Genomic DNA, 57477 nt, shown 5'->3' on the forward strand with positions numbered 1-57477 from the left:
GAATTGTCTCCGACTCGACCAGCAAGCTGACCGAGCACGGGGTCAATAAATTGGCATTGACAATGTGCACGCTGTTGAGTTCTCAAGGACCAGACGCACTCCCCACTCGACCCCACGAAGAGGTTCCGCCAGAGAGGCATTCGTTCTTGTTGCCACCAGAGCGGACTCTGGGGCTGGTTGCCTGAGCGGGACCCCGTCCGGACTGCGTCTCGAGGTGTGCACCCCGGGACCGTCTCGGCCGTTCCGTTCTCCGCCTCAGCGGCAACGAGTGATTACTTTACACAGGCCTCGGGGGGCCCGCCAACCGTCGTCACACCCGGGCGTGTCGCACCCGGGTGAACGCCGCGCGGCCAGGACATGACGGGGAGTCGACGGCCTGACGACTGCCCAGAACCGGGCCCGGGAACGACCGGAGGCACGGTGCGGACGCGCACCGTGCCTCCTGTCCGACCGCCGTCCGGCGACCGCCGTCTCACTCCGCCGCGGCGAGCTGACCGCAGGCGCCGTCGATCTCCTTGCCACGGGTGTCGCGCAGGGTGGTCGGGATGCCCGCGGCGTTCAGCCTGCGGACGAACTCGTCCTGCACGTGCACCTCGGACGACGTCCACACGGAGCCGGGCGTCGGGTTGAGCGGGATCGGGTTGACGTGCACCCACCCCTTGCCGCGCTTGTTGAGCTTCTCGGCGAGCAGGTCGGCCCGCCAGGCGTGGTCGTTCATGTCCTTGATGAGCGCGTACTCGATCGAGACCCGTCGACCCGTCTTGACGTAGTAGTTGTACGCGGCGTCGATGGCCTCGTCGGCCTTCCACTTCGAGTTCACCGGGATGAGCTCGTCACGCAGTTCGTCGTCCGGGGCGTGCAGGGACAGCGCGAAGGTGATCGGGATGCCCTCGTCGGCCAGCTTGTCGATGGCGGGGACGAGACCCACCGTCGACACCGTGATGCCCCGGGCGCTCATGCCGAGTCCGTGCGGCTGCGGTGCCACCATCGTGCGGACGGCGTCCATCACGCGCTTGTAGTTGGCCAGGGGCTCCCCCATGCCCATGAAGACGATGTTCGTCACGCGCTCGGCGTCGACGCGGTCCTTGCCGCCCTTGCGGGGATCACCACCGAGCTCACCCGCGGCGATGGCGGCGTTCGCCCGCACGATCTGCTCGATGATCTCTGCGGTGGACATGTTGCGGGTGAGACCCTGCTGCCCGGTGGCGCAGAACGGGCAGTTCATGCCGCAGCCGGCCTGGGACGAGACGCAGAGGGTGATGCGCCCCGGGTACCGCATCAGCACGGACTCGACCAGGGCGCCGTCGTGCAGCTTCCAGAGGAACTTGATCGTGTCGCCCTTGTCCGTCGCGAGACGCCGGGTCTCGGTCAGCAGCGGCGGGAGCATGCCCGCGACGAGCTGGTCGCGCTGGGCCGCCGGCAGGTCCGTCATCCGCTCGGGGTCGGACGTGTAGTGCGTGAAGTAGTGGGTCGACAGCTGCTTGGCGCGGAAGCCGGGCAGGCCGAGTTCCTTGACCTTGGCCTCGCGCTCGGCGACGGTCAGGTCGGCCAGGTGCTCCGGCGGCTTGCCGCGCTTGGGCGACGCGAACTGCAGGAGCGGTCGGCCGTCGCCGTCGGTGGCCTGCGTCCAGCCCTCGGTCCGGGGACGCACCTGGGGGCGGGCGGAGCGCGCGGCGCTCTGCTCCTCGAACGGGGTGCGGGTCTCGGTGGCCATCACTCCAGTTTACGGGACGTCCGGCACACGGGGCAGCGACGCGTACGGCATGCAGGACTGCGCTGCGTGTGGCGCCCTGCTCAGGAGCCGGCGGGCAGCAGCCGTGCGAAGTGGTGCGCGGCCGAGTACATCGGCACGATGTCGACGACCTCGCCCGGGTGCGGGGCCTGCAGCACGAGTCCGTCACCCAGGTACAGGCCGACGTGGTCCTCGTTGTCGTAGACGACCATGTCGCCCGGCTTCGCTTCGGACGCGGGGATCGTCGTCGCCGCGGCGTCCTGCGTGGGGACGTAGTGCACGAGCGAGATGCCGACCGACTGGTAGGCCACCATCGTCAGTCCGGAGCAGTCGATGCCCGCGTGGCTGGCGCCACCCTCGACGTACGGGTCGCCCAGGTACTGCAGTGCGGTCTGGAGGATCGTGGCGCGGTCGCCGCCGGCGGAGAGCGCCGCCGAGATGGCCGACTCGGCCTGCGCGGTGGTCACGCCGAAGCGCGTGACGAGCGTCGGGTAGGACACGACGGTCGTGGTGGTGGCACTCATGCCGTCGGTCGTGGTGACGGGGATCTCGACGTCATGCGCGACCGTGTAGGTCTGCAGCTGCTCGGACGTGGTGGTGCGGCTGGGCGTCGTCGCCTGGGGCGTGGCCGCGTTCGCGGGCATCGAGAGCGTCAGTGCCGAGGTGAACGCCAGGGCCGGCGCCAGGATGAGCGCGGCGCGCTTGGCGTTGGCGGCACGACGGACGTGCCGCGGGTCGAGCGCGCGTTCGGCGCGCAGGCTGCCGGTGCGCGACACGAAGGCGGTGCCGCCGGCAGACCGGGCAGGAGTCGTCGGCGCGGTGCGGACCGGGTGCAGGGCGACGACCCGTGCGGGCTGCTCGTGCTCGACGAAACTGGACCGGGCGAGGGCCGGGCCGGAAGCGGAACGGCGGCCACGCGGACGCGTCACGGACGGTGCGGAAGGGGACGGAGCTGGTGCTGACCGGCGGTCGTCGGCTGCAGCGGGCAGAGCGTGGCGTCCCATGGTTCCTTCCGGGTTCGAGTCCCCGCCTCGGGAAGGGGGACACGAGAAGATAACGTATTGGTCACGAACCTGGTCCCGCCTGGGGAAGTGACCCCGTTTCCTGCGGTGGGTCACAGGGAAGCGGCGAGGAACTCCTGCGCTCGGGCCTGCACGTCGGTGGCGTCGCGGTGGGACCAGAACGCGAAGTGCGTGCCACCGGACAGCAGCACGAGTTCCGCGCCGGGGATCTGCTGCGCGGCACGCACGCTGTGCGACACGACGACCTCGGTGTCCGCGTCACCGTGCACGACGAGCACCGGCGCGCCGATCCGGCCGAGCTCGAGCGACTCGATCGCGCCGAAGGTCCGGACGTCGTTGCGCCACCCGGCTCGGTGCGCGCCCGAGCTGTTGCCCGTCGCCGCCATGTCGAGCATGAACGCGCGGCGCTCGGTGTCGCCGAGGATGCCCTGGACGTGTCGTCGGAGGGACCGTCCGTGCAGGCTGCTGACGCCGGTGATCGCACCTCCGACGGCCGCGTGCGGCAGGTGCCGTGCGGCCCATCCGGCCAGGCGTGCGCCGAGCGCGGTGTGCGACACGAGGTACTCGACCGGGCCGGTGCGCCCGGGGACCCACCGCCCGCTCACCGCCGAGGCGGCGACGACGGCCGAGACGCGGTCCGGGTGCCGGACGGCCAGTCGGTAGGCGACGGGTCCGCCGCCCGACCAGGCGAGGACCCCGACACGCTCGATGCCCAGGTCGTCGAGGACGCCCGCGAGCAGGTCGGCCTCGTCGTCGATCGACGCGTGCTCGGGGTCGAGCGCGGTGCCGAGGTAGCCGGGCCGCGAGACGAGCACGGTGCGGAACCGGTCGTCGGGGAGGAACCGGCTCATCACCTCGGCTGCGTCGATGCCCCCGGGCGACCCGTGCAGCACGAGCACGGGCGCACCCGACCCCCGCACGGCGGTCTCGACGCGTGCGGCACCGTCGCTGCGCACACACGGCTCGATCGACATGACGGCGAAGGTAGTCGCGGCCGCCAAGGACCGGCCGACACTGTCCGGTGACGGCACTCAGGGAACCGCTCGCGCTTGGTACGGTCGGCGGCGTGACGACCGACACGGGGGCACCGCGGGCCGACGGCGACCAGGCCCTGCACCGCTGGGTGCTGCCCGGCCCGGACGGCGCACCGGTCGAGGTCGCGACCGAGCTCGACGGCGGCGGCACCGCTCCGACGTCGGTCCCCCGGCCGTTCCTGCACCCGGTCCGGACCCTCGGCGGCACGGTCGTCAGCGCGCACCACCCCGCCGACCACGACTGGCACGCCGGCGTGGGCCCGGCGATCCCCGACGTCGACGGCGTGAACTGCTGGGGCGGCCGGACGTACGTCCGCGACACGGGCTACGTGTGGCGCGAGGACCACGGCCGCGTGACGGTCGAGCGCGCGAGCGTCGACGGCGACACCCGGACCGAGGCGCTGCGCTGGCGCGGACCCGACGGAAGCTCGGTCCTGCACGAGGACCGCGTGTCCAGCTGCCGCGGGCTCGGATCCGACGTCTGGGAACTGCGGACGACGTCGACGTGGTTGCCCGCGGGCGAGACCCCGGTGCGGCTCGGCAGCCCCGGCAGCAACGGGCGTGCCAGTGCGGGGTACGGCGGGCTGTTCTGGCGGTTCCCCGAGTGCTCCGACGTCGACGTCCGGACGGCGAGCGCCGCGGGCGAGTCAGCCGTGCACGGCTCCGTCGCGCCCTGGGTGTCCTGGTCGGCGTCGTTCGCGGGTCGCGCGGCCACCGTCGTCCTGCAGGCACTCGACCACGACGACCCGTGGTTCGTCCGGGTGGACGAGTACCCCGCGATCGGCTCCGCGCTGGCCTGGAACCACGCGCTGACCGTCCGGCCCGGCATCCCGCTGGTCCGCGCGTTCCGCGCGGTCGTCGCGGACGGGCACGTCGATCCCGTCGAGCTGCTGCGGCGCTGAGGCGACCGCCTGTCGGACAGGAGGCTCGGTGGCGGTCCGCCACCGAGCCTCCTGTCCGACCGTGTCTGTCCGACCGCGTCGCGACTCAGGCCGACAGGGCCTCGGCGTAGACGCGGAAGTCGCCGCGGTCCGTGTGCATCGACCACAGGCGCTCGGCGACCGCCTGTGACGCGTGGGCGTCCTGCCCGTCGTCGATGCCGAACGGGATGATGAGCTGCCCGACGTGGATCGACTCGGGCGCGAGCGCCTCGTGCAGCAGCTGGGCGTAGGCGCTCTCGGCCGCGAAGGCGACCGACGTGCCCGTCACCCGGTCGGCGGGACGGACCGCACTGGCGCCGTTGACGAACAGCAGCGTGCCGTGGCCGATCGCGCGCATGCCGGGGATCGCCTGACGCGCGGCGGCGACGGCGCCGTAGACCGAGAACTCGACCGGTCCGACCAGATCCGCCTCGGTGGTCTCGAGCACCGGCCGCATGTACTCCTTGGCCGGCAGCGGGCTGTACTGCAGCACCTCGATCGGGCTGAGCTGCTCGGTGGCGCGCTCGAGCGCGTGTCGGATCGACTCGGAGTCGCGGACGTTCGCGGTGTAGCCGGCGGCGCTGTGGCCGTCCTGTCGGAGTTCTGCGGCGAGCGCGTCGACGCGGTCCTGGTTGCGGGCGACGAGGGCGACGGCGAAGCCCTCGCGGGCGAAGCGGCGGGCGACGGCCAGGCCGAGGCCCTTGCCGGCGCCGATGATGGCGATGGTGGTCATGCGGGTCCTTCCGTGGAGCGTGGGGTTCGGGAACGACTCTGCTCCCGGCGGCTGTGACCTCCGGTGGCGCTCAGTCGCGGGAGTCGATGCGGACGGTGGCCGAGGTCGGGCCGTCCTGCAGCATCGGCTGCAGGTACTCGCTGCCGGCGTACTTGGCCTGGTACGCGGCGTCGACGCGGCTGTTCACGCCGGGGTCGGCCTCGGTGAAGGTGACCTCGTGCTCGGCGCCGGCGGCGGTGATGCGGCCGGCGGCCTGCGTGACGGCGGCGCGGTACCAGCGAGAGCGGCGGCCGTTGTACGCCCGGGCGTACAGGTCACCGTCGACGACGACGGACCAGATCCAGGTCGGGGTGCCGTAGGTGGTGCCGTCCTGACGGAACGGGGAGACGTGCAGGTCGTCTGTGGTCGCGATGGCGTTCAGGGTGTCGTGGTCCCAGGGCATGGGTGCCTTCCGGTTGTCGGGCGGGGTCGGTCGGGCTGGTCCGGTCAGTTCGGCTGGTGGTCGTGCCGCTCGTGCTGCTGGTCGCGGTGCTCGTGGTCGGCGCGGCGTTCTTGCTCGCGGGTGGCGACCCAGCTGGCGAGCAGGCGCAGGGCGTCCTCGCTCGGCGACCCGGGAGCGGCCGAGTAGACCAGGAAGTTGAGTCCCTGGTCGGCCATGGGCTCCATCGCCTCGTAGACCAGGTCGAGGTCGCCGACGACCGGGTGGTGGAAGTGCTTGTCGCCGGTCGCGTGGTGTCGCACGTCGTGGGCGCCCCAGCGCGTGCGGAACTCCTGGCTGCGCGTCGACAGCTCGCCGACCAGGTCCTGCAGTGCCCGGTCGTGCGGGTTGCGGCCGGCCTCGGTGCGCAGGATCCCGACGTTGATGTCGGCGGCCTGCGACCAGTTCGGGTAGAAGCGTTCGGAGTCCTCGCGGTGCAGGAACGTGAAGCGCGCCAGGTTCACCGGCCGCTCGGGCAGTTCGTACATCCCCCAGTAGAGCCCGCGGAACAGCTGGTTCTCGGCCAGGACGTCCATCCGTCCGTTCCGGACGAACGCAGGTCCTGCCGTGAAGCCGTCGAGGGCCCAGCGCATGCTGGTGCGGACGTCCTTCGGCGATGGGCGACGACGACGGCGGACCGGGGACGCGTTGGCCTCGCGTGCCAGGTCGAGCAGGTGCTCGCGCTCGGCGTCGTCGAGCAGCAGGGCGTCGGACAGCGCGACCAGCACGGTCTCGGAGACGCCGACCAGGTCGCCGCGCTCGAGCTTGGCGTAGTACTCCACGCTCATCCCCGCGAGCATCGCGACCTCGGTGCGCCGGAGCCCGGGCACGCGCCGTCCGGGACCGCCGGGCAGCGACACCTGGTCCGGGGTGATCCGGGCTCGGCGGCTGGTGAGGAACTCCTTGACGTCGTCCTTGTTCGACATGCCCCTCACGCTACGGGCGCAGGCTGCGGGGTGGCGTGCCCTGCTGGTACACCCTGCGCGCCCCGGCGTGGTCGGTCAGATCGCGACGCCGGCATGCCGCAGGGCGCGCTGGACCACCCGGGTCAGCACCCGCTGCCCGGCGACGGTGGGGTGCTCGCTGTCGGACTGCAGCAGGTCGGCGTGTCCGGCGAGCGGCTGGCCGACGTCGACGAACGTGCCGTGTGCCGCCTGCACGGCGCGCTGCAGGCTCGCCGAGCTCTGCGCGACCTCGTCGGGCACGTCGCCCGGCTGGTCCCACAGGGTGCTCAGACCGACGATGCGTGCCGAGGGCAGTGCCGCGTGCAGCTGCGCGACCGTCGCGGCGGTCGCGGACTCGATGGTGGCGGCGTCCTGACCCAGGTCGTTGTCCGACGACTGCACGATGACGATCGCCGGGTGGGCGGCCTCGGCCTGGGCGACGAGCCCGGCGAAGTCCGTGTCGCAGTCCCCCACCGCCACGAAGCCGCCGCCGCTGCACCCGAGGTTCGTGACCCGGAGGTGGTCGACGCGCCCGAGCATCGCGGGCCAGGCGTCCGCGGCGCTGTCCAGGCCGTAGCCGGCCATGATCGAGTCGCCGATCGTCACGACGCGGGTGCCGGGCGGCGGCGTGGTGGTCGCGGTCGCGGTTGCCCCGGCCGAGGCCCGTGTCGGGTGCTCGACCGCGACGTACCCGATGCCCGCGACGGCAGCGAGCCCGGCCACGACGGCAGCGATCATGGTGCCCTTTCTCTGCATCCGACCAGTCTGCTCGCGGGAACCACCACCGTCCGCGCAGCAACCCGCGAAGGCTGACAGGCTGCGCGGCCCCGGCGAGCGCCGATGCGATGCTGGGCCCGTGGACATCACCCCGCACGCGCACCGCCCCGAGCGGTACCGGCACCGTCTCGTGCTCATGCTCGTCGTCGGCATCGTCGTCGCCATCGTCGCCGGGCTGACCGTCGGACCCCGATGGGCACCGTCGATCGGTTGGGCGGCCGCGTGCGCCGTCTACGTCGCGACCGCCTGGCCGCTGCTGCACTTCGACGGGCAGCGGACCGGCGAGAGCGCCGCGCGTGAGGACCCACGCCGGACCGCGTCGGACCTGCTGCTGGTCGGGGCCTCGCTGGCCAGTGTCGTCGCGCTGCTCGTGGTGCTGGGCAGTGCGAAGGGGCTGCACGGCCAGGCGCAGGACGCGGCCGCGGCGCTCGGCGTGGTCAGTGTCTTCCTGTCGTGGTTGCTGGTGCAGACGCTCTTCACGCTGCGGTACGCCGAGTTGTACTACAGCGGGGAGCCCGGCGGCATCGACTTCAACCAGGACGAACCGCCGCGGTACTCGGACTTCGCGTACTTCGCCGTCACGGTGGGCATGACCTACCAGGTGTCGGACACCACCATCCGGACGTCGATCATCCGGAGTGCCACGCTGCGGCACGCGCTGCTGTCGTTCTTCTTCGGCACGGTCGTCATCGCGAGCGTCATCAACCTGGTGGCCGGTCTGGCGTCCTGACGTCGCGGCGGTCCTGACCGACACGCGACGGACGGGAGGCCCGGTGCCAGCTGGCACCGGGCCTCCCGTCCGTCATGTGGTCGCGTCGCGAGCCGACTCCGCGTCGGCGCACCGGCCGACGGTCAGCCGCGGGTGCAGAACGTGCTCCACGCGACGCGGACGCCCTTGGCCTGCAGCGAGTCCAGGCCGGGGTACTGGCGCTGACGCTCCGCGTCGACCAGGTGCGCGCAACGCGGGTCCTGGCTGGCGGCCTGGACGGCTCCGAGTGCCGCGACCAGGTCCGTGTCGATGCTGTCGAGCTGCGGACGGATGGTCGACAGGTCCGGCGCGGTCGTGGGCGCTGACGACGGGTCGTGGGTCCAGTGGACGAACCGGCCACGCTGGACCAGCTTGCTGGCGTCGATCTGCGCCTGCACCACGCGGGTGACCAGCGCCGGGTCGATGCCCTGCTGCTGGGCCAGCTGCACTGCCTCGTCGATGACTGCCTGTTCGCGGGCGGGGTCGGCGATCGGCTTGCCGCTCAGCCACTTCGACTGGGCGACCGGGTCGGCGAGTTCCAGGCGGCGGGTGAGCAGGGTGCCCACGGTGTCGAGCTGCGCCGATGCGCTGGTGGTGCCCGTGGTCGTCGTGCTGGTGGTCGTGGTCGAGCTCGTTGTTGCGTTCGTGCTCGTGGTCGCGCTCGTGCTCATCGTCGTCGTCGCGGCGGTTGCTGCCGTGGTGGGGACGACGGCTGCGGCCGCGAGCAGGCCGATGCCGAGCGCGACGGTGCCGGTCCGACGCAGGCGGGTGTGGGTCGTGGTCATGCGGGGGGTTCCTTCCGGAGGCGGCGCCGGATGCGGCGCGCGAGGTGGGCGATGAGCGGCTGGATGATCTCGTCGTAGAAGGGGTAGGCCTCGACGTGGTCGGTCTCGCGGTCACACCAGCAGTCGACGCGGACCACCTCGGCGAAGTCGGCGAAGACGTAGAGGACCTCGTGCGGGACAGCGCGGGGCTGCCACGGATCGGACGGGTTCCGCGCGAGCACGTCAGTGTCCGAGCAGCTGTGCGGCGGTGACGCCGGGGTCGCGTCCGGACACGACGTTCGCGTCGATGTCGACCGCCGAGGCGCCGGAGCCCGCGGTCCGCTCCTGGATCTGGTTGAAGGACCAGTTGCGGGGCAGGGGCTGCAGTTGGTTGCCGGCCCAGCCGGTGGTCGTACCCGCGACGAACGAGCAGTGCGCCAGGCCCGCGTTGCTGACGACCGTGCACGTCCGCCGAGCGCCGTACACACCCGGCTTGACCAGGCCGCCGCGGTCGCGGAGGCCCTTCGTGACACCGCGGAAGTACGGCACGACCTTCGTCTCGATGTCGTCGTCCGTGGCGTCGTAGTCCACCGCGAAGTAGACGGTGGTCTGCTTCGGGATCCCGAGCTGCCGCGCGGCATCGTGAGCGCGGTGCGCGTCCGCGATGCCCTGCGCGAAGGTGAACCACGACGCCGCCGTGCCCCCCTCTTCGAAGATCGGCCACAGCCCGAGTCCGGCCCGTGCGATCGTCGCGACCTCGGCGCGGGTCATCGCCTTGTCGAGCGCGCCGGGCTTGTCGAGGTTCGTCAGGTACCGGCCGACGATGCTGACGCCGGACGCCGTGACCGCTGCTGCCCGTGCCGCGTCGAGCGGCGTGGACATGTCCGCGCCCGTCGTGGCGCGGGCTGCGTCCCCGCTGCTCGCGGCGAGCGCCGCCCACGTGCCGAAGTCGCACGTACCGGTCTGCTGCGCGGGCGGGAACGCCTGGAACTGCTGGAACGCGCGGACGACCTGCGCGTCGGCCGCCGTGTAGACGTCGTCGAAGGGGACGCGCTCGCGGTTCAGCACGAGCAGCGCCTTGACGAGGTGCACCCAAGGGCCGGTGGAGCCCGGGCCGACGACACTGGCGGTGACCGCGCGGAGGGCCTTCGCCGTGCCGGGACCCCACAAACCGTCGACGCTGCCGGCCGCGGCGCCGGAACCGATCTGCACCGCGCGGACGACCGCTGCCGTCGTGGTCACGTCGACCAGACCGTTCGTCCCGCCGTAGGCTCCGCCGGGCCGCTCGGCGTACGTGCGGTTCAGGTACTGCTGGACCGTCCGGATCGTCGGGGATCCGCCCGGTGCGAGCGTGACGGCGTCGGTCGTCAGCAGTGCGCCGTACAGGTGCGGGGAGACGGGCAGCGTGCCCGGGGTCGCGCCGAGGGCGTCCCGCAAGGTGGCGAGGGCCGCGGTGGTCGTGGCGTCCCACTCCCCCGTCAGGGACACCGCGGTGGCGCCCTTGCAGATCAGGCCGGCCTGCACGAGGCGGCGCCAAGTGGCCGCGTCGTGGTCGGTGTCGCTCGGGCTCGTGTCGCTCGTGTTCGGGCCGCTCGTGCTGCTCGCGCCGCTCTCGCCGCTCTCGCCGCCGATGTCGCCGTGTTCGTCGAGTCGTTGCCGAGTCTGGGCGCCGAAGACGGGGACGACGGGGGTGATGCCGAGCAGCGACTGCGTCGCCTGGACCAGGCCGAGCACGGTGCCGGACCCCGAGGTGCCGTCCTCGACGACGTGCACCCATCCGGTGACCTTGCCGAAGGTGGCGTTGAGCCACTGCTGGACGCCGAGGACTCCTGCGGGAGCCGACGACGAGGTCGGGGGCGGCGTGGTGGGCGGGGTCGCGTCCGGGGCCGTGGTCGCGGCGTTCGCCGGGGCAGCGATGGCGGCCGAGGCCAGGGGCAGGGATGCGGTGAGGCCGAGGAGTGCGCTGCGTCGTGAGAGGTGCACGGGGTGCCCTTCTGGGTCGTCGCGCTGTGGGGAGCGCGGTGGGAGCGGGGCGCGATGCGGGCTCGCCTGGTCCGGTTCGCCTGGTCGGGTTCGTGTCCGTCAGACGATCGTCTGGGAACCTGGAGGGCACCTCAAGCGATTGAGACGATCGTCTGATGAAGTCCACAGCGTGGGATGCGCGGCGGAGCCCCCGGACTACCGGGCCGGGGCGGGTCCGCTGGTCCCGCGCACCACCAGGTGCGACGGGACGCGGTGGAGCCGGCCCGCTCCCGTGTACCCGGCGATCCGGTCGAGCAGGTACGCCGCTGCCGTCGTTCCGATCTCGAACGTGCCGTTCTCGATCGTGCTCAGCGACAGGCGGTGAATGCTCGAGAAGTAGGTGTCGTCGTACCCGACGACGGACACGTCCTGCGGCGCAGACAGCCCGACGTCGGAAGCGGCCGCGAGTGCTCCGATCGCGACGAGGTCGTTGTAGGCGACGATGCCGGTGGGTCGGAGGTCGGATCCGAGGACGACGCGGGCGGCGCTGCGGCCGGACAGCTCGCTCATCCCGGCTGACTCGACCCAGATGTGCTCCGCGAGACCGGCTGCGCGCATGGCGTCCCGGTACCCGGTCTCGCGGAGCGCACCGACGTGCTGCGGCCCACGCAGATGGCAGATGCTCCGGTGGCCCATCGCGATGAGGTGTTCGGTCGCCTGTCGCGCTCCGGCGACGTCGTCGTTGACGACCACGTCCGCTCCGAGCTCTGCTGGGTCGTAGGTCCCGGCGAGCACGATCGGCGTCGCGAGGGCCGCTGCGGCGAGGACGCCTTCTTCGCCGGAGGTGCCGACGACCAGGATGCCGTCGACGCGTTGGCGCACGAGGATGTCGATCGACGAACGCCCGACCCGTTGGTTCGTCGCCGAGTCGACGATGAGTGGTGCGATGCCAACCGGCTCGAGCGCGGTGCTCAGGCCGTCGAGCAGGTCCACGTACCAGGGGTTGCGCAGGTCGTTGAGCAGGACGCCGATCGCTCCGGTCCCGCGTCCGGCGAGCGCTCGTGCAACGCGGTTCGGTTGGTACCCGAGGTCACGCATCGCCGCCCGGACGGCACGTCGACGCTCCGGGCTGACCCCGGGGTCGTCGCGGATCACCAGCGAGACGAGCGACTTCGACACGCCTGCTGACCGGGCGACGTCTCGGATGGTCGGGGCGCGCACCGATCCGCCATCCGCCTCCCTGCCGCTCATGTTCGCAGTGTAGGGCTTGCGAGATGGTCGATCGCGATTATCCTGGACCGGTCCAGAGTTGTCAGGACAAAGTTTCCACAACGACGTGAGGGCCGGATGCGGCCGAGCCCGGCGTCCACCCGCCAGCAACGATCCGCGACGGTCTCCGCGCGCAGGCCATCGCCGAGGCGGCGACCGCTGCCCTGCGATCCGCCGCGACCGCCCATCCTGATCCGCCCCGACTCTCCCCGAACGAAGGAGTTCACCATGACCGCCACCGAACGCCCGACCGTGCCGTTGCCCCCGCTGACGAAGGGTCCGCACTCGAAGCGCCTGGGCACGGTGGCGCTGATCGCCACCTTCGGCGGGCTCCTGTTCGGGTACGACACCGCGGTGATCAACGGCGCGCTCTCGCCGATGGTCGAGGAGCTCCGGCTCACCACCTTCACCGAGGGTGTCGTGACGAGCTCGCTCCTGTTCGGTGCCGCGATCGGCGCCATCACAGGAGGACGACTCTCCGACGCGTGGGGGCGGCGCAAGTCGATCATCCTGATGTCGGTGCTCTTCTTCATCGGTGCGGTGGTGTGCGTGGTCGCCCCGAGCTTCGAGGTGATGGTCATCGGCCGCGTCATCCTCGGCCTGGCGGTCGGTGCGGCGTCGACCGTCGTGCCCGTGTTCCTCGCCGAGCTCGCGCCGTTCGAGATCCGCGGGTCACTGGCCGGTCGGAACGAGTTCATGATCGTCTTCGGTCAGCTCGTCGCCTTCGCCGTGAACGCCGTCATCGGCAACGTCTGGGGCGAGAACGGCGGCGTCTGGCGCATCATGCTCTCGGTCGAAGCCCTGCCCGCGATCGCCCTCTTCGTGGGCATGCTGCGGATGCCCGAGTCGCCTCGCTGGCTGGTGAGCAAGGGGCGCGACGACGAAGCCCTCCGCGTCCTGTCCACGCTGCGCTCGAAGGAGCGAGCGGCGGCCGAGCTGAACGAGGTGGAGACACTGACCACCGAGGAGTCGAAGCTCGTCAAGATGGACGTGAAGAGCATCCTCACGAACAAGTGGCTGATCCGCATCCTGCTCGTCGGCATCGGACTCGGCGTCGCACAACAGCTCACCGGCATCAACGCGGTCGTCTACTACGGCCAGACCGTGCTCAAGGAGGCCGGGTTCTCGTCGAGCGCGGCGCTCATCGCGAACGTCGCACCCGGCGTCGTCGCGGTCATCGGCGCGATCATCGCGCTGCGGATCATGGACCACTTCTCGCGCCGCCGCACGTTCATCCTCGGCTTCGCGCTCGTCGCGGTCTGCCACCTGCTGATCGGGCTCGGCTCCGTGCTGCTGCCGGTCGGTAGCGCCGCTCGGCCCTGGGTCCTGCTCGTCCTGATCGTCGCCTTCGTCGGGTCGATGCAGACCTTCCTCAACGTCGCCGTCTGGGTCACCCTGTCCGAGATCTTCCCGCTCCGCATGCGCGGGTTCGGGATCGGCGTGTCCGTCTTCTGCCTGTGGGTCGCCAACGCGATCATCGGGCTCTACTTCCCGACCATCATCGCCGGGCTGGGGATCACGTCGACCTTCTTCGCCTTCGGCGTGGTCAACCTGCTGTCGCTGCTGTTCGTTTGGCGACTGGCCCCCGAGACCCGCGGGCGCACCCTCGAGAAGCTCGAGGAGGACGTGACCACCGGCGCGATCTACATCAAGGCTGCCCGCTGACCGCCGCTGCTGGTGTCGCAGACCGGAACCGACCGGGACTGCCTGCCGGGAAACGATGAAAGCCCCGACAGAACTCGTGCTCCGTCGGGGCTTTCCGGTGGGCTGTCTTAAGAACTCCTGAAAGCCTGAAGTGGCGAGGCTCGCGGCGGTGCCGCAGCGCGCCCTATCCTCCGACGAGCCGTCGCCTATCCTCTGACGGTGCCGTCCCCTTGAGCAACAACCTCTTGATCAGGAGTTTCTTCGGCGAGGTCTTCTGCGATGCAGACCATCGGCGTCAGGCCTCGGAAGAGAAGTACCTCCGCGAAGGACGGGTATCAGACCCGACTCGCCCCACACGACGGGGCAACGATTGCCCATCCCCTTCCACTCAGCATCAGACATAGCAAACGTGCCCGCCCCGAGCTGACTCCACGGCCAACCGCAACGTGGCGGTGCTCCTCCAACTCTCATTGGAGAGCGGTCAGTCCGGGAGTACACAAAGTCCACAAGCTGATACTGTCCCGTGATGGACGGCAGCTCCGACGAGTTCCTCAACGTTCGCGAGACGGCGAAGCGACTTGGTGTGCATGAGAACACCGTGCGCAACTGGGTCAAGGCAGGACAGCTTCCCGATGCCCGCCTGCCCGGCTCTCGATTTCACCGCTTTCGCCTCGCAGACGTCGAACGACTCATCGCAGCTCGAGGCTCAGTAACTGCGCCGTCCCTGCAGACCGAACGTCGCATGTTCAACCCGGAGTTGGTCACAGCGAGTCAGCTCAATCAATGGGCAACCGCGCGCCAACGCGACGCGCAGGAGCATCTCCCAGAACTCGTCCGTCGCCTACTCGCGGAGACGCCCGGCATCTCCAACATCTCCGTCCGAGCTGGCGACGGTGTGGCACTTCCCGGATGGGATGGAAGGGCTGAGTCGTCCGGCTCTGCGTTCCTCCCGTCAGGTCTCCTCGCGCTTGAGTTCGGCGTCGACAAGAGTCCGAAGGAAAAGGCGTCGAAAGATTACGCAAAGCGCGCGAAACAGAGTCCCTCGGACAGCACCTTCGTCTTCGTGACCCCCCGGCGATGGGCCGGAGGCGCTGCATGGGCTGTCGAACGACAGGCGGAGGGCCACTTCGCCGAGGTCCGCGTGGTCGACGCGGACGATCTAGAGGGCTGGCTGCAGGCGTCCCCGGCTGCCCACCACTGGATTTCGGAGCACCTCGGGTTGCGGCCGCGCGACGCGCAAACGATCGAGGCGTGGTGGGGCGGCTTCAAGGCGTCGACTGATCCACAGTTATCGATCATGCTCTTCCTAGCTGGCCGACTCACTCAAGCCGAGGAACTGCAGCAGCGGTTGTCGGCCCCGGCGCAGCTAACGGCGGTCCAGTCCGAGTGGGATCAGGACGTGCTCGGCTTCGTCCACGCGGCCTTGCAGAGTCAGTTTGGCTCGGCGGGGGAAGCCGCACCGGCGCTCCTGATCATCCGGTCAGCAGAGGTATGGGACCGCGTCATCGAGCAGCCCGGCCGATCGGTTCTGATTCCTCTCTTCGAGGGTGCCAGTTTCGACACTGCCATCAACCGCGGCCACCACGTAATCGTCGTCGTTGATCGATCCACCGTGAGCCGGCGGGCAGTCGACCTCCCGCTACCTCGCCTCGAACGACTCGCGGCCGCCGAAGCGTTCCGGGAGGCGCAAGTCCCCTTCAACAGGGCCGACCGACTCGCCGTCCGCGGGCGACGAAGCATGCCAGCCCTCGTGCGGTACCTCTCACGCGATCCAAGGATTCGTCGCCCTGACTGGGCCGAGCAGCCAGACGCCTCGATCCTCGCGCCCCTCGCCATCATCGGTAGCTGGACCGAGAACCCCGCAGACCTCGCCGTCATCGAGCAGGTGACCGGCCGCTCCTGGCAGGAAGTGGAGCAGACCGTCCAACGAGTGTCGATGTCCGGAGACCCTGTCCTGCGCAAGATTGGGGCTCAGTGGAGCTTCGTCTCACCCGAGGAAGCATTCCTGTTACTTCGCAACTCAATCTCTCCGTCGACGCTGGAGCGCTGGGCTGAGCAGGTGAGCAACGTGATGCTGTCGAAGGACTCGAGACTCGAGCTGGACGGGAGCGCGCGTCTGATTGCGAGGATGAACGGGGAAGGCCGACCACACTCCGCGGTCCTCCGTCGAGGATTGGCTCGAGGGTTCGCTCTCATGGGGTCCATGGGTGTAGATACATTCGCAGACGGAAGCCGCTCGTTGGCGGATCTCGCAGCTGCGCTTGTCAGCCGCCTGCTGGAGACCGCTAACGCCGATGCCTCAGGACGCACCTGGCAGCAGCTTGCTGAAGTTCTCCCGCTGCTCGCCGAGGCCGCTCCAGACGCCTTCTTAATCGCCCTCGAGGACGATCTAGCAAGTGAGTCCGCAGTCTCACTGAGGCTCTTTCAGGAAGAGGACGGCCTCGCTGGCTTCGGCCCTTCGTCGCCACATCCTTCCTTGCTCTGGGCCATCGAGACGGTCTGCTGGTCGCCCTTGTATCTCGTCCAAGGCGCGCAAGTGCTGGCGCACCTCGCGGTCCTTGATCCGGGAGGGAGGACTGGCAATCGGCCGCGTTCAAGCCTGGCTGCTGTCCTCTGCGGTTGGGTGCAGAATACCTCAGCCTCGCTCGAGGTGCGTCTCGAGGCGATCGCCGCTGTCGAACGTATCTCGGATGCTGTCGGATGGCAGCTCATCCTCGACCTCTGGCCCTCCGGGCACAGCGTCGTCATTCCTCCAGCATCGCCCCACTTCCGTGATGACTGGATTCCGAGTTCTCGGTCGATGTCTATGACCGACCGGATCACCACGATCAGGCGGCTCGTCGACTCTGCCATCAGGCTAGCCGCAGGCTCTCCCGCCCGCCTTTCAAAGCTTGTCGGCAACATCTCGACAGTTCCAGAGGACGATCGAGCTCGAATTGTCACGTTCTTGGAAGGCGAGGCGATCGAAAACCTCAGTTCAGAGGGACGACTGCAGGTTTGGGAAAAGCTTCAGGCAGAAACAACTCGGCACGAGCGCTACGCCACGAGTGAGTGGGCTATGCCACCCAGCGCCTTGGCTCGGCTAAAGGCCGTTACAGCACTCTTCGAGCCAGCTTCGGACCCACTTCGTTTCAGTTTTCTTTTCGGTTGGCACCCCGATCTCCCCGGCGTGGACAAGCGGAACTTCGAGCGCCACGAAGTAGAAGTTGAGCAGCGGCGGAAGGAAGCGCTCAGCCATATTCTGGAACGGGACGACGCTGCCGCTCAGCTCACACGCCTCGCTCGTCGCGCGCCGGTCCCGAGTCACCTTGGGTGGGCTCTAGCCTTGCAACCGCAAGTCGAGTTCACCCAAATGTTCTCTTGGCTCGGGTCTGGTGATCAGGCGCTGCGCGAAGCGGCAGCGAGCTGGGCGCATAAGACGATGCTCGACCAGGATCCAGCCTGGCTCCGGTCCGTCCTGGCTCACGAACAACTTGTCGGCGAGACTCGAGCGCTCCTCGTCCAACAGGCTCCCGCTCGCAAGGCTTTTTGGGACGTACTTCACGAGAGCGCCGATAGGAACGATGAGGTCGAGTACTGGACGAACGCGGCAGTCGCCTTGGTCGAGCGCAAGGACACCCTACTTGCCCTTGAACAGCTCGTCACCCACGGTCGCGCGTGGGATGCAATCCCCGTTGCGGCCCATGCCCTCAATCGCCCGCGAGCCGAGGACTCAGATCAGCCCGCACTCGAAGCGAAGTACGTCCTGAACGTTCTCGACGAGGCGCTTCAGCAATCGCCGACAAGCGGCCAGCTGTCGAACATGGACAGCTATTACGTCGGGGAATTGCTTGACTTCCTCGCTGACGCCCAGACTGACGAGCATGACGTCGCCCGGCTTGAGTACGCCTTCTTCCGCCTGCTCGAGCACACTCGGGAGCCCACCGCCCTCAATGCGCTCCTCGCCAACGATCCAGCGACCTTCGTCACGCTCGTACAACAGGCCTACCGCGGCAGAGGCGAAGCGCCGAAGGACTCGGACGAAGTCGCGCAAGACGCAGCCTCGCAAGCGTGGTGGGTCCTACAGAGCTGGACAGGTTTCCCCGGCCGCCAAAGCGACGGCAGCATCGATGGTGCTGTTATGGCGAGTTGGGTCACGGGGGCTCGACTGCAACTAGCCGACAGCGATCGAGGCGACATCGGTGACGAGGTCATCGGCCAGGCGATGGCACACACACCTCTCGGGGGCGACGGCGCTTGGCCCGCGGAACCAGTGAGGGACGTGATCGAGGCCACCAGCAGCCGAGAGTTGGCTAACGGGGTTGCCATCGGCCGACGGAACGCCCGTGGCGTCACCAGCAGGGGCCCCTATGACGGAGGTGGCCAGGAACGAGACCTCGCCGCTCAGTACGGGTCGTGGAGCGCGATGGTCCGCGGACGTTGGCCTCGCACAGCTCGCATCCTTGCCACAATTGCAAAGTCTTACGCGCACGATGCCCAGTACCACGACGTTCAAGCTGAACTCGACGCCGATAGGGATTGATGCCGAACTTGAGCGAGTGCGCGATGAACCGACGTGACGCAAAAATCTGACTCGCCTGAAGCTCGCTTAGGATCCTCGTATACCGTCGCAGCACCGCGACCGAGTGCATTCGACTACGAGGCTTGGGCCCTACAAATCCTTTGACCCTCCCTCGACGAGCTAGTCAACAAGCAACGCCCTCAGACGTCCTGAAGCAAACGCAACGCCGAGCTGTAACAAGAAACAAGGCTAGAGACCTTGACATCTAGGGGTGTAAGCGTGATGCGCTTCGAGCAACCATCTTCACACTGGCCATTCTACGACAATACCGCCCGGAGTGCCGCGGCAAGGTCCTGCGCGAGCTCACTCGACATGCCAGTCGGCACTTGCTTTCCCAGCGAAGAAGCCCCGTGCAGACCGGATGTTTGCGCCGTTTCCCGAATGCGCTTGAGGAGTTCCTTCCCCATCACCACATGCTGCTGGCCGAGCCCCTCATAGTGCTGTTGCACGTCCAAGTCACTGAACTGAGGAACCGCTCCTGGGTCGGTGATCTTGTTTAGAAAGTCGAGTCGTTTTTTACGTCTGAGTTTTAGGTCCTTCTCGTCGACCTGCGCGTCAGCCGTAGCCTGGGCCAGCAGTGTCGCCACTTCGACACTTGAAAGCCCGAAGTGCGCCTCGAGCACTGCAGCCTCGCACCAGTAGCTTTCCATATCCGAGAAACGAGTCGCCCAGACCGAAATGCCTCGCGCCTCGTATGGTTTCGCGAACAAGGCCAGCTCGTCCGGCAACATGAAATCGCGATCTCGATGAACGACAATCTTTACATGCTCGCCAAAGAGGGAACGCACTCCCGCAAGCGTCTCTGCGTTTGGAAGTTTTCCGGTACCATTGAAAGGCCAGATAGCCGTCACGCGCTCCAAGTCCGGCCACTGCTCAAGCAATTGACGGAGCATTGCATTCTGCTTGTCCTCAGTCATCAGAACGATGCGGCGGTCGAGCAGACCCCAACCCATCAGCTGTCGACCGTCCGTATCGCTCTCCGGTTGCACCTCGCCCCCCTTCATCCAAATGACCCTTGACTCCTCGGGTAGAGCGCGAACAATCGACGGACTATGCGTCGTCATCAGCACTTGTGCTCCCAAAGCGCTAGCCGCCTCGCTGAGAGCCACGACCAGACGCTCCTGCGCCACCGGATACAGATGAGCATCCGGCTCGTCCACCAACAGGAGTGCCGGCCGGAAGTGCACTAGATAGGCGAAGATCTGCAATACCTGCAGAAAACCAATTCCGGCAAGCTCCAGAGGCTTGAACGATTTAGGATCCTCCGCAGCGATCTGACTCGTCTGGAACGAGGCTTTGATGCGCGTATCCTTCTCGTCGTCGAACTCCACCCGGAGACGGAAATTGCCCATTACACGCGAGACGTAGCTTTCGACCACCCGTAAAGCATTGACACCGTCGACCTCCTCTTCGCTGAGCAGATCTAATACGTTTCGTAACACGGTGTTCGCATCCCCAGCAGCGGCCAAACGGTGCACGACAACCTTCGAGCGCTTCTCCTCGCTCAGAGCAATGCCCGCCACACCAGGTATATAGGCACTGATCTCCCGCTTGCGGTCACGGAGACGAGCGACGAAAGCGTTTCCCGACGGTACATGGACGGACACCCCCTCGTTGCGGGCAGCTCTGATCCACATTGAGGCCGAAAACTCGTCGCCTTCGTCGGTGTTCCCGACCACATTGACGTCAAGTTGCCGACTTCCGTTGAAGTTGCCGTAGTCGTCGCCATGCGCAGCCTCTTTGTAATCCGGAGACGGCATGTATATTGCATCTTTCTCCGATAGTGTCGAGCCCTTCGCCGTGTCCTTATTCGTCTCGACCGTGAGATTGCGACCTGACTGGAGCATCCAGTGAAGCGCCTGCAGGATCGAACTCTTGCCCGAGCCATTCGCGCCCACTATTACATTGAAGGAGCCCAATTCAACATGCGCACTCTTCAAAGCTTTGAAGTTTGCGATTGATACTTTTGTGATATGCATGGCTGGTGCCCCCTATGAATGCCCGATCCAACTGGTAGGCATCCTAGACCGTCGGGGGACGCCGGTAGATCCGCACGCTCGACCAGGCGCTCACTACTGACGAGGACCTCCTCTTCCACGGCTACGAGTTCGAGGAGTACGCACCGCGTCCGATCCAGTCGTTCATCAGCGCGCACCCGGGACCAGTTCGGCTGACCCCGACGCGTCTCCGCTCCGGATGGATCGTCGGCCTCCTGAACGCAAACGTTCCGCTCGACGCCATCGCAGAAGTCGCCGGCTTCACCGCACTCGCCTCCATCACCGACTACTACGCCCACGCCTCCTCGACGAACATCAATGACCACCTCGACACCATCACGGGCATCGCGGGAGCCACCCGATGAGCGGCCCCGGCATCAGCAACGGCGATGCGATGCGGTTCTTCGAGACGGACGGACGCAAGAGCGCGTCGGTCCAGGAAAGCTCGGTCTACGACATCGCGAAGGAGAAAGCGTTCTCGAAGATCCGCCTCCGCGACAACGAGATCGCAGACACCCGCTCCGGCTTCTCCGTCTTCAACCGAAAGACCGTCAAGCTCGCCAAGGCGCGCCTCAGGGCCACCGGGGTCATGGACGCCTACGCCATCTGGCGCCACGAGGAAGGCTTCCGGCAGTCGAACGGAGGCGCCCCCGCACTCATCTCCGTCGAGAACCTCCTGATCGGGTGGATGCTCGTGACCACTGCGGGTCAGCCGCAACTCATCCTCCAGATCGGGTCCGTCTTCTACGGCATGCTCACTGACGGAGCCCGCGAAGAGCTCGGCCTACCCAAGCCGAACAGCAAGAAGTCGCTCATGAAGGTCGAAAACTGGCAGCAGAACGTCGGCAACGCCCACCGACGCTTCATCTCAATCGTCGACCCTCACCTCGGAGAAGACCGCTACACGGCGAAGACAGTCGAGGAGAACGCCGCGACGATGGAGAACCTCGATGAGGAGCGGGAAGCCATCGGCAAGGCGCGCCTTGCCGAGTTCATGACCCGCTTCCTCACCATGTCGTTCTACCTCCAGCCGCGCGCCATCCGGAACGCGCCCGAGCGCAAGGAGGTCGACGTCAGCTTTGACGGCACCCACATGACCTCCCCTCTAACGACGGGCATGTCGCACAACAAGGAGAAGATCGCCAAGCGTGTTGAGAAGGACCGTGTACTCGCGGCCGCCGGTAAGCCACGCTCCGGCCCGGTGTCCCCGTTCGCAGCGTGGAAGGTCACCGAGACCTCGAAACGCATCGACGCTCCCCCGGGGCAGATGGCGCAGCACGAGATCGACTCGGAGTACCTCTGGGGGTGGAACGCCACGCTTGCTCGCCGCGTGTTCCTCAAGCCGGACGACCGGTGCAAGGCTCCGCAGCTCATCCTCGGCGCTACCCTGAGCATCCCTGGCAGCGGAAACGTCGAAGCCGCGGCGTTCGTCCTCGAGCAGATCGTTCGTGCCGGTCACCTGCCTGGCATCGCGGATGCCGACATGGAGTACTTCGCGAATGCAAAGCCTGAGCGACTCTACGACCCGGTTCGAGCGCTCGGCTGGGAAGCGAGTACTGAGTGGCGCGAAGACCGGCTCGGGCCTCGAGGCGGGTACGCCGGGGCAATATTCATCGAGAGCGCCGCCTACTGCCCCGCGATGCTCATGTCACTCCAAGAGGCCAGCAAACACGTCAAGGAAGGACTGATCGACGAAGTCACTTACCGGGCGCGCATCGACGAGCGTGAGAAGTGGGAGGTGCGCCCGAAGGCACACCCGAACGCCGACGGCAGCGTCACGATGATGTGCCCAGCATCCGGCGACAGCCCCCGTATCAAGTGCCCGCTCAAGAAGACTCGAGCGCGCGTTTCGGAGGCAAAGCTGCTGACGATGGACGAGGTGGACCCGAGCGAGCCCGGTTACCCGGTCGGCGACGACCTTCCACTCATCTGCTGCCAAGACTCCGTCAAGTTCCCGAAGGAGAACCTGCCGCCGCTCACACAAGCCCTGCGCTACAAGTCCCGCGAGTGGACCGACTTCCACGGCTACGCGCGCAACCTCATCGAGAACGGGAACTCGATGCTGAAGGCTCCGAAGTACGGGTCGCTGCACGACCACCTCAACCGACAGTCTCGCGGCTTCGCATCCGGCTACGTGTTCCTGACGTTCCTGCTCGTCGCTCTCAACATCAAACAGATCTGCGACTTCCTGAAGGCAAAGGAAATCGAAGACCGCCGAGCAGCCGAGAACCGTCCCCCGCGCAAGCCGCCAATCCTGCGTCGTCGAGACCGCGAGTTCTTCAACGAGTACACGGGCACGCTTCCGGGTGGAGTGGCGGACCTGGAGGTTCGTCAGGAGCGTGCCAAAGCGCGACGGGAGAAGGCGTCGCAGGTAGCCGCCGAGAGAGCGGCCGCCGCGAAGACCAGTCGACCGAAGCGAGGGAAGGCGGCAACCAAGCTCGCATGAGCCCGGGGGCCGTGACCGACGAAGTGAGGCCCGCAGCCGGATGGCTGCGGGCCTCACTTCGTTGTTGGGTTCTTAAGACAGTTCTCAAGACACCCCTCCGGTCGGGCTGACAGGATTTGAACCTGCGACCCCTTGACCCCCAGTCAAGTGCGCTACCAAGCTGCGCCACAGCCCGCGAGTCCTGACGGACTCGGAGCCCCGGAGGACTCCGCCACCCACACCCGACCGAGCGCGGAGCAGCCAGATCAGCATAGCGGACGCCGGACCCCCGCCGCGCCACGTCCGAGCACGTCGCGTCCAGAGCAGGCCCCTAGGGTGGTCCGATGCCCACCCGCACCACCCGCGTCCTGCTCGCACTCGCGGTCTCCGGCATGGTCGTCGGAGTCGCCGGGTGCACCGGGACCGCCCAGACCGATGACCGCCCCACGCTCACGAAGGCCGCCGCTGGCAGCGTGGCCGTCGCCGCCCAGGACGATGCGGCCGGACGCTCGATCCGGGCCAGCCGGGCGCTGTTCGCCTCGGCTCCCGGTGCCGTGGTCGCACCGGCCGACGACGCGGCTGCTGTCGAAGACGCGGCGCGCGCCGCACGACGCGCCCACGTACCGCTGCTGCTCGCCGCGAAGCGCGACGACGGTGCGGCCAGCGGCGACCGCGCGGTCGCCGCGGAACTCGACCGCCTCGACGCGTCCTGGTACCAGGCCGAGGGCGACCTCCGGGTCCGCACCGACGTCCCCGAGCGCGACGCGCCGGACGCTGGCGACGCGCCGGAGCCGACCCGGGCCTCCCGTCCGGCCACCGTCGTCGTGGCGGACGCGAGCGCAGACACCGCGGTGATCGCCACCGCGAAGGCCGCCGGTGCGCGCGTCGTGACCATGCCGGACGGCGTGTCGGACCCGGCAGCGGCGCCCGACGTCGTCACCGCGCTGCACGAGCACCGCGACGCGCCGACGCTGCTGTCCGGTGCGGCGTTCGCGGACCTGCCGGACCCGACGTGGACCATCCGTGCGGCCGAGGGCGGCTGGCAGCTCCCCCACGGCGGCCAGCGGCCGTTCGACGGACACCGGTACGTCGCGATGTACGGCGCACCCGGCGCGCCGTCCCTCGGGGTGCTCGGCGAGCAGGACCCTGACGCGTCCGTCGCGCGAGCGAAGCAGCTCGCGGCGTCGTACGACGGCGTGTCGGACGAGCCGGTGACGCCGGCGTTCGAGGTCATCGCGACCGTCGCGGCCGGCGATGCCGGAGCGGACGGGGACTACTCGACGGAGCTGCCCGTGTCGACGCTCGAGCCCTACGTCGATGCGGCCCACGACGCCGGCATGCCGGTGATCATCGACCTGCAGCCGGGGCGCGCCGACTTCCTGTCCCAGGCGAAGCGGTACGAATCGCTGCTGAAGCGCCCGGGTGTGTGGCTCGCGCTCGACCCGGAGTGGCGGCTCGGGCCGGACCAGGTGCCGCTGCAGCAGATCGGGCGTGTCGACGCGTCCGAGGTGAACGCGGTGTCGTCGTGGCTGGCGGGTCTGGTCGAGCGCCAGGGGCTGCCCCCGAAGGCGCTGGTGCTGCACCAGTTCCGGCTGTCGATGATCCAGGACCGCGCGTCGCTGGCGTCGCATCCCGAGCTCGACGTGCTCATCCACGTCGACGGGCAGGGGTCGCAGCCGGACAAGCAGGCCACCTGGAAGGCGCTGCACGACGGCGCGCCGGCGGGGGTGCACTGGGGGTGGAAGAACTTCTTCGACGAGGACCAGCCGATGCTCTCCCCCGCCCAGACCATGAGCGAGGTCGCGCCGACGCCGTCGCTGGTGACGTACCAGTAGCGGCTCGGTTCTCCACAGCCTGGAGGATCGGGGCGCGTCACGTCGGTCGGTGCTGACAGCATGGGGCCATGTCTTCTCCCGTGCTCGGTTCCGGCCCGACCGTCCCGCCTGCCGTACCGCCGTCGGCGGACATCGCTGCCGAGGCGCAGCAGGCACTCGCCGCCCTGACGGGGCGACCCGACGCGGTCTTCCACCCCGGCCAGCTCGAGGCGATCTCGGCGCTGGTCGAGCACCGGCAGCGTGCCCTGGTCGTGCAGCGCACCGGATGGGGCAAGTCGGCCGTGTACTTCCTGGCGACGCTGCTGCTCCGGCGTCGCGGCGGTGGTCCGACCGTGCTGGTCTCGCCGCTGTTGGCACTCATGCGCGACCAGGTCGCCGCAGCGGCCCGGGCCGGCGTCCGCGCCGTGTCGATCAACTCGGCCAACGCGCACGAGTGGGGCGAGACCCAGGCGGCGTTGGCACGCGATGAGATCGACGTCCTGCTGGTCTCGCCCGAGCGGCTGAACAACCCGAAGTTCCGCGACGAACAACTGCCGTCGCTGATCAGCCGGATGGGCATGCTCGTCGTCGACGAAGCGCACTGCATCTCCGACTGGGGCCACGACTTCCGTCCAGACTACCGGCGTCTGGCAGAACTCATCCGCTCCCTGCCGCACGGCGTGCCTGTCCTGGCGACCACCGCCACCGCGAACGAGCGCGTGGTCGAGGACGTCGCCGAGCAGCTCACCGCCGGTCCCGCCGACCCGGTGTTCACGATCCGCGGGTCGCTCGCACGGGCCTCGTTGCGGCTGGGCGTGCTGACGCTGCCCGATGCCCGCGCTCGCCTCGGGTGGCTGTTGGCACACCTGGGCGACCTGCCCGGCAGCGGGATCATCTACACGCTGACGGTCTCCGCTGCCGAGGACATCGCCCGGCTGCTGCGCGAGAGCGGCCACGCGGTCCGCGCCTACACCGGCCGCACCGACACCGACGAACGCGAACAGCTCGAGCAGCAGCTCAAGGGCAACGAGCTCAAGGCCCTGGTGGCGACGAGCGCACTCGGCATGGGGTTCGACAAGCCCGACCTGGGGTTCGTCGTGCACGTGGGTGCGCCGTCGTCGCCCGTGGCCTACTACCAGCAGATCGGCCGTGCCGGGCGTGCCACCGACAACGCCGACGTGCTGCTGCTGCCCGGGTACGAGGACCAGGAGATCTGGAAGTACTTCGCCAGCGCCTCGATGCCGACCGAGTCGCGTGCGTCGGCCGTACTCGGGGCGCTGTCGACCGACACCGCGATGTCCACCGTCGCCCTCGAGGGGCTCGTCGACATCAAGCGGTCCACGCTCGAGCTGCTGCTGAAGGTGCTCGACGTCGACGGAGCCGTCCGCCGGGTCGCCGGCGGGTGGGTCTCCACCGGGCAGCCGTGGACGTACGACGCCGCGCGCTACGAGCGGGTCGCCGCGGCCCGGGCAGCCGAAGCCGCGTCGATGCTCGAGTACGAGTCGACCTCGGCGTGCCGGATGCAGTTGCTGCAACAGGACCTCGACGACCCGTCCGCCGAACCCTGTGGCCGGTGCGACAACTGCGCCGGGGTCTGGTACCCGGACGGCGTTCCCGAGAGCGCATCGACCGGGGCCGCCACGGCGCTGGACCAGGTCGGTGTCGAGATCGCCCCGCGCGCGCAGTGGCCGTCGGGCATGAGCGCGCTCGACGTCCCCGTCAAGGGCAAGCTGCCGGCGACCGAGGTCGTCGCACCCGGGCGGGCCGTCGCTCGCCTGACGGACCTGGGCTGGGGCGGTCCGCTGCGCGCGCTCTTCGCGCCCGGGGTGCCGGATGCGCCGGTGTCACGCGAGCTGCTGGACGGGTGCATCCGTGCACTGCGGGACTGGCCATGGGAGGTCCGGCCGACCGGGGTCGTCGCGATGACGTCACGATCGCGGCCGCTGCTGGTCTCGTCGCTGGCCGATGCGCTGTCGTCGATCGGCAAGCTGCAGTTCCTCGGCACGCTCGAGCGCTCGGGCGGGGTGCCGCGTGGCGATGGTGCGACGAACAGCGCCTACCGGTTGGCCGGGGTGTGGGACAGCTTCGTGGTGGGGCCGGAGCTCGGCGCCGCACTGCAGTCGCACGAGGGGCCGGTGCTGCTGGTGGACGACCTGGTCGACAGCCGGTGGACCATGACCGTTGCGGGTCGTGAGCTGCGTCGTGCGGGGGCGGCGGCCGTGTTGCCGTTCGCGCTGGCCACGGTCGCCTGACGTCCCCGGGCGACCCCGGAGCCCGGAGCCCGGAGCCCGGAGCCCACGGTTCCGGATCCGACGGTCTGGACGCCGACGGTCCCGAAGCCCACGACACCCGGCGGACGAGGGGCCCGCGGCGACACCGCCACGGGCCTCCCGTCCGTCACCCGGTCCGGGTCTACGCGGCGGCCCCGATCGCGTCCAGCTCCGCCACCGCATCCTCGGGCAGCACGTACCCGGCCGACGCGACGTTGTCGCGCAGGTGGGCGACCGACGACGTCCCCGGGATCAGCAGCATGTTCGGCGAGCGCTGCAGCAGCCACGACAGCGCGACGGTCAGACGCGAGACACCCAGCCGCGCAGCGACGGCGTCGAGCGCGCCGGACTGCAGCGGCGAGAACCCGCCGAGCGGGAAGTACGGCACGTAGGCGATGCCCTGCTCGGCCGTCAGGTCGACGAGCGCATCGTCCTCGCGCCGGGCGACGTTGTACATGTTCTGCACGCACACCACCGGCGCGATGGTCTGCGCCTCGGCGAGCTGCTCGGCCGACACCGTCGACAGGCCCAGGTGGTTGATGAGCCCCTGCTGCTGCAGTTCGGCGAGCGCCGTGAACTGCGGCGCGATCGACCCGGGCTCCGGCGCGTCGAAGCCGCCCATGCGCAGGTTGACGACATCGAGCCGCTCGACCCCGAGTCGCTCGAGGTTGTCGTGCACCTGCTGGACCAGCTCGTGCGGCTCACGTGCGTGAGGCCATCCGCCCTGCTCGTCGCGACGGGCACCGACCTTCGTCACGATGCGCAGATCGGCGGGGTAGGGGTGCAGGGCCTCGCGGATGATCTCGTTCGTGACGTGCGGGCCGTAGAAGTCGGACGTGTCGATGTGGGTGATGCCGAGCTCGACGACCGTGCGCAGGACGCGGATCGCCTCGTCGCGGTCGGTGGGCGGGCCGAAGACCCCGGGGCCGGCGAGTTGCATCGCGCCGTAGCCGACGCGGGTGAGTTCGAGGTCGTCTGCCAGGCGGAAGGTGCCGCCGGGGAGCGTCGTGTTCGTCATGGGTCCCACGATGCTCCCCGGCAGCCGAGCGTGCCAGGGCCGGCCGTTCCTGGGTCCGGCCGACCCAGGATGCGGTGCGTCAGGAGCGGTACCCGACCAGGCGTCGGACGGCTTCCTCGACCCGGAGCCGTCGCTCGGCCTCTGCCACCCGCTCGGTGAACGCGGCATCGGGCAACGCGGCCTCGGCGCCGACGACGGCGAGCACGTACGCCAGCAGTTCGGCCGGGTCGAACACGTCCGGGTCGACCGCGCCACCGCCGGACGTGGCCAGTGCACGGACCGCCTCGGGCGTCACCGCAGGCAGAGCGCCACCGGCTCGGACACGCTCGTACAGGTCTCCCGCGGACCGGGGCAGGTCGTCGGGGTCCAGCAGCGACGTCGTCATGCCGCCGATCCTACGGAGCGCTCCGTCGTGCGGGCTTGGGGAACGTCGTGCGCATGTGGTCCGAGGTCAGGACGTCGCCGATGCCGACCATCAGCACCGAGAACACGATCTGCTCGATGACCATCCAGAACGGGTACAGCCCGGGGATCGCGGCGACGATGAGCGTCACGATCGGGAAGATCCGGCTGAACAGCCGCAGGCGCTGGTACGCCCAGTAGTAGCCGAGCTGTGCGCGCCACGCGAACACGTAGAGCGTCAGGGTGATGAGCAGCACGACGGTGGCACGGAACCACACCGCCCACGGGATGGTCTGGCCGTCGCGGGTCAGGACGATCGCGACGACGATCGCGGCCAGTCCGACGACGGTCTCGGCGACGAGCAGCCAGCGGATCCAGCGGAACGACCGCACGGTGTCGGGGTGGTCGAGCATGTCCCGCCGGATGACGTAGTCGGCCTGTCGGCCGCCGGCCAGGCGGTCGAGTCGCAGGCGGCACCAGAGCCGGTCGGCGAAGGCGGGGAACGTCACCAGACCATGGTGCCGTATCCGGCGCACGCCGCGGACCACGGGCCTCCAGTCCGGACGGGAGGCCCGACCGACGTCCGCCCCGCACGCCGCGTCGGCACGCACCGCGTCCACCGCGTCACGCGTCCACAGCGGCACGGGCGCGTCCGGCGCCTGCCGCGACCGCGTCAGCGGGCGGGCAGCAGTTCCGCGCCGCCCATGATCGTGGCGGTGTTCCAGTCGAGGACGAGCAGCGAGTGCACCGCGGGCGGCAGGATCTGCGGAAGCCGCACGTCGATGACGGCGCCGGTCGCATCGTGCGCGATCACCCCGACCTCGACCGGGTCGCCGAGCGGGATCCACTCCGCTCGTCGCCCGGCCGGCACGACGTCGCCCCCGGTGAGCTGCACGCGCATGTCGGCTTCCGCCAGGTCGGTGTCGAACCCGGTGATGGTGACGCGGATCGCCTGCTCGCCGGTCCGTGTCACCGTGACGTGCCCGACGGTGTGGGCGCCGATCGACACCAGGTCGCCGTCGACCGGCAGGCTCGTGCGGTACCAGGGCTGGTCGACGAGCGGCGTGCTGGTGGCGGACGGTGTCGCACGGACGAGCGGCTCCGGCGTGGTGCGACCGGTGGGCACCGGGACCGACAGCAGCACCGAGACCGCGACGACGCCCGCGACGACGCTCACGCCCGTGGCGATCCACGTCGTGCGCATCGGCCCCGGCACTGGTGACATGCACGGAGCGTACGCCGGACCGGTGACCCCCGGGGACGACGACGGCCGCCGGGGAGGTGCCCGGACGGCCGTCGTGTGGTGCTGGGTGGGATCAGGTGCGCTTCCGGCGCTCGCGCACCCGCATGTTCACGGTGATCGGCGTGCCCGCGAAGCCCCAGACCTCGCGCAGGCGCCGCGTGATGAACCGGCGGTACTGCGGGTCGAGGAACTGGGTCGTGAAGAGCACGAACGTCGGCGGCTGGCTGGCGGCCTGCGTGCCGAACAAGATGCGCGGCTGACGACCACCACGGACCGGGTGCGGGTGCTCCTGCACGAGCTCGGCGATGAAGGCGTTGACCTTGCCGGTCGGGATGCGGGTGTCCCACGACTCGAGCGCGGTCTCGAGGGCCGGCACGAGCTTCTCGAGGTGGCGACCGGTGCGCGCCGAGATGTTCACGCGGGGCGCCCAAGCGACGTGCGCCAGATCCTGCTCGATCTCGCGCTCGAGGTACCGGCGGCGTTCGTCGTCCAGCAGGTCCCACTTGTTGTAGGCCAGGACGAGCGCACGGCCCGACTCGAGCACCAGGTCGATGATGCGCAGGTCCTGCACGGACACGGGCTCGGTGACGTCGAGGACGACGACGGCGACCTCGGCCTTCTCGAGCGCGGCGGTGGTGCGGAGCGACGCGTAGAAGTCGGCGCCCTGCTGCAGGTGCACGCGCTTGCGGATGCCGGCGGTGTCGACGAACCGCCAGACACGGCCGCCCAGCTCGACCTGCTCGTCGACCGGGTCGCGGGTGGTGCCGGCGAGCTCGTTCACGACGACGCGCTCTTCGCCGGCGGCCTTGTTGAGCAGCGAGCTCTTGCCGACGTTGGGACGACCGAGGATCGCGACGCGCCGGGGGCCACCGATCTCCTGCTTGGCGACGGCGGAGATGTCGGGCAGCGTGGTGATGATCAGGTCGAGCAGGTCGGCGACACCGCGGCCGTGCAGCGCGGAGACCGGGTGCGGCTCACCGAGGCCCAGGTTCCACAGTTCGTAGGCGTCGAGGTCGCGGCGCTCGTCGTCGGACTTGTTCGCGACGACGATGACCGGCTTGTCGGTCCCGCGCAGCATCTTGACGACGTGCTCGTCGGTCGCGGTGATGCCGACCGTGACGTCCACGACGAACAGCACGGCGTCGGCCAGGTCGATCGCGACCTCGGCCTGCAGCGCCACCGAGGCGTTGATGCCCTTGGCGTCGGGCTCCCACCCGCCGGTGTCGACCAGGGTGAACCGCTTGTCGTTCCACTCGGCCTTGTAGCTGACGCGGTCGCGCGTGACGCCGGGGACGTCCTGCACGACGGCTTCACGGCGACCGAGGATGCGGTTCACGAGCGCCGACTTGCCGACGTTCGGGCGTCCGACGATCGCCAGGACGGGCAGCGCGGGCAGGATGAGGACGCCGTCCTCGCCCAGGGTGCCCGCTTGCAGCAGTGCGACGTCCTCGTCGTCGAGCTCGTACTCCTCGAGCCCGGCGCGCAGCGCGGTCGCCCGCTGCTCGGCCTCGGTCTCGTCGAGGCTCGCGATGCGTTCACCGAGGGAGTCGTCGTACTCCGGGAAGTCGTCGTGCTCTGGTCCGTTGTCCGGTTGCGCCATGGTGGGTTCCTTGCCGGCGGCCGCCTGGCCGCGTGTCAGTGTCCGGCCGTGCGGGCCAGGTCGACGACCGCTTGTACGGTCTGGTCGAAGTCGAGGTCGGTGGAGTCGAGCGTCGTGACGCCGTCCGCGGCGTTCATGAAGTCGACGACCTTCGCGTCGGCGGCGTCTCGTCGGGCGAGTGCTGCCGAGGTCTCGGCGGCCGACTGGGTCGTGACCTCTGCCGAGCGCCGTGCCATCCTAACCTGTTCGTCGGCCGTCAGCAGGATCCGGACCTCGGCATCGGGGGCGACGACGGTCGTGATGTCGCGTCCCTCGGTGACGATGCCCTGCGCGTCGGTCTTGCGCATGACGTTCCGGAACAGCTGCACCAGGCGCGCCCGGACCTCGGGGAGCTTGGCGATGTGGGCCACCGCGGCCGTGACGTCGGGCGTGCGGATGGCCTCTGTGACGTCGGTGCCGTTGACCCGGACGAAGTACTCGTCGGGGTCGGTGCCGATCTCGTAGTCGAAGGTGTCCCAGCTCGCCAGGACCGCCGCGGCGTCGTCGAGGTCGACCTGCTGCTGCAGCGCGTGCCACGCCAGTGCTCGGTACGCGGCACCGGTGTCCTGGTACCCGAACCCGAGCGCGCGAGCGGCCGCCCGCGAGACGCTGGACTTGCCGCTGCCGGCCGGGCCGTCGACCGCGATGACGAACTTGGCGACGTACGCGCCGTCGGTCAGGCCCGCGGGCATCGGGTCGCGGGTCATCCCGGGTTCGCCGCCGCCCTGCCCGTCGGCGCCCCCGGTCAGGCCCTCGGCGGGGCCGGGCTGGCCGGCCGGGGTCGGCAGGCCGGTGTCGGGGCCGTCCGGTCCCCCGGTCACACCGCTGTCGGTGGCGGTGCCGTGCGTCTGCTGGTCCTCGTTCACGCCCATGCTGCTGCGATCCTCCATCCGCGACCCTCGAGCTCGTCGACGAGTCGCTGTTCCTGCTCGGGGACGACCGACACCTCGACGATGCCGATCGGTCCGCCGGGTGAGTGCTCGAGGCGCAGGTCCTCGAGGTTGATGCCGATCTCGCCGATCGTGGCGAGGAGTGCGGCGATCTGCCCGGGACGGTCGTCCACCAGGACGACCACCTGGGCGAAGCGCTTGGTGGTGCCGTGCTTGCCCGGCAGCCGCTCGACCCCGCGGTTGCCCGACGCCATCGTCTCGGCGATGGTGCGCGGAGCGCCGGCTGCGTCGGGATCAGCCAGGGCGTCGATCACCCGGGTGAGTTCGTCACGCAGGTCGGCGAGCACCGGCCGGATGTGGGCCGCGTTCGCACCGATGATCTGCACCCACAGGCCGGGGTCGCTCGCCGCGACCCGGGTGACGTCGCGGACGCCACCGCCGGCGAGCTCGAGCGCGGCTTCCGGGGCGTCCTGCAACCGCGAAGCCATGAGCGTCGACACCAGCTGCGGCACGTGCGACATTACGGCGACGGCGCGGTCGTGCGGCTCGGGCTCCATCGGGATGACCGTGGCGCCGAGGTCGAGCGCCAGGTCCTCGACCACCGCGGCACGACGGAACGTGATTGCGTCGTGCCCGGCGATCACCCAGGGCCGTCCGATGAACAGGTCGGCACGCGCCGCGGTCGGGCCGCTGCGTTCGCGGCCGGCCATCGGGTGCGAGCCGATGTACCGCGACACGTCGGCGCCGGCTGCCCGCAGCGCTTCGAGCGGCGCGGACTTGACGCTCGCGACGTCGGTGACGATCGCGTCCGGGTGGTCGGCGAGCTCGCGCTCGACGACCCGCGCGGTGACGTCCGGCGGGACCGCCACGACGATGAGTTCGGGCGTGTCCCCTGCGGCAGGTCGTCGCCCGGCGCCGTAGTCGACGGCCAGGGCGAGCGTCGCCGGGGACACGTCGTCCAGGATGACCTCGACGCCGCGTTGCCGCAGGCCCAGGCCGATCGAGGCGCCGAGCAGCCCGGCGCCGACGATGCGGACCGGTCCGCGGACGCGCCGGTCGGGATCGGGCTGGGGCTGGTCGGTCACCCGCTCAGCCTACCGATCCGCGACCGTGCGCCTGGGGATCAGTCGCTCGTCTCGACGTTGGGGTCGCCGACCGGCTTGCCTGCGCCGCGCGCGATCCCGAGCAGCTGCCCGAGTTCGACGCTCGTCAGTTCGCGCGTCCGGCCGCTCGGCAGGCTGCCGAGGTGCAGCGGCCCGAACGACCGACGGACCAGCTCGTTGACGGGGTGCCCGACCGCGTCGAGCATGCGGCGCACGATGCGGTTGCGCCCCGAGTGCAGGGTCAGCTCGACGAGCGACTCGCCGCGCGAGGACTCCAGCAGACGCACCTTGTCGGCGGCGATCGGCCCGTCCTCGAGCTCGATGCCGTCGAGCAGCGTCTGCACCGTCGCCGGGTTCACGTTGCCCGCGACCTTGGCGATGTAGGTCTTGGTGACGCCGAACGACGGGTGCGCGAGCACGTGGGCCAGCCCGCCGTCGTTCGTCAGCAGCAGCAGCCCGGACGTCTCGGCGTCCAGGCGGCCGACGTTGAACAGGCGCTCCTCGAACTTGTCGACGAACTGCGACAGGTCCGCACGGCCACGCTCGTCGAGCATGCTCGACACGACGCCCGTCGGCTTGTTGAGCAGCACGTACCGGCGCGAGGTGTCGACCTGGATCGGCACGCCGTCGACGGAGATCTGGTCCTCGGCGGGGTCGACACGACGCCCGAGGGCCTCGACCACCTCGCCGTTGACCGTCACACGGCCCTCGGCGATCAGGTTCTCGGCCACCCGACGCGATGCCACACCGGCGGCGGCCATCACCTTCTGCAGGCGCTCGCCCTCGGGCTGCAGGTCGGCCGGCGTCGCGGCAGCACCCTCGGCAGCGTCCCAGTCGGGGATGATCGGGCGTTCCGGCGTGCCCTCGAGCGGCGTTCCCTCGGCGTCGCGCTGGCCCTCCGGCCGCGGCGTGGTGCCACGGTCGCGGTTGCGGACCGTCGCGGTGCCTCCGACGTACCGGCGGCCGTTGTGCCAGACACGGCTGGCCGGGGCGTCCGAGCCCTGACCACGACGGTCGTCACGGCGCGGGTCGCGACGGTCGTCGCGGCGGTCGCGCTGGTCACGGTCGGCGTTGCTCCAGCGGGGCCGGTCGACGCGGCGGTCGCCGGTCGGTGCGGGACGACGGTCGCCGCTGCGGTCGTCACTGCGGTCGCCGCTGCGGTCGTCGTCACGGCGACCGTACCCGCGGTCGTCACGCGCAGCCGGACGGGAGGCCCCGGTGCCGTACCCGCGGTCGTCACGACGGGCGCCACCACGGTCGTCGTCACGGCGACCGTACCCGCGGTCGTCACGTCGGTCGTCACGCGCAGCCGGACGGGAGGCTCCGGTGCCGTACCCACGGTCGTCACGTCGCGGAGCACCGCGGTGGTCACGGCGCGGGGCTCGGTCGTCCTCGCGACGGCCGTACCCGCGGTCGTCGCGGCGCGGCGCGCCACGATCGTCGCGACGGTCGCCCTCGTGCCGGACGAACCCGCGGTCATCACGTCGGGGAGCACCCCGGTCGTCGCGGCGCACGAAGCCACCGTCGTCGCGACGCGGAGCACCCCGGTCGGCACCGCGGTCATCGCGACGCGGGCCACGGTCGAAGCCGCGGTCGTCCCGACGCGGAGCGCCACGGTCGAAGCTGCGGTCGTCCCGACGCGGAGCACCGCGCTCGGCGCCACGATCGTCACGGCGCGGAGCGCCACGGTCGTCCCGACGCGGAGCGCGGTCGTCGTCGCGACGTCCGTACCCGCCGCGGTCGTCGCGACGCGGAGCGCCGCGGTCGGCACCCCGGTCGTCGCGGCGGAACCCGCCACGGTCGTCGCGCGGGGCACCCGACGAGCGTCCGCCGTACCCGCGGTCGTCACGCGGCGCACCGCCGGTCGGTCGACCGTACCCACGGTCGTCCCGCGAGCCGCCGGACGATCGTCCGCCGTACCCGCCACGCTCGCCACCGCGGTCCGACCCCCCGGGGCGACCACGGTCGTCGTCGCGACGCCCGTACCCACCGCGGTCCGACCCACCCGGGCGCCCCGGGCCTCCTGACCGTCCGCCGCCGGAGGCGCCGTCCCGCCCACCGGCGCCGCCGTGTCGTCTGTCCTCATACGCGGCCATCGGGGATCCCTTCGTTCTGCTCGAAACCGTCGACGCCGTCCTCCAACAGGGGGGAGATCAGCGGCAGTTCGTCGAGCGAGTTGATGCCGAGCTGCTGCAACAGCAGGTCGGATGTGACGTAGTTGATCGCGCCGGTCTCGGCGTCGGTGAACGACTCCTCGATGAGCCCGCGCGCGACGAGGGTGCGGACGACGCCGTCGACGTTGACGGCCCGGATCGAGGCGATCTGCGACCGGGTGATCGGCTGCTTGTAGGCCACGACGGCCAGGGTCTCGAGCGCCGCCTGGGACAGCCGCGAGGGTCGCTCGGCCTCGACGAACTGCTCGACGACGGCGTCGAGGTCCTGGCGTACGTAGAAGCGCCAGCCACCGCCGACCTCGCGCAGTTCGAACCCGCGGCGGACGGTGCCGTCGACACCGTCGAAGTCGGCGACCAGGCGCTCGATCGCCTGGCGGACGACCGGCACGGGGACACCGACGGCCGTTCCGAGCGACACGAGCGACTGGGGCTCGTCGGCGATCATCAGGATGGCCTCGAGCTGCCGGTCGACCGCGTGACCGGAGGCCACCTGCGCCGTGTCGGCGTGGCTGTCCGCCGCGTGCGACCGGATCGACTCCTCGATGGCGCGCGCGTCGGCGACCTCGTCGGCGCCACCGGGTTCGGCGCTGGAGACGTCGTGGACGTCATCCGTCATAGTCGGCTCCAAGGTTGGCGAGGCTCTCGTCGGTCCAGTGCTCGGCGGTCCAGCGCAGGGTCAGTTCCCCGAGTGGTTCGTCCTGCTCGAAGGAGATCGAGGCGTTCCGGTAGAGCTCGAGGACGGCGAGGAAACGAGCCACCACGATACCCGTGATGTCGACCCCGGCGATGACCTCGCGGAACGCCACGTCCGGATCGCCCGACTCGGCACGCGTGCGCAGGATCGACACGACCACCGCGGCCTGTTCGCGGATGCTGACGAGCGGTGCGTGCAGGTGGTCGAGTCCCACGGTCGGGATCTCTCGTGGCGCGAAGGCCAGGGCAGCGAGCGCCGCGAAGTCCTGCACCGACAGGGTCCACACCAGCTCGGGCGTCCGCGCACGGAAGCGTTCCTCGAGCCGGACGCTCCGGACGTGCCGGCGGGACTCGGTGGTCCACCGCTCGCCGAACCAGTCCGCGGCCTGCTTGAACGCCCGGTACTGCAGCAGGCGGGCGAACAGCAGGTCGCGGGCTTCGAGCAGCGCGACGTCCTCGGCGTCGACGAGCTCGCCCTGCGGCAGCAGCCCGGCGATCTTCAGGTCGAGCAGGGTCGCCGCGACGACCAGGAACTCACTCGCCTCGTCGAGTTCTTCGGCGGACTCGGCCTGGCGCACGTACGCGATAAACTCCCCCGTGACGACGCCGAGCGCCACCTCGGTGATGTCGAGCTCGTGCTTCGTGATGAGCGACAGCAGCAGGTCGAACGGCCCGTCGAAGTTCGTCAGGCGGACCCGGAAGCCCGGCAGGGCCTCGGGGACGGCCGGTGTGTCGGCGACGGGATCAGGCGACGGCGCCACGCTGGACGAGCTCTCGTGCGAGCTGCCGGTAGGACTTGGCCGCGGTGTGCTCGGGCGCGGTCTGCGTGATCGGGCGCGCGGAGACCGTGGCGTCCGGGAACTTGACCGTACGGCCGATCACGGTGTCGAGCACGCGCTCGTCGAAGGTGTCCACGACGCGCTCCATGACCTCGCGCGAGTGCAGCGTGCGCGAGTCGTACATCGTCGCCAGGATCCCGTCGAGCGTCAGCGCGGGGTTGAGCCGATCGCGCACCTTGTCGATCGTCTCGATGAGCAACGCGACACCGCGCAGCGCGAAGAACTCGCACTCGAGCGGGATGAGGACCCCGTGCGCGGCGGTCAGCGCGTTGACGGTGAGCAGGCCGAGCGAGGGCTGGCAGTCGACCAGGATCACGTCGTAGTCGCCGGCGACCTTGCGCAGGACGCTCGCCAGGATCTGCTCGCGCGCGACCTCGTTCACCAGGTGGACCTCGGCGGCGGACAGGTCGATGTTGGCGGGGATGACGTCGAGCCCGGGGGTGTTCGTCGGCTGGATGACCTGGTTCGGGTCCTTCACGGCGCCCATGAGCAGGTCGTAGACGGTGTGGATGTCGTGCGTGCGGACACCGAGGCCCGCCGACAGTGCGCCCTGCGGGTCGAAGTCGACGGCCAGGACCTTGCGGCCGTACTCGGCCAGCGCAGCACCCAGGTTGATCGCGGTGGTCGTCTTGCCGACCCCGCCCTTCTGGTTGCACAGCGCGATGATCCGGGCGGGACCGTGCCCGTCGAGCTCTTCGGGCACGGGGAACTCGCGGACGGGCCGGCCGGTCGGACCGTACGTGGTCTCGCCGGTGCCGGGCTGGGTCGTCGGGTTCGTGCTCACCCCGTCATCGTACCGGCGCACCGGGGACGGTCCGGGGCGCACCGCCGGAGCGGACGGGGCCCGCGCTCGGTGGGACCCGAGGGCGCGACCGGCGGGACGGAGCCGCACCGGGCCTCCAGGCCGACCAGACCGACCAGACCGACCAGACCGACGAGACCGACGAGACCGACGAGACCGACGAGACCGACTGGACCGTCGACCCGTCAGACGGCGCGCAGTGCGACCCGCATGCTGTCCACCCGTTCCGCGATGACGGCGTCGGCCGTCCAGCGCTGCTGCAGCCGGCCGACCAGGGCCGCGACCTGCTCGCGGTCGAGGCCCGGGTGCAGGACCAGACCGACGGTCAGTTCCGGGCCCGCGAAGCGTCCGAGCGGGTCCCCCGGTGCCAACTCGACGCGCGCGACGTCGGACTCGCCGGCGACGGAGTCGGCGAAGGCCTGCGCGACCTCGGGGTCCTCGAAGCACGGCGTCCACGGCAGGTCCTGCCCGAGCGCCCACACCGCGGGCCGACGCAGGACGAACTCGCTCGGCGAGGTGGGGTCGAGCACGACGAGCTGCGTGTCCTCGCTGGCGGCCGCCATGGCCACGCGGCGGGACTCGACCGGGATCGGCCGCGCGTCGGCGTCCCAGGCGTGCATCGCCTCGACGGAGGTGAAGGCCGGCATCACGGTGCGGCCGTCCGGTCCGGCGACCGTCACGATCGACAGCTCCTGGGTCTTGTCGACCAGGCGGCCGTCCGGGGTCGTGCCGACCTCGCCGGCTTCGGCGACGAGCGGGACGAGCAGTCGCGCGCTGGTCAGCGCGGCGAGCACGGCGCCCTGCGAGGCACCGGACGGCAGCGCGGCGACGGCCGCCAGGACCGCGGGGTCCGCCAGACCGTCGTCGTCCGCGAACGCGTCGTCGTGGCTGTCGAAGGTCCGTCCGGCCCACGGGAAACCCGCCGAGTCCGCACCGTGGACCGGGTCGTGCGCGTACTCGTGTTCGTCGGGCCCGCCGCCACGACCGTTCGAGATGCCTGCCACCGTGCCGACGCCGATGCCTAGGCCGACGCGACGTCGAGCGCGGCCGGCAGTGTGAAGGCGCCCGAGTACAGTGCCTTGCCGATGATCGCGCCCTCGAGCCCGTGCGGCACGAGTGCGCGGAGCGCCACCAGGTCGTCGAGCGTCGAGATGCCGCCGGAGGCCACCACGGGCTGGTCCGTCCGGTCGCACACCTGGCGCAGCAGCTCGACGTTCGGGCCCTGCAGCGTGCCGTCCTTCGTGACGTCCGTGACGACGTACCGGGCGCAGCCCGCGGCTTCGAGCCGGTCGAGTACCTCCCACAGGTCGCCGCCGTCCTCGGTCCAGCCGCGGGCTGCGAGCGTCGTGCCACGTACGTCGAGCCCGACCGCGATCTGCACGCCGTACTCGCCGATCACGCGGGCGGCCCACTCGGGGTCCTCGAGCGCCGCGGTGCCGAGGTTCACACGGGCAGCGCCGGTCGCCAGTGCCGCTTCGAGCGCGGCGTCGTCGCGGATGCCGCCCGACAGCTCGACCTGCACGCCCTCGACCTCGTCGATGGCATGCGCGATCACCCGGCGGTTGTCGCCCCGGCCGAACGCGGCGTCGAGGTCGACCAGGTGGATCCACTCGGCCCCCTGGTCGCGCCAGGCGCGCGCCGCGGCGACCGGGTCGCCGTAGCCGGTCTCACTGCCGGCCTCGCCCTGGGTCAGGCGCACGGCCTGGCCGTCGACGACGTCGATCGCGGGCAGCAGGACGAGGGGCGGGGTCGAGGTCAGGTCGGTCATGGTCCTGTCGGTTCTGTGGCTGGTTCACGGTCGGTCTGGAGGCCCGGTGCGGGTCGGCCGCGCGGGGTGCGCCCGGTGGCTGGTCGGGTTCGGTGCCGGTCGGGTGCGGTGCTGGTCGGGTCCGGTGCCGGTCGGGTCCGGTGCCGGTGCCGGTGCTGGTCGGGTCCGGCGCCGGTGCCGGTCGGGTGCGGTGCTGGTCGCGGCGGGTCAGAGGGAGCGGACCCAGTTGCGGAGCAGCTGGATGCCGGGTTCCCCGGACTTCTCCGGGTGGAACTGCGTCGCCGTCAGCGGCCCGTTCTCGACCGCCGCCACGAACCGCTGCCCGTGTTCGGCCCAGGTCAGCTGCGGCGCTCGGAAGGGTCCGTACGCCTCGAGCGGGAAGTCGGTGACCCCGTAGGAGTGCACGAAGTAGAACCGTTCGTCCTGCAGACCGTCGAACAGCACGGTGTCGGACGGCGGCTCGACCGTGTTCCACCCCATGTGGGGCAGCACATCGGCCTGCAGCTGCTCGACCGTGCCGGGCCACTGCCCCAGGCCCTCGACGTCCGCACCCCGCTCGAGCCCGCGGGCGAAGAGCACCTGCATGCCGACGCAGATGCCGAGCACCGGGCGCCCGCCTGCCAGACGGTGGTCGACGATCTCGTCACCACGCACCTGCTCGAGCTGGTCGACGACGGCCGCGAAGGCCCCGACGCCGGGGACCAGCAGCCCGTCGGCCTCGAGCGCCGCGCGCTTGTCCGACGTCAGTGTGACCTCGGCGCCCGCACGCTCGAGCGCCTTGGCCGCGGAGTGCACGTTGCCGGAGCCGTAGTCGAGGACGACGACCTTCGGGGTGCCGCTCACAGGGCGCCCTTGGTCGACGGGATGCCGTCGACGCGCGGGTCGAGCTCGACGGCGCGACGCATCGCCCGGGCGAACGCCTTGAACTCGGCCTCGGCGATGTGGTGCGGGTCGCGGCCCTCGAGCACGCGGACGTGCACCGTGATGCCCGCGTTGACCGTGATCGCCTCGAACACGTGGCGCACCATCGACCCGGTGAAGTGGCCGCCGATGCGGTGGAACTCGAACCCTGCGGGCTCACCGGAGTGCACCAGGTACGGGCGACCGGACACGTCGACGACGGCCTGGGCCAGGGCTTCGTCGAGCGGGACGAGCGCGTCACCGTAGCGGCCGATGCCGGACCGGTCGCCGAGGGCCTGCTTCAGCGCCTGTCCGAGCACGATGCCGGTGTCCTCGACCGTGTGGTGCACGTCGATGTCGGTGTCCCCGGTCGACTTCACCCGCAGGTCGATCAGCGAGTGCTTGCTGAAGGCCGTGAGCATGTGGTCGAAGAACGGCACGCTCGTGTCGATGTCGGACGAGCCGGTGCCGTCGAGGTCGAGCTCGAGTTCGACGCTCGACTCGCTGGTCGAGCGGCTGATCGTGGCGGTGCGCGCGGTCATGCTGCAACCCTAACCGGCGGCTGTTCCACGGCGACTCGGCGCATGGCGTCGAGGAACGCCGTGGTCTCGGCCTCGGTGCCCGCACTCACGCGCAGGTGGTTCGGGATGCCGAGGTCGCGGATGATGACGTCCTGCTCGAGCAACGACTCGAACGCCGCGTGCGGGTCGGCCACGCCACCGAACAGCACGAAGTTCGACCACGTGTCGTGCGGGGTGTACCCCATGGCGCGCAGTTCGGTGACCATGCGGTCGCGCTGCGTGCGGATGTCGTCGACCATCGCGAGCATCGCCGGCGCGTGGCGCAGCGCGGCGACCGCGGCGGCCTGGGTCAGCGCGGACAGGTGGTACGGCAGGCGGACCAGGCGCAGCGCGTCCACCACGGCGGGGTGCGCCGCCAGGTAGCCGACGCGGGCGCCGGCGAACGCGAACGCCTTGCTCATCGTGCGCGAGACCACGAGACGCTCGCGGCCCGGCAGCAGGGTCAGCGCGGAGGGCTGCCCCACGGGCATGAACTCCGCGTAGGCCTCGTCCACCATCACGATGCCGTCCGTGGCGTCGTACACGGCCTGGATCGTCGCGAGGTCGAGGGGCGTCCCCGTCGGGTTGTTCGGCCCGCACAGGAACACCAGGTCGGGCTGGTGCTGGCGAACGGCCGCGGCGGCTGTCTCCGGCGAGATCCGGAAGTCGGCGTCACGTTCGGCAGCGATCCAGCGTGTGCCGGTGCCCGACGCGATGATCGAGTGCATCGAGTAGGTGGGCGGGAAGCCGAGGACGCTGCGCCCGGGACCACCGAACGCCTGCAACAGCTGCTGGATGACCTCGTTGGACCCGTTGGCCGCCCAGATCTGCTCGGCTGCCAACGCGCCGGTCGACAGATCGCGGCTGAGGTAGCCCGCAAGCGCCTGCCGGAGCTCGGTGAACTCGCGGTCCGGGTAGCGGTTCACGGTGGCGAGCGCCTGGCGGATCGACGCGAGGATGTCCTCGGCGACGTCCTGTGGCACCGGATGGGTGTTCTCGTTGACGTTGAGCTGCACGCGGACGTGCTTCTGCGGAGCGCCGTAGGGGCTCAGACCGCGCAGGTCGTCTCGGATGGGGAGGTCTTCGAGCGTGAATGCCACCGATCCATCGTAGAGCGGTTGCCCTGCGCGATGACCGGCCGTCCGGACGGTGCCCGGGTGCGCCCCGGGCACACCGTCACCTGGCGTCGGTGTACTGCGTCGGGATGGCGATCTGCTCGCCGGCCTGCAGCCCCGAGCCGTCGAGGGCGTTGAGACTGATGACGTCCTGCACGAAGTCGCGCGGGTCGGCGTTGGGCGCGGTCTGCTCGGCGAGCTGCCAGAGGGTCTCGCCCGGCTGGATGGTCACCGTCTGGAAGTCGCTGTGCCCGGCGGTGTTGCCGGCCGAGGCCTGACCGCCGTTCAGGGCGAACAGCGCGACGACCACCAGGAGCGGGAGCGCGGCGAGCGTGGTCAGGACGATGCGGCCGCGCCGGGTCAGGCGCAGGCGGGTGCGGACGACGCGAGGAGCGTCCTGCATGGATGCAAGTGCGATGGTGCTCATGTCGTTGGTGCCTTCCGTGTCGAGGTGGACGTCATTTCGAGATGGACACTGCGTCTGCATGAACTGCGTCTGCGTGAACACCGCGCCGAAACCACGTTCCGAACCGCTGTACCGAACATACGTTCGAACATCAGGTCGCACAAGTCCTCGGGAGACATTTCTGGGGAGTTTTCGTGCGACACGCTCGAACAGGTGTTTGTCCGGCACAGTGCAGTCGGATACTGTTTCGACCAACTGGGACAAGCCTGGCGGGGACCACCGACATTCCCGCAGCGCTGCGTCCCGACCAGGAGGCGAGACGACGTGGCGGACGAACTGCGGGTCCAGAAACCGCTCACCGCGAAGCAGCAGGCGATCCTCGATGCGATCCGCGCCTCCATCGCGAGCCGGGGCTACCCGCCGAGCATGCGCGAGATCGGCGATGCCGCCGGACTGTCGTCGCTGTCGAGCGTGTCCCACCAGCTCGGCCAGCTCGAGCTCGGCGGATGGATCCGCCGCGACCCGAACCGGCCCCGTGCGCTCGAGGTCCTGGTCGACGAGCCCTCGGCCGACATCGACGGCCCGGACGTCGACACCACGACGCTCGTGCCGCTCGTCGGACGGATCGCCGCCGGTGTGCCGATCACGGCCGAGCAGCACGTCGACGAGCTCATCCCGCTCCCCCGACAGCTGGTCGGCTCCGGTGACCTCTTCATGCTCAAGGTCGTCGGCGAGTCGATGATCGACGCCGCGATCTGCGACGGCGACTGGGTCGTCGTCCGTTCACAGCAGACGGCCGAGAACGGTGACGTCGTCGCGGCGATGCTCGACGAGGAAGCCACCGTCAAGGTCTTCCGCCAGCGCGACGGCCACACCTGGCTGCTCCCCCGCAACACCGCGTTCGAGCCGATCCTCGGCGACGCGGCAACCGTCCTCGGCAAGGTCGTCGCGGTTCTCCGCTCGCTCTGACCCGCACATCACGAAGGCCCCCTCGCGCGCTGCGAGGGGGCCTTCGTCGTGTGGCTGGGCGCTAGGCGGACACGGCTGGCGCGACCACGTAGGGGTCGAGCTCGGCGACCTGCCGCTGGAACACGCGGACGTGCATCCGGGTGCCGTCTTCGACGTAGTCGACGGACTCGACCGCGCCGGTGTCGTGCAGGTGCGAGACCAGGTCGCCGCGGTCGTAGGGCACCACGACGGTCAGCTCGACGTCCGGTTCGGGCAGCTTCGCCTCGATCGCGGCGAGCAGGTCGCCGATGCCCTCGCCCGTGCGCGCCGACACGAAGACGGCGTCCGGAGCCAGGCCGACGAGCACCATGCGCTGCGCGTCGTCGATCAGGTCGGCCTTGTTGAACGCGACGATCTCCGGGATGTCACGGGCACCGACGTCGCCGATCACCTCGCGCACGGTCGCCAGCTGCGCCGCGGGGTCGGGGTGTGAGCCGTCGACCACGTGCACGATGACGTCGGACTCGCCGACCTCTTCGAGCGTGGAGCGGAATGCCTCGACCAGCTGGTGCGGCAGGTTCCGGACGAAGCCGACGGTGTCGACGAACGTGAACTCGCGGCCCTTGGTGCTCTCGGTCCGGCGGACCGTCGCGTCGAGGGTGGCGAACAGCTGGTTCTGCACGAGGACGCCCGCGCTGGTCAGTCGGTTCAGCAACGAGGACTTGCCCGCGTTGGTGTACCCGGCGATCGCGACGCTCGGCACCTCGTTGCGGTGTCGGTCGGCCCGCTTGGCCTCACGCGCGGGGCGGAACCCGGCGATCTGACGGCGGAGCTTGGACATGCGCGTGTGGATGCGACGACGGTCGAGTTCGATCTTCGTCTCACCGGGACCGCGCGAGCCCATGCCAGCACCGCCGGAGACCTGGCCACCGGCCTGCCGGGACATCGATTCACCCCAACCACGCAGGCGCGGCAGCAGGTACTCGAGCTGGGCGAGTTCGACCTGGGCCTTGCCCTCGCGCGACGTGGCGTGCTGGCTGAAGATGTCGAGGATCACGGCCGTGCGGTCGATCACCTTGACCTTGACGACGTCCTCGAGCGAGCGCCGCTGCGACGGGGCGAGCTCGGTGTCGGCGATCACGGTGTCGGCTCCGGTGGCCTTGACGACCATCGCGAGCTCTTCGGCCTTGCCCTTGCCCAGGTAGGTCGAGGGATCGGGGTGCGGTCGGCGCTGCAGCAGCCCGTCGAGCACCACGGCACCCGCGGTCTCGGCCAGCGCGGACAGCTCGCGCAGGGAGTTCTCGGCATCGGCCGCGTCGCCCTGGGCGTACACGCCGATCAGGACGACCTGTTCGAGCCGGAGTTGCCGGTACTCGACCTCGGTGACGTCCTCGAGTTCGGTGGAGAGACCGGCGACCCGCCGCAGCGCCGCGCGGTCCTCTCGGTCGTACTGGTCGCCGTCACCGGCCCAGCCCTGCTCGTCGACCGAGCGGGTCTGGATCGCCTGTGCCGGCGCGAAGATGGACGAGCTGGCTCGCGAGTCGGCGTTGCGCAGCACACGCTCGACGACGCCGTCGCCTTCAGCTGGGTTGTTGGGTTCCGTCATGCTTTCCACAGGGTACCTCCGGCGCCGCCGGGACACACGGGTCTGCCGGTACGGTTCTTCCATGGCGAACGACCACTACTTCTCGGCCACCCCGGAGAGCCCGGCGCGCCCGCGCCAGATCACGGTCACCCTGGCCGGTCGCACGCTGTCGCTCACCACCGCAGCCGGGGTCTTCAGCCCGGACGGTGTCGACCGCGGCACCCGGGTGCTGTTGGGCTCCGTGCCGCCACCGGCGCCCGACGGCGCGCTGCTCGACGTGGGCTGCGGCTGGGGGCCCATCGCGATCACGATGGGACTGCTCTCCCCGGACGCCACCGTGTGGGGCGTGGACGTCAACGAGCGCGTCCTCGACCTCGCCCGGCACAACGCCGACGTGGCCCAGACACCGAACGTGTCGATCGCGCTGCCCGGCGACGTACCAGCCGACCTGCGCTTCCGCACGATCTGGTCGAACCCGCCCATCCGCGTGGGCAAGGACGAACTGCACGACATCCTGACGACCTGGTTGCCACGGCTCGAAGTCGATGGTGATGCCTGGCTGGTCGTGTCGAAGGACCTCGGCGGGGACTCGTTGCAGCGGTGGCTGTACGACTCGCTCGGGTCGTCGTTCCACGTCACCCGCGCGACGACGGACAAGGGCTTCCGCGTCCTGCGCGTGCACCGCACGGCCGAGTAGCCGAGCGGCCGGCCACCGTCACCGACGTCGCTGACGCACCCCGAGCCTCCCGCGCGCCGGCGGCCCGCCGTCCGCACAACCGAAAGCAAGCGGCACCACGCGATCACGTGGTGCGGGGTGATTCCCGTTGTGCGAACGCACCCCGCGCCAGCGGGCGACCCCGCCCCGCGAGGCTGGGCGCGCCACGGCGCGGCGCCGCGCCTCAGACCGTCAGGTCGCCCGAGAACACCAGCTCGGCCGGCCCGGCCAACGAGACGTGCTCGCCGTCCTCGGCCGCGAACATGCGCACCGTGACGACCCCGCCCGGCACACGCACCCGCCAGGTGTCGGGCGCCGACGCTCCGGCCCAGTGCCGCGTCGCGAGCGCTGCCGCCACCGCTCCGGTCCCGCACGACAGGGTCTCGCCACTGCCGCGCTCGTGCACCCGCATCGTGATCTGCCCCACGCCGTCCTGCACGAGCGGGTCACCGGGCAGGACGAACTCGACGTTCGCTCCGGCCGCGGGCGCCGGGTCGAGCACCGGCACGTAGGTCAGGTCGATCCCGGCGAGTTCGTCGTCGGACGCGACGGCCACGACGACGTGCGGGTTGCCCACGTCGATCCCCAGGCCCGGCCGAGCGCGATCCAGGGCCTTGGCGCGGACGAGCACGTCGGACGCGCCACCACCCTCGATGCCGAGTCCCCACCGCCCCAGGTCGGCCGCGAAGCCGTTCGCCTGCCGCTGCACGTCGACGATGCCCTTGCGGCTGCCGACCGACAGGGTCTCGCCGGGCTGCAGGTCGACCAGGCCGGATTCGGTCAGGTAGCGGGCGAAGACCCGGATGCCGTTGCCACACATCTCGGCGACGGTGCCGTCGGCGTTGTGGTAGTCCATGAACCAGGTCGCGGACGGGTCCTGGTCGACGATCGCCCGCCCCTCGGGGATCGCGTCGGAGCGCACCGCGCGGATCACGCCGTCGGCCCCGACACCGAAGTGCCGGTCCGCGATCGCACGGATGCGCTCTGGGGTCAGGTCGACCGTGGCGTCGGGGTCGGCGAACAGGACGAAGTCGTTGCCGGTCCCCTGGCCCTTGGTGAAGTGCAGCTCGGTCACGGCACGATCCTACGGGCCAGCGCCGTCAGGTCGGCCCGGTCGTGGCCGGTCACGTCGAGCACCTGCGCCTCGGCGTACCGCCGGAACCAGGAGACCTGTCGCCGCGCGTACTTGCGGGTCGCGATGCCGGTCGCCTCGACCGCCTGCGCCACGGTCGCGGTGCCACGCAGGACCTCGAGGGCCTGCGCGTACCCGATGGCTGCTCGCGCGGTCCGACCCTGCTCGAGGCCGACCTCGCGCAGTCCCGCCACCTCGTCGACCAGGCCCTCGGCGAACATGCGTTCGGCGCGGGCGTGCAGCGCGGTGACGAGCTGCTCACGTTCACGGTGCAGCCGCAGGACCGTTGCGGGTCGCCACGCGTGCGGCGCGGACGGGAGGCTCGTGGTGACCCGGTCCGATCGGCTCGCGATCTCGACGGCGCGGATCAACCGCCGCGGATTGCGTGCGTCGATCGTCGCTGCGGCCTGCGGGTCGAGTTCCCGCAGACGGGCGAGCAGGACGTTCGGCCCGTGCTCGTCGTGTTCCCGCTCGAGTTCGGCGCGCAACACCGGGTCGGTCCCCGGGAAGTCGAGCTCGTACAGCACCGACGACACGTACAGCCCGCTGCCCCCGACCAGCACCGCGACGCCACCGTCCGTCGTGATGCGGTCGATCGTCGCCCGCGCATCCCGCTGGTAGGCGGCGACACTCGCCTCGTCGGTGACGTCGAGCACGTCGAGCTGGTGGTGCGGGATGCCGTGCCGCTCGGACGGTGGCACCTTGGCCGTGCCGATGTCCATGCCGCGGTAGAACTGCATCGCGTCGGCGTTGACGATCTCCGCCATCCGCCCGTGCTGGCGGTACCGGTCGGCCACCGCGATCGCCAGGTCGGACTTGCCCGTCCCCGTCGACCCGACGATCGCGATCAGGTCGTGCGGCGCGTGGTCGGCACCGGGGTCGGGCACGAGCGCCGGACCCGGCTGGTCGGTCGGCACCGCGGGATCAGCGGCCGACGCGGAGCGACGGCAGCCCGAGTGACACTGGCTGCGGCCCAGCGCTCGTCCCGGCCGGGGTCGGAACGCCGCACGACTCGGCCTGCGCGCGGTCCCAGGCCTCACCCGCGCGGGTGCGGCGGATGCGGAGCGGAGCGTCGGCGTCGGCGATCAGGAAGTGCGGCGCGGCGCGGGTGACCTCGACCGTGGCGACGTCCCCCGGGCGTGGGACGTCCGAGCCGGCCGGCACCGTGAAGTGCACGAGCCGGGAGTCCTCAGCCCGGCCTGACAGACGGTCCGTTGCGCCGTCCTTGCGGCCCTCGCCGCTCGCCACCAGGACCTGGACCGTGCGGCCGACCTGCTTCGCGTTCTCTTCTGCCGTGATGCGCTCCTGCAGCGCGGTGAGCCGCTCGTACCGTTCTTGCACGATCGCCTTCGGCAGCTGCTCGTCCATCGTCGCCGCGGGCGTGCCCGGACGGATGGAGTACTGGAAGGTGAACGCCGAGGCGAAGCGTGCCTGCTCGACGACGCGCAGGGTGTCCGCGAAGTCCTGCTCGGTCTCGCCCGGGAACCCCACGATGATGTCGGTGGAGATCGCCGCGTGCGGGATGGCGGCGCGGACCCGGTCGAGGATGCCGAGGAACCGTTCGCTGCGGTAGCTCCTTCGCATGGCCTTGAGCACGCGGTCCGAACCGGACTGCAGCGGCATGTGCAGCTGGGGCATGACGTTCGGGGTCTCGGCCATCGCGTCGATGACGTCGTCGGTGAACGCGGCGGGGTGCGGGCTGGTGAACCGGACGCGCTCCAGGCCCTCGATCTGCCCGGTGGCGCGCAGCAGCTTGCCGAAGGCCTGTCGGTCGCCGAACTCGACGCCGTACGAATTGACGTTCTGGCCCAGCAGCGTGACCTCGATCGCGCCGTCGTCGACGAGCGTCTGGATCTCGGCGAGGACGTCGCCCGGTCGGCGGTCCTTCTCCTTGCCGCGCAGCGAGGGCACGATGCAGAACGTGCAGGTGTTGTTGCATCCGACCGAGATCGACACCCACCCGCTGTGCGTGGAGTCGCGCTTGGTCGGCAGGGTCGACGGGAAGACATCGAGCGACTCGAGGATCTCGAGTTGCGCTTCACCGTTGTGCCGGGCCCGTTCCAGCAGCGTCGGGAGCGATCCCATGTTGTGCGTCCCGAACACGACGTCGACCCACGGCGCCTTCTCGAGGATGACGTCCTTGTCCTTCTGCGCCAGGCACCCGCCGACGGCGATCTGCATGCCCGGGTGGTCGCGCTTGACGCCGGCGAGCTGCCCGAGGTTGCCGTACAGGCGGTTGTCGGCATTCTCGCGCACCGCACAGGTGTTGATCACCACGACGTCCGCCTGCGTGCCGTCGGCCGCGACGTACCCCGCTGCCTGGAGCGAGCCGCTCAGACGCTCCGAGTCGTGCACGTTCATCTGGCACCCGTGGGTGCGGACTTCGTAGGTGCGGGGCTGCGCGTCGACAGTGGCCATGGTCGTCCCAGTGTAGGTCGGCGAGGCGCCCCGGACGGGTTGCGCCGCTACTCGAACCGGACGGGGTCGCGCGCACCACCGGGGCGGGACCGCCCGCCACCGTCGAGCGCGCGCTCGACCGCGATCCGGACGATGCCGCCGTTGTAGCCCTTGCGCATCAGGAAGCCCGACAGTCGCCGTTCCGCCGTCGCTCGGTCGAGCCCCCGCAGCTGCCCGGCACGCTTCTGCGCCAGCTCGATCGCCCGGAGGAACTCGTCGTCATCGTCGTCGGCCGCGGCGTCGAGTGCGGCGTCGATGGCGGCCTGGTCGATGCCCCGGCGACGGAGTTCCGCCACGACACCCTGACGACCCAGGCCCTTGCGGTCGTGCAGTCGGTCGACCAGGTCGGTGGCGAGGGCGACGTCGTCCAGCAGGCCGACCCGGGTCAGACGCTCGAGCTCGTGCTCCACCACCTCGGGGTCGAGGTCGTTCCGGGTGAGCGTCGAGCGCATCTCGGACTCGCTGACGCCCTTGCGTCCGAGGGCTCGCATGCTGAGCCGCTCGGCGTCGGCACGTTGCTCGTCGAGCGGACGCGGCGCGTCGGCGGGATCGATCTCGTCGCCGCCGGCGATCGAGAACACCGACGCCGTCTGGGCGGGTGCTTCGTCGTCGGCGTCGTACCCGGACTGCTCGGCGCGGGCACTGCGACCGGAGCCGTCACCGACCACGGGCGAGACCCATTCCGACGGTTCGCGGTGGCCGTGCAGGCGCACCGGCACCGGAGCGTCCGCGTCGAGTTCTCCGGACCCGCTGGCCGTCGCGTCGGTGGGCTCGGCGTCGGCCGGGTCGTCCACAGCCGGGGTCGCCGGTTGATCGGCACCCCGAGCCCGACGGGACCGCGCACCGAACAGGTCGGTGACCGGCGCGAGGTCCGCGTCGTCGTCGATGCTCACGCGCCCTTGCGCGCGGCGAGCTTGGGCTCGATGGACTCCACCGGCGCCGCGTCAGCAGCAGGCTTGGCCCCGCCGACGCCGAGCTTGGCGAGGATCTTGCCCTCGATCTCGGCAGCGATCTCCGGGTTCTGGATCAGGAACGAACGCGAGTTCTCCTTGCCCTGCCCGAGCTGGTCGCCGTCGTAGGTGTACCAGGCACCCGACTTCTTGACGATGTTGTGGTCGACACCGAAGTCGAGCAACGAGCCCTCGCGCGAGATGCCCGTGCCGTACAGGATGTCGAACTCGGCCTGCTTGAAGGGCGGCGCCATCTTGTTCTTGACGACCTTGACGCGCGTGCGGTTGCCCACCGCGTCGGTGCCGGTCTTCAGGGTCTCGATGCGACGGATGTCGAGGCGGACGGACGCGTAGAACTTCAGCGCCTTACCACCGGACGTGGTCTCCGGGGAGCCGAAGAACACACCGATCTTCTCGCGCAGCTGGTTGATGAAGATCATCGTGGTCTGCGTCTGGTTGAGCCCACCGGCCAGCTTGCGGAGCGCCTGGGACATCAGGCGTGCCTGCAGGCCGACGTGGGAGTCACCCATCTCGCCCTCGATCTCGGCGCGGGGCACGAGCGCCGCGACGGAGTCGATGACGATCAGGTCGATCGAGCCCGAGCGCACCAGCATGTCCGCGATCTCGAGGGCCTGTTCGGCGGTGTCGGGCTGCGAGACCAGGAGCGCGTCGATGTCCACGCCGAGCGCCTTGGCGTACTCGGGGTCGAGCGCGTGCTCGGCGTCGATGAACGCCGCGATGCCCCCGTTGCGCTGCGCGTTGGCGATGGCGTGGATCGTCAGGGTCGTCTTACCAGAGGACTCCGGGCCGTAGATCTCGATGATGCGGCCACGCGGCAGCCCACCGATGCCGAGGGCGACGTCCAGCGCGACCGAACCGGTGGGGATGACGGCGACCGGTGCGCGGTCGTCGGAGCCCAGGCGCATGACTGCACCCTTGCCGAACTGCCGGTCGATCTGGGCGAGGGCGGTCTCGAGGGACTTCTCGCGGTCTGCGGGTGAAGGCATGGTGTGCTCCTGCGTGGTCGTGGTCTGCCGCCTGTAGGCTGTCTGGTCCCCAGCGGCCGATGGTGCAGGGCTGCTGGTTTCCGGACAAGGCTCCGGGTGTCTCCCGATGGCTTCGAACCTAGGGCCGGCCACCGACATGTCTGCCGGTGATCACGCTGCCTGTGGACGAGTTCCTCGAGGGACTCCGATGTGCAGGAACGTACCACCCGTCGAACACGCGTTCGAGCGACACGCCGAACACGCGTTCGAGCGACACGTCGTGCGTGCGTTCGACCGACCGGTCAGTCCCGTGGCTCGAGCAGGCCCTTGCCGTGTCGGCGCTCGGGCGGCACGTCCTGCGAGTCGCACAGGGCATCCCAGACCTTGCGGGTGTCGATCCCCGCGGCGATGGCCTCGGCAGCCGACCGTCCGCCCAGCTCCTCGAGCACGACGTCCCGTGCCACCACGGCGCCGTAGGCCTCGCCGAACACCTGGTCCACGGCTCGCCAGAACTCACTCACGCGCATCCGACAAGGCTAGACCGACCGCGACCACCCGGAACACGAGAACGCCCCGGACACGAGAACGCCCCCACCGGCGGACCGGCGGGGGCGTTCGTGAGCGATGCGGTTCAGCGCACCGCGAGGTCGTTGTCGAACTCGGCGACGAGCTCGTCCGGGAGCGTGTCCGGCACGGGGACCAGTCCTTCGACCACGGCGAGACGGTCTCCCACTTCGCGCATGATCGTCGAGATCGGGGTGTCCAGCGCGTCCGCGACGGACGCGAGGATCTCCGAGCTGGCTTCCTTCTGCCCACGCTCGACCTCGCTGAGGTACCCGAGCGCAACACTGGCCTTGGACGCGACCTGACGGAGGGTCCGGCCCTTCTGCAAGCGGAAGTCCCGCAGAACGTCGCCGATTTCCTGACGAACGAGAACCATGAGAACTCCTCCTCTCCTGTCGTCTCCGGGCCCGGTCGGTCGGGATGACCGTAACGGGGTCCGACAACGGGATCGTTGCCGGTTGCAGCATGGTAGCCACTGGGGCTGCCGTCCTGCTGGAGATTGCGTGAGATGTAACCCAGCGGTAACGCGGGTCATTCCCCACCGTCGAGCGTGGCGGACAGTCGTACCAGCAGTTCGGAGACGACGGCCTGTCGGATTGCGTCACGGTCGCCGTCCAGGTGCAGTTCGAAGGCCTGCGCCCCGTCCGCCGAGGCGATCCCGACGAACACCGTGCCCACCGACTTGCCGTCCTGCGGGTCCGGTCCGGCCACCCCGGTGGTGCTGATCCCCCAGGTGGCGGGGACGCCGTCGACCGCCAGGGCCGTCCGCACGCCGGACGCCATCTGCCGCGCGACCTCGGGGTCCACGGCCCCGTTGGCGGCCAGCAGCGCCGCCGACACCCCGAGCACCGTCGCCTTGACCGGGGTGGCGTAGGCCACGACCCCGCCGCGGACGACCGCGCTGGCGCCGGGCACGGCCACGAGCGCGGCGACCACCAGTCCCCCGGTGAGTGACTCGGCGACCGCCACGGATTCACCGCGGACGGTCAGTTCGGACACCACGCGTGGCGCGATGCGGACAGCGGCGTCCGCTCCGCTCACGTGGCGGTCCGGTTGTGCTTCGCCGCCTGGTACAGGTAGTCGGCACCGCTGAGCAGGGTGGCGACGACGGCGGCGGTCATCAGGATGCCGTTCGTCCAGTGCGCGACGTCGCCGGCGAAGCCCCACCAGGGGAACAGCGCGAGCGTGATGGCGACGGCCTGCAGCACGGTCTTGATCTTGCCGCCACGGCTGGCCGGGATCACCCGGTCGGACAGCACCGCGAAGCGGAAGACCGTGATGCCGATCTCGCGCAGCATGATGAGCACGGTGACGTACCAGGGCAGTTCGCCGAGGATCGACAGCGCCACGAGCGCGCCGCCGATGAGCACCTTGTCGGCGATCGGGTCGACGAGCTTGCCGAAGTCCGTCACCAGGTCCTGACGTCGGGCGATGATGCCGTCGGCGCTGTCGGTGACGATCGCCACGACGAAGATCACGGCTGCCCAGATGCGGACGGACGTGTCCTGCCCGCCGTCCGACAGCAGCAGGACGAAGAACAGCGGCGCCATCAGGATGCGGATGACGGTGATGATGTTCGCCACGTTCGCGGTGGACGCGGGACCCGGCCCCTTGCGCAAGAGTCGCCCGCGCCACGGGAACCGCTTGCTGGTGGTGCCTTCCGAGGCGGTCATCTGCGATCACTCCCTGCCGGTGAGGCCCCAGGCGTCCTCGTCCGGTTCGTCCTCGACCTGATCGTACCCTCGTGTCATGTCGCCCACCGGGTCGGCGCCGTACCGGTCGTCGTCCGGAGCGGAAGCAACAGCGGCAGCCGGGGCGGAAGCCGGACCGGAAGCAACAGCCGACCCCGCCGGAGCGACCGGCGCAGCGGGCGGTGCCGGGGGCTCCTCACCGCGCAGGGTGGCCAGCACCGACGGCAGCTGGTCCGCGGTGACCAGCACGTCGCGGGCCTTGGAGCCCTCGGACGGCCCGACGATGTCACGCGACTCCATCAGGTCCATCAGCCGTCCGGCCTTGGCGAACCCGACACGGAGCTTGCGCTGGAGCATCGACGTCGACCCGAACTGCGTCGACACGACCTGCTCGACGGCGGCGAGCAGCAGCTCGAGGTCGTCGCCGATGTCGGCGTCGATCTCCTTGCGCTCGACCACGGCGGCGACGTCCTGCCGGTACTCGGGCTGGGCCTGCCGGGTGACGTGCTGGACGACCTCGGCGACCTCGCTCTCCTGCACCCAGGCGCCCTGAACGCGGACGGCCTTCGACGACCCCATCGGCAGGAACAGCGCGTCGCCCTGCCCGATGAGCTTGTCGGCGCCGGGCTGGTCGAGGATGACGCGGGAGTCGGTGACGCTCGTGACCGCGAAGGCGATCCGCGACGGCACGTTGGCCTTGATCAGGCCGGTGATGACGTCGACCGAGGGCCGCTGCGTCGCGAGCACCAGGTGGATGCCGGCGGCACGGGCGAGCTGAGTGATGCGGACGATCGACTCTTCGACGTCCCGCGGCGCGACGAGCATCAGGTCCGCCAGCTCGTCCACGACGACCAGCAGGTACGGGTACGGCTTGAGCTTGCGCTCGCTGCCTGCGGGCAGCACGATCTCGTTGTTCTGGATCGCCTTGTTGAAGTCGTCGACGTGGCGGAACCCGAACGACGCCAGGTCGTCGTACCGCATGTCCATCTCCTTCACGACCCACTGCAGCGCTTCGGCCGCCTTCTTGGGGTTCGTGATGATGGGCGTGATCAGGTGCGGGACGCCGGCGTAGATCGACAGCTCGACCCGCTTCGGGTCGACGAGCACCATGCGGACCTCGGACGGCTTCGCGCGCATGAGCAGCGAGGTGATCATCGAGTTGATGAACACCGACTTGCCCGAGCCGGTGGAGCCGGCCACCAGCAGGTGCGGCATCTTCGCCAGGTTCGCCACGACGAACCCGCCCTCGACGTCCTTGCCGACACCGATCGTCATCGGGTGCTTGGACTTGGTCGCCGCGTTCGACCGCAGCACGTCGCCCAGGGACACGATCTCGCGGTCGGAGTTCGGGATCTCGACGCCGATGGCGCTCTTGCCCGGGATCGGCGACAGGATCCGGACCTCGTTCGACGCCACCGCGTACGACAGGTTCTTCGACAGCGCGGTGACCCGCTCGACCTTGACACCCGGGCCGAGTTCGATCTCGTACCGGGTCACGGTCGGGCCACGCGAGAAGCCGGTGACCCGGGCGTCGACCTTGAACTCGGTCAGCACGCCCGTGATCGCCGCGACGATGTCGTCGTTGGCCTGGCTGCGGGCGACCGACGGCGTGCCGGCGCTCAGCGTGGTGGCCGCGGGCAGCCGGTAGGGGCGCGAGGGGTCGTCGACCGACGGCACGGCGTCCGCCGCGGGCAGGTCCGGTTCGGCGACGTCCGCCGGGAGGGCCGGGGAGACCACCGCGGGCACGTCGCGCCCGGGACGGATCACCTGGGTGGCGTCGTCCGGCACGGGTGCGCCGAAGTCGCGGAGCGCCTGTTCGGCGCGGTCGAGGTCGGCGGCGACCTCGGTCTCGAGCGAGTCGTTGAGGTTCAGCGACGCGGGCTCGGCCGGCGTGTGGTCGACCAGGCCCGCCGCGGCGCCACGGTTCGGGGACGGTGCGACGACCGGAGCTGCCGCAGCTGGGGACTCGGGGATGACCGGGCTGTCGTACGCCGGGTCTTCTTCACGACCGGACTTGTTGCGCCGCCACCACGGGATGTGCCCCTCGGCGTCGTCGGCCGGCTGGTCGCCGTCCGCGAAGCCCAGGTCGTCGAACAGCTGCAGCTCCGGTGCGTCCTTCTTCCGACCGCGCCCACGCGCGGGAGTGGTCGGCTCGGCCGCGTCCTCGGAGACGTCGTCGGTGGCGGGAGCGGGCGCACCGAACAGGTAGGCGTACAGCTCGTGCAGGCGTCGACCGAGCTTGTTCGGCGGCGTCTTGGTGATGATGAACAGCGAGAGCACGAGCAGGACGACGGCGACCGGCACGGCGATCCACGGCGTCGCGACCGCCACCAGCCACCCGATGACGACCCAGCCGATCACCCCGCCGGCGGTGGCCAGCACGGGCATGCCGTCCGACGCGCTGGGCTGCCCGCCGAACACGTGGCAGAGCGACGAGATCGAGACGAGCAGCAGCCCCAGGCCGATCCCGATCCGGGTGTTGTCGTGCACCGATGCCGGATGGCGGAACAACCACCCCGCGAACACGACCATGATCACCGGCAGCGCGAACGCCAGCCGTCCGAACAGTCCACCGAACGTGTACGCGTCGAGCGCGATCGACACCACGTTGGTCGGGTTGAGCCACTCGACGACCGCACCGGCGATGGCCAGCACGAACAGGAAGAACGGGAAGCCGTCGCGGCGCTGGTCCTTGTCCAACGACTCTTTTCCGAGCAGCCGGAACATCGCTCCGACGCCGTGCGCCATCCCCAGCCAGGCCGTCACGAGCGGGTTCGGACCGCCGAACTCGACCGCGGGCGTCGCCTGCGGGAGCTTCTTCGTGGTGGCCTGGGTGCGCGACGTTCCGCGCGCCCCACTCGTGCGGGACGACGTGGTCGCGCGCGAGCGCGAGGTCGACTTGGTGCCTCCGGCCATGGGCACGACCATAACGCCACCTGGGGACAACGCCGTGCAGCCCCGCCGCACCGGCGCCCGGAACGGCCAGGAGGCCCGGTGCCGGTCCGTCACGGACCGGCACCGGGCCTCCTGGGTCGGGCTGCGTGCCCGGCGCTACGCCTCGATGATCACCGGGACGATCATCGGACGGCGGCGGTGCTTGGTGTTGACCCAGCGACCGACGGTCCGGCGGACCACCTGGCTGAACGCGTGCGCGTCGCGGGTGCCGTTGCCGGCCGCGTCGGCCAGCGCTCGGGCGATCTGCGGTCGGACGTCGTCGAAGACCGAGTCGTCCTCGGCGAAGCCGCGGGACTGGATCTCCGGGCCGATGACGCACTGACCGGTCGCGAAGTCGACCGCGCAGAAGACGGAGATGAAGCCCTCTTCGGCCAGGACGCGGCGGTCCTTCAGGTCGGCGTCGGTGATCTCGCCCACGGTCGAGCCGTCGACGTAGACGTACCCGATGTCGAGCTGTCCGGCGACGTTCACGACGCCGTCCTTCAGGTCGACCACGATGCCGTCCTGGCCCAGGATGACGTTGCGCGGCGGGACGCCGGTCTGGATCGCCAGGTCGGCGTTGGCGTACAGGTGGCGGTGCTCACCGTGCACGGGCAGGACGTTGCGCGGCCGCAGGATGTTGTAGCAGTACAGCAGCTCGCCGGCCGAGGCGTGTCCGGAGACGTGCACCTTCGCGTTGCCCTTGTGCACGACCTTCGCGCCGAGCTTGGTCAGGCCGTCGATCACGCGGTAGACGGCGTTCTCGTTGCCCGGGATGAGCGAGGACGCCAGGATGACGGTGTCGCCCTCGCCGATCTCGATCTGGTGCTCGAGGTTCGCCATGCGCGCCAGGACGGCCATCGGCTCGC

51 protein-coding genes and 1 tRNA gene (1 of these 52 only partly in view) are annotated in these 57477 nt (G+C 70.1%); 10 read left to right on the forward strand and 42 right to left on the reverse strand.

What is annotated here, in order from left to right:
* Window positions 1-472 precede the first annotated feature (472 nt).
* The 3 genes from rlmN to ACLBWP_RS17205 form a co-directional block, all read right to left on the reverse strand.
* On the reverse strand, window positions 473-1714 hold the full coding sequence (rlmN, locus tag ACLBWP_RS17195) for a 23S rRNA (adenine(2503)-C(2))-methyltransferase RlmN (RefSeq protein WP_447656064.1): 1242 nt from the start codon (window positions 1712-1714) through the stop codon (window positions 473-475).
* A gap of 80 nt (window positions 1715-1794) precedes the next feature.
* Window positions 1795-2661 (reverse strand): C40 family peptidase, encoded by an 867-nt coding sequence (locus ACLBWP_RS17200; protein WP_243561827.1) that lies wholly within the window; start codon window positions 2659-2661, stop codon window positions 1795-1797.
* A gap of 185 nt (window positions 2662-2846) precedes the next feature.
* Complete coding sequence (locus ACLBWP_RS17205; protein ID WP_447656066.1) at window positions 2847-3728, reverse strand: alpha/beta fold hydrolase; 882 nt, start codon at window positions 3726-3728, stop codon at window positions 2847-2849.
* Between the two features lie 92 nt (window positions 3729-3820).
* On the opposite strand from ACLBWP_RS17205, the gene ACLBWP_RS17210 reads away from it, so the two are divergent.
* The gene (locus ACLBWP_RS17210) at window positions 3821-4690 is read left to right on the forward strand and encodes a DUF6807 family protein (RefSeq protein ID WP_447656067.1); all 870 of its coding nucleotides are present in this window, start codon (window positions 3821-3823) and stop codon (window positions 4688-4690) included.
* 85 nt (window positions 4691-4775) lie between these two features.
* Here ACLBWP_RS17210 and ACLBWP_RS17215 read toward each other — a convergent pair whose 3' ends face one another.
* The 4 genes from ACLBWP_RS17215 to ACLBWP_RS17230 all read right to left on the reverse strand — a co-directional run bounded on the left by ACLBWP_RS17215 (window position 4776) and on the right by ACLBWP_RS17230 (window position 7619).
* Window positions 4776-5441 (reverse strand): SDR family NAD(P)-dependent oxidoreductase, encoded by a 666-nt coding sequence (locus tag ACLBWP_RS17215; protein ID WP_447656069.1) that lies wholly within the window; start codon window positions 5439-5441, stop codon window positions 4776-4778.
* A 70-nt stretch (window positions 5442-5511) separates the two neighbouring features.
* Complete coding sequence (locus ACLBWP_RS17220; RefSeq protein ID WP_243561831.1) at window positions 5512-5883, reverse strand: DUF2255 family protein; 372 nt, start codon at window positions 5881-5883, stop codon at window positions 5512-5514.
* A gap of 44 nt (window positions 5884-5927) precedes the next feature.
* Entirely contained in the window at window positions 5928-6845 is a 918-nt protein-coding gene (locus ACLBWP_RS17225; RefSeq protein ID WP_447656070.1) for a helix-turn-helix transcriptional regulator, read from the reverse strand.
* Between the two features lie 75 nt (window positions 6846-6920).
* Window positions 6921-7619 (reverse strand): SGNH/GDSL hydrolase family protein, encoded by a 699-nt coding sequence (locus tag ACLBWP_RS17230; RefSeq protein WP_447656071.1) that lies wholly within the window; start codon window positions 7617-7619, stop codon window positions 6921-6923.
* A 100-nt stretch (window positions 7620-7719) separates the two neighbouring features.
* Here ACLBWP_RS17230 and ACLBWP_RS17235 point away from each other — a divergent pair, with 100 nt between their 5' ends.
* Window positions 7720-8370 carry a DUF1345 domain-containing protein gene (locus tag ACLBWP_RS17235; RefSeq protein WP_447656073.1) on the forward strand — a complete coding sequence of 217 codons (651 nt, stop codon included), beginning with the start codon at window positions 7720-7722 and terminating at the stop codon, window positions 8368-8370.
* Between the two features lie 122 nt (window positions 8371-8492).
* Here the strand turns inward: ACLBWP_RS17235 and aroQ are convergent, their stop codons facing one another.
* The 4 genes from aroQ to ACLBWP_RS17255 all read right to left on the reverse strand — a co-directional run bounded on the left by aroQ (window position 8493) and on the right by ACLBWP_RS17255 (window position 12365).
* Entirely contained in the window at window positions 8493-9173 is a 681-nt protein-coding gene (aroQ, locus tag ACLBWP_RS17240) for a gamma subclass chorismate mutase AroQ (RefSeq protein WP_447656075.1), read from the reverse strand.
* Complete coding sequence (locus ACLBWP_RS17245; RefSeq protein WP_447656076.1) at window positions 9170-9394, reverse strand: hypothetical protein; 225 nt, start codon at window positions 9392-9394, stop codon at window positions 9170-9172. The genes aroQ and ACLBWP_RS17245 overlap by 4 nt, the downstream gene beginning before the upstream one ends.
* 1 nt (window position 9395) lies before the next feature.
* Window positions 9396-11135 (reverse strand): glycoside hydrolase domain-containing protein, encoded by a 1740-nt coding sequence (locus ACLBWP_RS17250; RefSeq protein WP_447656077.1) that lies wholly within the window; start codon window positions 11133-11135, stop codon window positions 9396-9398.
* Window positions 11136-11330: 195 nt separating this feature from the next.
* Window positions 11331-12365 carry a LacI family DNA-binding transcriptional regulator gene (locus ACLBWP_RS17255; protein WP_447656078.1) on the reverse strand — a complete coding sequence of 345 codons (1035 nt, stop codon included), beginning with the start codon at window positions 12363-12365 and terminating at the stop codon, window positions 11331-11333.
* A 246-nt stretch (window positions 12366-12611) separates the two neighbouring features.
* On the opposite strand from ACLBWP_RS17255, the gene ACLBWP_RS17260 reads away from it, so the two are divergent.
* Together ACLBWP_RS17260 and ACLBWP_RS17265 are read left to right on the forward strand one after the other, a co-directional pair.
* Entirely contained in the window at window positions 12612-14048 is a 1437-nt protein-coding gene (locus ACLBWP_RS17260) for a sugar porter family MFS transporter (protein ID WP_447656079.1), read from the forward strand.
* 505 nt (window positions 14049-14553) lie between these two features.
* Complete coding sequence (locus ACLBWP_RS17265) at window positions 14554-18549, forward strand: helix-turn-helix domain-containing protein (protein WP_447656080.1); 3996 nt, start codon at window positions 14554-14556, stop codon at window positions 18547-18549.
* Between the two features lie 296 nt (window positions 18550-18845).
* Here ACLBWP_RS17265 and ACLBWP_RS17270 read toward each other — a convergent pair whose 3' ends face one another.
* Window positions 18846-20567, reverse strand: a complete 1722-nt coding sequence (locus tag ACLBWP_RS17270; protein ID WP_447656081.1) for an ATP-dependent nuclease — start codon at window positions 20565-20567, stop codon at window positions 18846-18848.
* A gap of 379 nt (window positions 20568-20946) precedes the next feature.
* Here ACLBWP_RS17270 and ACLBWP_RS17275 point away from each other — a divergent pair, with 379 nt between their 5' ends.
* Window positions 20947-23031 (forward strand): hypothetical protein, encoded by a 2085-nt coding sequence (locus ACLBWP_RS17275; RefSeq protein WP_447656083.1) that lies wholly within the window; start codon window positions 20947-20949, stop codon window positions 23029-23031.
* Between the two features lie 101 nt (window positions 23032-23132).
* On the opposite strand, the gene ACLBWP_RS17280 is transcribed toward ACLBWP_RS17275, so the two are convergent.
* A tRNA-Pro gene (locus tag ACLBWP_RS17280) sits at window positions 23133-23206 on the reverse strand.
* Between the two features lie 148 nt (window positions 23207-23354).
* On the opposite strand from ACLBWP_RS17280, the gene ACLBWP_RS17285 reads away from it, so the two are divergent.
* Together ACLBWP_RS17285 and ACLBWP_RS17290 are read left to right on the forward strand one after the other, a co-directional pair.
* Window positions 23355-24845 (forward strand): hypothetical protein, encoded by a 1491-nt coding sequence (locus ACLBWP_RS17285; protein WP_447656085.1) that lies wholly within the window; start codon window positions 23355-23357, stop codon window positions 24843-24845.
* 68 nt (window positions 24846-24913) lie between these two features.
* Window positions 24914-27076, forward strand: a complete 2163-nt coding sequence (locus tag ACLBWP_RS17290) for a RecQ family ATP-dependent DNA helicase (RefSeq protein ID WP_447656086.1) — start codon at window positions 24914-24916, stop codon at window positions 27074-27076.
* A gap of 160 nt (window positions 27077-27236) precedes the next feature.
* Here the strand turns inward: ACLBWP_RS17290 and ACLBWP_RS17295 are convergent, their stop codons facing one another.
* The 8 genes from ACLBWP_RS17295 to ACLBWP_RS17330 all read right to left on the reverse strand — a co-directional run bounded on the left by ACLBWP_RS17295 (window position 27237) and on the right by ACLBWP_RS17330 (window position 34150).
* On the reverse strand, window positions 27237-28112 hold the full coding sequence (locus ACLBWP_RS17295; protein ID WP_447656087.1) for an oxidoreductase: 876 nt from the start codon (window positions 28110-28112) through the stop codon (window positions 27237-27239).
* Between the two features lie 79 nt (window positions 28113-28191).
* Window positions 28192-28497, reverse strand: coding sequence for a hypothetical protein (locus ACLBWP_RS17300; RefSeq protein WP_447656088.1), 306 nt, complete (start codon window positions 28495-28497; stop codon window positions 28192-28194).
* Between the two features lie 10 nt (window positions 28498-28507).
* On the reverse strand, window positions 28508-29023 hold the full coding sequence (locus ACLBWP_RS17305) for a hypothetical protein (RefSeq protein ID WP_243561842.1): 516 nt from the start codon (window positions 29021-29023) through the stop codon (window positions 28508-28510).
* A 164-nt stretch (window positions 29024-29187) separates the two neighbouring features.
* On the reverse strand, window positions 29188-29739 hold the full coding sequence (locus tag ACLBWP_RS17310) for a hypothetical protein (RefSeq protein ID WP_447656090.1): 552 nt from the start codon (window positions 29737-29739) through the stop codon (window positions 29188-29190).
* 91 nt (window positions 29740-29830) lie between these two features.
* Window positions 29831-31357, reverse strand: a complete 1527-nt coding sequence (gene der, locus ACLBWP_RS17315; protein WP_447656091.1) for a ribosome biogenesis GTPase Der — start codon at window positions 31355-31357, stop codon at window positions 29831-29833.
* A 35-nt stretch (window positions 31358-31392) separates the two neighbouring features.
* The gene (gene cmk / locus ACLBWP_RS17320; protein WP_447656137.1) at window positions 31393-32088 is read right to left on the reverse strand and encodes a (d)CMP kinase; all 696 of its coding nucleotides are present in this window, start codon (window positions 32086-32088) and stop codon (window positions 31393-31395) included.
* 170 nt (window positions 32089-32258) lie between these two features.
* Window positions 32259-33371: a prephenate dehydrogenase gene (locus tag ACLBWP_RS17325; protein WP_447656093.1), complete on the reverse strand. Its 1113-nt coding sequence runs from the start codon at window positions 33369-33371 to the stop codon at window positions 32259-32261.
* 38 nt (window positions 33372-33409) lie between these two features.
* Complete coding sequence (locus tag ACLBWP_RS17330; RefSeq protein ID WP_243562118.1) at window positions 33410-34150, reverse strand: pseudouridine synthase; 741 nt, start codon at window positions 34148-34150, stop codon at window positions 33410-33412.
* Between the two features lie 696 nt (window positions 34151-34846).
* Between ACLBWP_RS17330 and ACLBWP_RS17335 the strand changes: the two genes are divergently transcribed.
* On the forward strand, window positions 34847-35416 hold the full coding sequence (locus tag ACLBWP_RS17335; protein ID WP_447656094.1) for a hypothetical protein: 570 nt from the start codon (window positions 34847-34849) through the stop codon (window positions 35414-35416).
* A 55-nt stretch (window positions 35417-35471) separates the two neighbouring features.
* Here ACLBWP_RS17335 and scpB read toward each other — a convergent pair whose 3' ends face one another.
* The 9 genes from scpB to ACLBWP_RS17380 all read right to left on the reverse strand — a co-directional run bounded on the left by scpB (window position 35472) and on the right by ACLBWP_RS17380 (window position 42667).
* Window positions 35472-36179: an SMC-Scp complex subunit ScpB gene (scpB, locus tag ACLBWP_RS17340; protein ID WP_243561847.1), complete on the reverse strand. Its 708-nt coding sequence runs from the start codon at window positions 36177-36179 to the stop codon at window positions 35472-35474.
* The gene (locus tag ACLBWP_RS17345) at window positions 36169-37017 is read right to left on the reverse strand and encodes a segregation and condensation protein A (RefSeq protein ID WP_447656096.1); all 849 of its coding nucleotides are present in this window, start codon (window positions 37015-37017) and stop codon (window positions 36169-36171) included. Before ACLBWP_RS17345 ends, scpB begins: the two co-directional genes overlap by 11 nt.
* Window positions 37001-37879: a ParA family protein gene (locus ACLBWP_RS17350; protein WP_447656097.1), complete on the reverse strand. Its 879-nt coding sequence runs from the start codon at window positions 37877-37879 to the stop codon at window positions 37001-37003. Before ACLBWP_RS17350 ends, ACLBWP_RS17345 begins: the two co-directional genes overlap by 17 nt.
* A 203-nt stretch (window positions 37880-38082) precedes the next feature.
* Window positions 38083-38901, reverse strand: a complete 819-nt coding sequence (locus ACLBWP_RS17355) for an SseB family protein (protein WP_447656098.1) — start codon at window positions 38899-38901, stop codon at window positions 38083-38085.
* 17 nt (window positions 38902-38918) lie between these two features.
* Window positions 38919-39665 carry a bifunctional 1-(5-phosphoribosyl)-5-((5-phosphoribosylamino)methylideneamino)imidazole-4-carboxamide isomerase/phosphoribosylanthranilate isomerase PriA gene (gene priA, locus ACLBWP_RS17360; protein ID WP_447656100.1) on the reverse strand — a complete coding sequence of 249 codons (747 nt, stop codon included), beginning with the start codon at window positions 39663-39665 and terminating at the stop codon, window positions 38919-38921.
* A gap of 207 nt (window positions 39666-39872) precedes the next feature.
* A complete protein-coding gene (gene hisH / locus ACLBWP_RS17365) occupies window positions 39873-40508 on the reverse strand; it encodes an imidazole glycerol phosphate synthase subunit HisH (protein WP_447656102.1) in 636 nt (211 codons plus the stop codon).
* Window positions 40505-41107, reverse strand: a complete 603-nt coding sequence (gene hisB / locus ACLBWP_RS17370; RefSeq protein ID WP_243561853.1) for an imidazoleglycerol-phosphate dehydratase HisB — start codon at window positions 41105-41107, stop codon at window positions 40505-40507. The genes hisH and hisB overlap by 4 nt, the downstream gene beginning before the upstream one ends.
* Window positions 41104-42225, reverse strand: a complete 1122-nt coding sequence (locus tag ACLBWP_RS17375; protein ID WP_447656104.1) for a histidinol-phosphate transaminase — start codon at window positions 42223-42225, stop codon at window positions 41104-41106. Before ACLBWP_RS17375 ends, hisB begins: the two co-directional genes overlap by 4 nt.
* 76 nt (window positions 42226-42301) lie before the next feature.
* A complete protein-coding gene (locus ACLBWP_RS17380; RefSeq protein ID WP_243561855.1) occupies window positions 42302-42667 on the reverse strand; it encodes a LysM peptidoglycan-binding domain-containing protein in 366 nt (121 codons plus the stop codon).
* Window positions 42668-42970: 303 nt separating this feature from the next.
* Here ACLBWP_RS17380 and lexA point away from each other — a divergent pair, with 303 nt between their 5' ends.
* Window positions 42971-43615: a transcriptional repressor LexA gene (gene lexA, locus ACLBWP_RS17385; RefSeq protein ID WP_243561856.1), complete on the forward strand. Its 645-nt coding sequence runs from the start codon at window positions 42971-42973 to the stop codon at window positions 43613-43615.
* Window positions 43616-43676: 61 nt separating this feature from the next.
* On the opposite strand, the gene hflX is transcribed toward lexA, so the two are convergent.
* A complete protein-coding gene (hflX, locus tag ACLBWP_RS17390) occupies window positions 43677-45200 on the reverse strand; it encodes a GTPase HflX (protein ID WP_243561857.1) in 1524 nt (507 codons plus the stop codon).
* Window positions 45201-45261: 61 nt separating this feature from the next.
* On the opposite strand from hflX, the gene ACLBWP_RS17395 reads away from it, so the two are divergent.
* On the forward strand, window positions 45262-45876 hold the full coding sequence (locus tag ACLBWP_RS17395) for a class I SAM-dependent methyltransferase (protein ID WP_447656105.1): 615 nt from the start codon (window positions 45262-45264) through the stop codon (window positions 45874-45876).
* A gap of 202 nt (window positions 45877-46078) precedes the next feature.
* Here ACLBWP_RS17395 and dapF read toward each other — a convergent pair whose 3' ends face one another.
* The 11 genes from dapF to ACLBWP_RS17450 form a co-directional block, all read right to left on the reverse strand.
* A complete protein-coding gene (dapF, locus tag ACLBWP_RS17400) occupies window positions 46079-46969 on the reverse strand; it encodes a diaminopimelate epimerase (protein WP_447656106.1) in 891 nt (296 codons plus the stop codon).
* Window positions 46966-47943: a tRNA (adenosine(37)-N6)-dimethylallyltransferase MiaA gene (gene miaA, locus ACLBWP_RS17405; RefSeq protein WP_447656108.1), complete on the reverse strand. Its 978-nt coding sequence runs from the start codon at window positions 47941-47943 to the stop codon at window positions 46966-46968. Before miaA ends, dapF begins: the two co-directional genes overlap by 4 nt.
* Window positions 47944-47950: 7 nt before the next feature.
* Window positions 47951-49444, reverse strand: a complete 1494-nt coding sequence (gene miaB / locus ACLBWP_RS17410; protein WP_447656109.1) for a tRNA (N6-isopentenyl adenosine(37)-C2)-methylthiotransferase MiaB — start codon at window positions 49442-49444, stop codon at window positions 47951-47953.
* A gap of 47 nt (window positions 49445-49491) precedes the next feature.
* Window positions 49492-50376: a regulatory protein RecX gene (locus tag ACLBWP_RS17415; RefSeq protein ID WP_447656111.1), complete on the reverse strand. Its 885-nt coding sequence runs from the start codon at window positions 50374-50376 to the stop codon at window positions 49492-49494.
* Complete coding sequence (gene recA / locus ACLBWP_RS17420) at window positions 50373-51440, reverse strand: recombinase RecA (RefSeq protein ID WP_243561863.1); 1068 nt, start codon at window positions 51438-51440, stop codon at window positions 50373-50375. The genes ACLBWP_RS17415 and recA overlap by 4 nt, the downstream gene beginning before the upstream one ends.
* 281 nt (window positions 51441-51721) lie before the next feature.
* A complete protein-coding gene (locus ACLBWP_RS17425) occupies window positions 51722-51946 on the reverse strand; it encodes a DUF3046 domain-containing protein (protein ID WP_243561864.1) in 225 nt (74 codons plus the stop codon).
* Between the two features lie 104 nt (window positions 51947-52050).
* Complete coding sequence (locus tag ACLBWP_RS17430) at window positions 52051-52359, reverse strand: helix-turn-helix domain-containing protein (protein ID WP_071298851.1); 309 nt, start codon at window positions 52357-52359, stop codon at window positions 52051-52053.
* A 155-nt stretch (window positions 52360-52514) separates the two neighbouring features.
* Window positions 52515-53024 (reverse strand): CinA family protein, encoded by a 510-nt coding sequence (locus ACLBWP_RS17435; protein ID WP_447656113.1) that lies wholly within the window; start codon window positions 53022-53024, stop codon window positions 52515-52517.
* On the reverse strand, window positions 53021-53656 hold the full coding sequence (gene pgsA, locus ACLBWP_RS17440; RefSeq protein ID WP_447656115.1) for a CDP-diacylglycerol--glycerol-3-phosphate 3-phosphatidyltransferase: 636 nt from the start codon (window positions 53654-53656) through the stop codon (window positions 53021-53023). The genes ACLBWP_RS17435 and pgsA overlap by 4 nt, the downstream gene beginning before the upstream one ends.
* Before the next feature lie 6 nt (window positions 53657-53662).
* The gene (locus ACLBWP_RS17445; protein WP_447656117.1) at window positions 53663-56590 is read right to left on the reverse strand and encodes a DNA translocase FtsK; all 2928 of its coding nucleotides are present in this window, start codon (window positions 56588-56590) and stop codon (window positions 53663-53665) included.
* A 135-nt stretch (window positions 56591-56725) separates the two neighbouring features.
* Window positions 56726-57477, reverse strand: the end of a protein-coding gene (locus tag ACLBWP_RS17450) for a ribonuclease J (protein ID WP_243561868.1). 925 nt of this gene lie beyond the right edge of the window; 752 of the gene's 1677 nt are visible here — the last part of the coding sequence; its start codon lies off the right edge, out of view — the gene reads right to left on this strand; the stop codon is at window positions 56726-56728.

The sequence above is a fragment of the Microbacterium sp. M1A1_1b genome, from assembly GCF_053345565.1.

Excerpts from the sequence above, each read along its gene's own strand:
- ACLBWP_RS17445 (WP_447656117.1), bottom strand. The coding sequence starts at position 56,590 with ATGGCCGGAGGCACCAAGTCGACCTCGCGCTCGCGCGCGACCACGTCG.
- ACLBWP_RS17225 (WP_447656070.1), bottom strand. The coding sequence starts at position 6,845 with ATGTCGAACAAGGACGACGTCAAGGAGTTCCTCACCAGCCGCCGAGCC.
- ACLBWP_RS17285 (WP_447656085.1), top strand. The coding sequence starts at position 23,355 with ATGCCCACCCGCACCACCCGCGTCCTGCTCGCACTCGCGGTCTCCGGC.
- ACLBWP_RS17380 (WP_243561855.1), bottom strand. The coding sequence starts at position 42,667 with ATGAGCACCATCGCACTTGCATCCATGCAGGACGCTCCTCGCGTCGTC.
- ACLBWP_RS17255 (WP_447656078.1), bottom strand. The coding sequence starts at position 12,365 with ATGAGCGGCAGGGAGGCGGATGGCGGATCGGTGCGCGCCCCGACCATC.
- ACLBWP_RS17265 (WP_447656080.1), top strand. The coding sequence starts at position 14,554 with ATGGACGGCAGCTCCGACGAGTTCCTCAACGTTCGCGAGACGGCGAAG.
- ACLBWP_RS17220 (WP_243561831.1), bottom strand. The coding sequence starts at position 5,883 with ATGCCCTGGGACCACGACACCCTGAACGCCATCGCGACCACAGACGAC.
- ACLBWP_RS17205 (WP_447656066.1), bottom strand. The coding sequence starts at position 3,728 with ATGTCGATCGAGCCGTGTGTGCGCAGCGACGGTGCCGCACGCGTCGAG.
- rlmN (WP_447656064.1), bottom strand. The coding sequence starts at position 1,714 with ATGGCCACCGAGACCCGCACCCCGTTCGAGGAGCAGAGCGCCGCGCGC.
- ACLBWP_RS17430 (WP_071298851.1), bottom strand. The coding sequence starts at position 52,359 with ATGGTTCTCGTTCGTCAGGAAATCGGCGACGTTCTGCGGGACTTCCGC.
- ACLBWP_RS17260 (WP_447656079.1), top strand. The coding sequence starts at position 12,612 with ATGACCGCCACCGAACGCCCGACCGTGCCGTTGCCCCCGCTGACGAAG.
- ACLBWP_RS17300 (WP_447656088.1), bottom strand. The coding sequence starts at position 28,497 with ATGACGACGTCGCTGCTGGACCCCGACGACCTGCCCCGGTCCGCGGGA.
- recA (WP_243561863.1), bottom strand. The coding sequence starts at position 51,440 with ATGCCTTCACCCGCAGACCGCGAGAAGTCCCTCGAGACCGCCCTCGCC.
- ACLBWP_RS17295 (WP_447656087.1), bottom strand. The coding sequence starts at position 28,112 with ATGACGAACACGACGCTCCCCGGCGGCACCTTCCGCCTGGCAGACGAC.
- der (WP_447656091.1), bottom strand. The coding sequence starts at position 31,357 with ATGGCGCAACCGGACAACGGACCAGAGCACGACGACTTCCCGGAGTAC.
- ACLBWP_RS17310 (WP_447656090.1), bottom strand. The coding sequence starts at position 29,739 with ATGTCACCAGTGCCGGGGCCGATGCGCACGACGTGGATCGCCACGGGC.
- ACLBWP_RS17395 (WP_447656105.1), top strand. The coding sequence starts at position 45,262 with ATGGCGAACGACCACTACTTCTCGGCCACCCCGGAGAGCCCGGCGCGC.
- priA (WP_447656100.1), bottom strand. The coding sequence starts at position 39,665 with ATGACCGACCTGACCTCGACCCCGCCCCTCGTCCTGCTGCCCGCGATC.
- scpB (WP_243561847.1), bottom strand. The coding sequence starts at position 36,179 with ATGACGGATGACGTCCACGACGTCTCCAGCGCCGAACCCGGTGGCGCC.
- hflX (WP_243561857.1), bottom strand. The coding sequence starts at position 45,200 with ATGACGGAACCCAACAACCCAGCTGAAGGCGACGGCGTCGTCGAGCGT.
- aroQ (WP_447656075.1), bottom strand. The coding sequence starts at position 9,173 with ATGACCACGACCCACACCCGCCTGCGTCGGACCGGCACCGTCGCGCTC.
- ACLBWP_RS17230 (WP_447656071.1), bottom strand. The coding sequence starts at position 7,619 with ATGCAGAGAAAGGGCACCATGATCGCTGCCGTCGTGGCCGGGCTCGCT.
- ACLBWP_RS17290 (WP_447656086.1), top strand. The coding sequence starts at position 24,914 with ATGTCTTCTCCCGTGCTCGGTTCCGGCCCGACCGTCCCGCCTGCCGTA.
- ACLBWP_RS17270 (WP_447656081.1), bottom strand. The coding sequence starts at position 20,567 with ATGCATATCACAAAAGTATCAATCGCAAACTTCAAAGCTTTGAAGAGT.
- ACLBWP_RS17425 (WP_243561864.1), bottom strand. The coding sequence starts at position 51,946 with ATGCGCGTGAGTGAGTTCTGGCGAGCCGTGGACCAGGTGTTCGGCGAG.
- ACLBWP_RS17215 (WP_447656069.1), bottom strand. The coding sequence starts at position 5,441 with ATGACCACCATCGCCATCATCGGCGCCGGCAAGGGCCTCGGCCTGGCC.
- hisB (WP_243561853.1), bottom strand. The coding sequence starts at position 41,107 with ATGACCGCGCGCACCGCCACGATCAGCCGCTCGACCAGCGAGTCGAGC.
- ACLBWP_RS17275 (WP_447656083.1), top strand. The coding sequence starts at position 20,947 with ATGAGCGGCCCCGGCATCAGCAACGGCGATGCGATGCGGTTCTTCGAG.
- cmk (WP_447656137.1), bottom strand. The coding sequence starts at position 32,088 with ATGCCCGCGGGCCTGACCGACGGCGCGTACGTCGCCAAGTTCGTCATC.
- miaB (WP_447656109.1), bottom strand. The coding sequence starts at position 49,444 with ATGGCCACTGTCGACGCGCAGCCCCGCACCTACGAAGTCCGCACCCAC.
- pgsA (WP_447656115.1), bottom strand. The coding sequence starts at position 53,656 with ATGACCGCCTCGGAAGGCACCACCAGCAAGCGGTTCCCGTGGCGCGGG.
- ACLBWP_RS17330 (WP_243562118.1), bottom strand. The coding sequence starts at position 34,150 with ATGGCCGCCGCCGGTGTGGCATCGCGTCGGGTGGCCGAGAACCTGATC.